This is a genomic window from Streptomyces sp. NPDC045967 (assembly GCF_056430495.1).
In genome coordinates this window covers 713,678-770,047 of sequence record NZ_JBWKLE010000001.1, presented here as the reverse complement: position 1 = coordinate 770,047, position 56,370 = coordinate 713,678, and the positions used below count along the sequence as shown (strand labels likewise).

50 protein-coding genes, 1 tRNA gene and 1 pseudogene (2 of these 52 only partly in view) are annotated in these 56,370 nt (G+C 72.4%); 28 read left to right on the top strand and 24 right to left on the bottom strand.

Annotated elements, in window-relative coordinates; translation table 11 throughout:
* Positions 1-1,149 carry the 5' portion of an excinuclease ABC subunit UvrA gene (gene uvrA / locus AC07FY_RS03680; RefSeq protein ID WP_478999725.1) on the bottom strand. It extends 1,845 nt beyond the left edge of the window, so 1,149 of the gene's 2,994 nt are visible here — the first part of the coding sequence; it begins with the start codon at positions 1,147-1,149; the stop codon falls past the left edge of the window.
* Positions 1,150-1,336: 187 nt separating this feature from the next.
* Here uvrA and AC07FY_RS03675 point away from each other — a divergent pair, with 187 nt between their 5' ends.
* From AC07FY_RS03675 to AC07FY_RS03665, 3 genes and pseudogenes are all read left to right on the top strand, one after another.
* A complete protein-coding gene (locus tag AC07FY_RS03675) occupies positions 1,337-2,029 on the top strand; it encodes a maleylpyruvate isomerase family mycothiol-dependent enzyme (RefSeq protein ID WP_478999723.1) in 693 nt (230 codons plus the stop codon).
* Between the two features lie 10 nt (positions 2,030-2,039).
* Positions 2,040-2,696 (top strand): MBL fold metallo-hydrolase, encoded by a 657-nt coding sequence (locus AC07FY_RS03670; RefSeq protein WP_478999721.1) that lies wholly within the window; start codon positions 2,040-2,042, stop codon positions 2,694-2,696.
* A gap of 13 nt (positions 2,697-2,709) precedes the next feature.
* A pseudogene (locus AC07FY_RS03665) lies at positions 2,710-2,875 on the top strand (MFS transporter); the annotation flags it as partial.
* A gap of 172 nt (positions 2,876-3,047) precedes the next feature.
* Here AC07FY_RS03665 and AC07FY_RS03660 read toward each other — a convergent pair.
* The 4 genes from AC07FY_RS03660 to uvrB all read right to left on the bottom strand — a co-directional run bounded on the left by AC07FY_RS03660 (position 3,048) and on the right by uvrB (position 9,127).
* Positions 3,048-4,031 (bottom strand): TerC family protein, encoded by a 984-nt coding sequence (locus AC07FY_RS03660; RefSeq protein WP_478999719.1) that lies wholly within the window; start codon positions 4,029-4,031, stop codon positions 3,048-3,050.
* Between the two features lie 263 nt (positions 4,032-4,294).
* On the bottom strand, positions 4,295-6,295 hold the full coding sequence (locus AC07FY_RS03655) for a TerD family protein (RefSeq protein WP_478999717.1): 2,001 nt from the start codon (positions 6,293-6,295) through the stop codon (positions 4,295-4,297).
* 28 nt (positions 6,296-6,323) lie between these two features.
* Positions 6,324-6,902 (bottom strand): TerD family protein, encoded by a 579-nt coding sequence (locus tag AC07FY_RS03650; RefSeq protein WP_478999906.1) that lies wholly within the window; start codon positions 6,900-6,902, stop codon positions 6,324-6,326.
* 89 nt (positions 6,903-6,991) lie between these two features.
* A complete protein-coding gene (uvrB, locus tag AC07FY_RS03645; RefSeq protein WP_478999715.1) occupies positions 6,992-9,127 on the bottom strand; it encodes an excinuclease ABC subunit UvrB in 2,136 nt (711 codons plus the stop codon).
* Positions 9,128-9,360: 233 nt separating this feature from the next.
* Here uvrB and AC07FY_RS03640 point away from each other — a divergent pair, with 233 nt between their 5' ends.
* From AC07FY_RS03640 to AC07FY_RS03630, 3 genes are all read left to right on the top strand, one after another.
* A complete protein-coding gene (locus tag AC07FY_RS03640; protein ID WP_478999713.1) occupies positions 9,361-10,266 on the top strand; it encodes a glycerophosphodiester phosphodiesterase in 906 nt (301 codons plus the stop codon).
* Between the two features lie 113 nt (positions 10,267-10,379).
* Entirely contained in the window at positions 10,380-10,949 is a 570-nt protein-coding gene (locus AC07FY_RS03635) for a methylated-DNA--[protein]-cysteine S-methyltransferase (protein WP_478999711.1), read from the top strand.
* Between the two features lie 151 nt (positions 10,950-11,100).
* The gene (locus tag AC07FY_RS03630) at positions 11,101-12,399 is read left to right on the top strand and encodes an MFS transporter (protein ID WP_478999709.1); all 1,299 of its coding nucleotides are present in this window, start codon (positions 11,101-11,103) and stop codon (positions 12,397-12,399) included.
* Here the strand turns inward: AC07FY_RS03630 and AC07FY_RS03625 are convergent.
* A complete protein-coding gene (locus AC07FY_RS03625) occupies positions 12,389-12,763 on the bottom strand; it encodes a cupin domain-containing protein (protein ID WP_478999707.1) in 375 nt (124 codons plus the stop codon). The genes AC07FY_RS03630 and AC07FY_RS03625 overlap by 11 nt on opposite strands.
* 206 nt (positions 12,764-12,969) lie before the next feature.
* Between AC07FY_RS03625 and AC07FY_RS03620 the strand changes: the two genes are divergently transcribed.
* On the top strand, positions 12,970-13,914 hold the full coding sequence (locus tag AC07FY_RS03620; RefSeq protein WP_478999705.1) for a pseudouridine-5'-phosphate glycosidase: 945 nt from the start codon (positions 12,970-12,972) through the stop codon (positions 13,912-13,914).
* A gap of 56 nt (positions 13,915-13,970) precedes the next feature.
* Entirely contained in the window at positions 13,971-14,930 is a 960-nt protein-coding gene (locus tag AC07FY_RS03615; protein WP_478999703.1) for a carbohydrate kinase family protein, read from the top strand.
* Between the two features lie 10 nt (positions 14,931-14,940).
* On the opposite strand, the gene AC07FY_RS03610 is transcribed toward AC07FY_RS03615, so the two are convergent.
* A complete protein-coding gene (locus tag AC07FY_RS03610) occupies positions 14,941-15,624 on the bottom strand; it encodes a nucleoside/nucleotide kinase family protein (RefSeq protein ID WP_478999701.1) in 684 nt (227 codons plus the stop codon).
* A 94-nt stretch (positions 15,625-15,718) separates the two neighbouring features.
* Here AC07FY_RS03610 and AC07FY_RS03605 point away from each other — a divergent pair, with 94 nt between their 5' ends.
* Positions 15,719-17,164: a WGR domain-containing protein gene (locus AC07FY_RS03605; RefSeq protein ID WP_478999699.1), complete on the top strand. Its 1,446-nt coding sequence runs from the start codon at positions 15,719-15,721 to the stop codon at positions 17,162-17,164.
* Positions 17,165-17,167: 3 nt separating this feature from the next.
* Here AC07FY_RS03605 and AC07FY_RS03600 read toward each other — a convergent pair whose 3' ends face one another.
* Positions 17,168-17,623 carry a cupin domain-containing protein gene (locus AC07FY_RS03600; RefSeq protein WP_478999697.1) on the bottom strand — a complete coding sequence of 152 codons (456 nt, stop codon included), beginning with the start codon at positions 17,621-17,623 and terminating at the stop codon, positions 17,168-17,170.
* 106 nt (positions 17,624-17,729) lie between these two features.
* Between AC07FY_RS03600 and AC07FY_RS03595 the strand changes: the two genes are divergently transcribed.
* Positions 17,730-18,404, top strand: a complete 675-nt coding sequence (locus AC07FY_RS03595) for a DUF2293 domain-containing protein (RefSeq protein WP_478999695.1) — start codon at positions 17,730-17,732, stop codon at positions 18,402-18,404.
* Here the strand turns inward: AC07FY_RS03595 and AC07FY_RS03590 are convergent.
* Entirely contained in the window at positions 18,394-19,065 is a 672-nt protein-coding gene (locus AC07FY_RS03590) for a chaplin (protein WP_478999693.1), read from the bottom strand. The genes AC07FY_RS03595 and AC07FY_RS03590 overlap by 11 nt on opposite strands.
* Positions 19,066-19,215: 150 nt before the next feature.
* On the opposite strand from AC07FY_RS03590, the gene AC07FY_RS03585 reads away from it, so the two are divergent.
* Positions 19,216-19,764: an HAD domain-containing protein gene (locus AC07FY_RS03585; protein WP_478999691.1), complete on the top strand. Its 549-nt coding sequence runs from the start codon at positions 19,216-19,218 to the stop codon at positions 19,762-19,764.
* Here AC07FY_RS03585 and AC07FY_RS03580 read toward each other — a convergent pair.
* The 3 genes from AC07FY_RS03580 to AC07FY_RS03570 form a co-directional block, all read right to left on the bottom strand.
* A complete protein-coding gene (locus AC07FY_RS03580) occupies positions 19,745-20,950 on the bottom strand; it encodes an SWIM zinc finger family protein (RefSeq protein ID WP_478999689.1) in 1,206 nt (401 codons plus the stop codon). The two genes, AC07FY_RS03585 and AC07FY_RS03580, sit on opposite strands and share 20 nt — an antisense overlap.
* Entirely contained in the window at positions 20,947-23,784 is a 2,838-nt protein-coding gene (locus tag AC07FY_RS03575) for a DEAD/DEAH box helicase (protein ID WP_478999687.1), read from the bottom strand. The genes AC07FY_RS03580 and AC07FY_RS03575 overlap by 4 nt, the downstream gene beginning before the upstream one ends.
* A gap of 100 nt (positions 23,785-23,884) precedes the next feature.
* Entirely contained in the window at positions 23,885-25,168 is a 1,284-nt protein-coding gene (locus AC07FY_RS03570) for a helix-turn-helix domain-containing protein (protein WP_478999685.1), read from the bottom strand.
* 195 nt (positions 25,169-25,363) lie between these two features.
* Here AC07FY_RS03570 and AC07FY_RS03565 point away from each other — a divergent pair, with 195 nt between their 5' ends.
* Together AC07FY_RS03565 and AC07FY_RS03560 are read left to right on the top strand one after the other, a co-directional pair.
* The gene (locus AC07FY_RS03565) at positions 25,364-26,026 is read left to right on the top strand and encodes a hypothetical protein (RefSeq protein WP_478999683.1); all 663 of its coding nucleotides are present in this window, start codon (positions 25,364-25,366) and stop codon (positions 26,024-26,026) included.
* A 75-nt stretch (positions 26,027-26,101) separates the two neighbouring features.
* Positions 26,102-26,365 carry a DUF6343 family protein gene (locus tag AC07FY_RS03560; RefSeq protein WP_478999681.1) on the top strand — a complete coding sequence of 88 codons (264 nt, stop codon included), beginning with the start codon at positions 26,102-26,104 and terminating at the stop codon, positions 26,363-26,365.
* Positions 26,366-26,435: 70 nt separating this feature from the next.
* On the opposite strand, the gene AC07FY_RS03555 is transcribed toward AC07FY_RS03560, so the two are convergent.
* The 4 genes from AC07FY_RS03555 to rpsA all read right to left on the bottom strand — a co-directional run bounded on the left by AC07FY_RS03555 (position 26,436) and on the right by rpsA (position 30,269).
* Positions 26,436-26,837 (bottom strand): tetratricopeptide repeat protein, encoded by a 402-nt coding sequence (locus tag AC07FY_RS03555; protein ID WP_478999679.1) that lies wholly within the window; start codon positions 26,835-26,837, stop codon positions 26,436-26,438.
* A gap of 50 nt (positions 26,838-26,887) precedes the next feature.
* Positions 26,888-27,568, bottom strand: a complete 681-nt coding sequence (coaE, locus tag AC07FY_RS03550; protein ID WP_478999677.1) for a dephospho-CoA kinase — start codon at positions 27,566-27,568, stop codon at positions 26,888-26,890.
* A 48-nt stretch (positions 27,569-27,616) separates the two neighbouring features.
* Positions 27,617-28,555: a PAC2 family protein gene (locus AC07FY_RS03545; protein ID WP_478999675.1), complete on the bottom strand. Its 939-nt coding sequence runs from the start codon at positions 28,553-28,555 to the stop codon at positions 27,617-27,619.
* Positions 28,556-28,760: 205 nt separating this feature from the next.
* Positions 28,761-30,269: a 30S ribosomal protein S1 gene (gene rpsA / locus AC07FY_RS03540; RefSeq protein WP_478999673.1), complete on the bottom strand. Its 1,509-nt coding sequence runs from the start codon at positions 30,267-30,269 to the stop codon at positions 28,761-28,763.
* Positions 30,270-30,692: 423 nt separating this feature from the next.
* Here rpsA and AC07FY_RS03535 point away from each other — a divergent pair, with 423 nt between their 5' ends.
* Together AC07FY_RS03535 and hrpB are read left to right on the top strand one after the other, a co-directional pair.
* Positions 30,693-31,574, top strand: coding sequence for a class I SAM-dependent methyltransferase (locus tag AC07FY_RS03535; protein ID WP_478999671.1), 882 nt, complete (start codon positions 30,693-30,695; stop codon positions 31,572-31,574).
* 4 nt (positions 31,575-31,578) lie between these two features.
* Entirely contained in the window at positions 31,579-34,146 is a 2,568-nt protein-coding gene (gene hrpB / locus AC07FY_RS03530) for an ATP-dependent helicase HrpB (RefSeq protein ID WP_478999669.1), read from the top strand.
* On the opposite strand, the gene pgfA is transcribed toward hrpB, so the two are convergent.
* The 3 genes from pgfA to AC07FY_RS03515 form a co-directional block, all read right to left on the bottom strand.
* Positions 34,136-35,110 carry a cell envelope lipid trafficking protein PgfA gene (pgfA, locus tag AC07FY_RS03525; protein ID WP_478999667.1) on the bottom strand — a complete coding sequence of 325 codons (975 nt, stop codon included), beginning with the start codon at positions 35,108-35,110 and terminating at the stop codon, positions 34,136-34,138. The two genes, hrpB and pgfA, sit on opposite strands and share 11 nt — an antisense overlap.
* Positions 35,111-35,124: 14 nt before the next feature.
* Entirely contained in the window at positions 35,125-35,265 is a 141-nt protein-coding gene (locus AC07FY_RS03520; RefSeq protein WP_478999665.1) for an SPW_0924 family protein, read from the bottom strand.
* 245 nt (positions 35,266-35,510) lie between these two features.
* Entirely contained in the window at positions 35,511-36,815 is a 1,305-nt protein-coding gene (locus tag AC07FY_RS03515) for a lytic transglycosylase domain-containing protein (protein ID WP_478999664.1), read from the bottom strand.
* 147 nt (positions 36,816-36,962) lie between these two features.
* Here AC07FY_RS03515 and AC07FY_RS03510 point away from each other — a divergent pair, with 147 nt between their 5' ends.
* Positions 36,963-37,814 (top strand): DUF4184 family protein, encoded by an 852-nt coding sequence (locus tag AC07FY_RS03510; RefSeq protein ID WP_478999662.1) that lies wholly within the window; start codon positions 36,963-36,965, stop codon positions 37,812-37,814.
* Between the two features lie 33 nt (positions 37,815-37,847).
* On the opposite strand, the gene polA is transcribed toward AC07FY_RS03510, so the two are convergent.
* Positions 37,848-40,571 (bottom strand): DNA polymerase I, encoded by a 2,724-nt coding sequence (gene polA / locus AC07FY_RS03505; RefSeq protein ID WP_478999660.1) that lies wholly within the window; start codon positions 40,569-40,571, stop codon positions 37,848-37,850.
* 131 nt (positions 40,572-40,702) lie between these two features.
* Between polA and AC07FY_RS03500 the strand changes: the two genes are divergently transcribed.
* The 8 genes from AC07FY_RS03500 (at position 40,703) to AC07FY_RS03465 (ending at position 50,432) form a co-directional block, all read left to right on the top strand.
* Positions 40,703-42,973: an FdhF/YdeP family oxidoreductase gene (locus AC07FY_RS03500; RefSeq protein WP_478999658.1), complete on the top strand. Its 2,271-nt coding sequence runs from the start codon at positions 40,703-40,705 to the stop codon at positions 42,971-42,973.
* A gap of 55 nt (positions 42,974-43,028) precedes the next feature.
* Positions 43,029-43,517, top strand: a complete 489-nt coding sequence (locus tag AC07FY_RS03495) for a PaaI family thioesterase (RefSeq protein WP_478999656.1) — start codon at positions 43,029-43,031, stop codon at positions 43,515-43,517.
* 277 nt (positions 43,518-43,794) lie between these two features.
* A complete protein-coding gene (locus tag AC07FY_RS03490) occupies positions 43,795-44,208 on the top strand; it encodes a hypothetical protein (protein WP_478999655.1) in 414 nt (137 codons plus the stop codon).
* Positions 44,209-44,749: 541 nt separating this feature from the next.
* Positions 44,750-45,985, top strand: a complete 1,236-nt coding sequence (locus AC07FY_RS03485; protein ID WP_478999653.1) for a branched-chain amino acid ABC transporter substrate-binding protein — start codon at positions 44,750-44,752, stop codon at positions 45,983-45,985.
* Positions 45,986-46,121: 136 nt separating this feature from the next.
* Entirely contained in the window at positions 46,122-47,054 is a 933-nt protein-coding gene (locus AC07FY_RS03480; protein WP_478999651.1) for a branched-chain amino acid ABC transporter permease, read from the top strand.
* A gap of 5 nt (positions 47,055-47,059) precedes the next feature.
* On the top strand, positions 47,060-48,781 hold the full coding sequence (locus AC07FY_RS03475; protein WP_478999903.1) for a branched-chain amino acid ABC transporter permease: 1,722 nt from the start codon (positions 47,060-47,062) through the stop codon (positions 48,779-48,781).
* A gap of 5 nt (positions 48,782-48,786) precedes the next feature.
* A complete protein-coding gene (locus AC07FY_RS03470; RefSeq protein ID WP_478999649.1) occupies positions 48,787-49,719 on the top strand; it encodes an ABC transporter ATP-binding protein in 933 nt (310 codons plus the stop codon).
* Positions 49,716-50,432 (top strand): ABC transporter ATP-binding protein, encoded by a 717-nt coding sequence (locus tag AC07FY_RS03465; protein ID WP_478999647.1) that lies wholly within the window; start codon positions 49,716-49,718, stop codon positions 50,430-50,432. The genes AC07FY_RS03470 and AC07FY_RS03465 overlap by 4 nt, the downstream gene beginning before the upstream one ends.
* Positions 50,433-50,493: 61 nt before the next feature.
* Here AC07FY_RS03465 and AC07FY_RS03460 read toward each other — a convergent pair whose 3' ends face one another.
* Positions 50,494-51,660 carry a GDSL-type esterase/lipase family protein gene (locus AC07FY_RS03460; RefSeq protein WP_478999645.1) on the bottom strand — a complete coding sequence of 389 codons (1,167 nt, stop codon included), beginning with the start codon at positions 51,658-51,660 and terminating at the stop codon, positions 50,494-50,496.
* A 66-nt stretch (positions 51,661-51,726) separates the two neighbouring features.
* Positions 51,727-52,383, bottom strand: coding sequence for an ANTAR domain-containing response regulator (locus tag AC07FY_RS03455; RefSeq protein ID WP_069919819.1), 657 nt, complete (start codon positions 52,381-52,383; stop codon positions 51,727-51,729).
* Positions 52,384-52,483: 100 nt separating this feature from the next.
* Between AC07FY_RS03455 and AC07FY_RS03450 the strand changes: the two genes are divergently transcribed.
* The 3 genes from AC07FY_RS03450 to AC07FY_RS03440 all read left to right on the top strand — a co-directional run bounded on the left by AC07FY_RS03450 (position 52,484) and on the right by AC07FY_RS03440 (position 53,758).
* A tRNA-Leu gene (locus tag AC07FY_RS03450) sits at positions 52,484-52,556 on the top strand.
* A gap of 110 nt (positions 52,557-52,666) precedes the next feature.
* Positions 52,667-53,443: a helix-turn-helix domain-containing protein gene (locus AC07FY_RS03445; RefSeq protein WP_478999643.1), complete on the top strand. Its 777-nt coding sequence runs from the start codon at positions 52,667-52,669 to the stop codon at positions 53,441-53,443.
* A 63-nt stretch (positions 53,444-53,506) separates the two neighbouring features.
* Complete coding sequence (locus AC07FY_RS03440; protein ID WP_478999641.1) at positions 53,507-53,758, top strand: EF-hand domain-containing protein; 252 nt, start codon at positions 53,507-53,509, stop codon at positions 53,756-53,758.
* 72 nt (positions 53,759-53,830) lie between these two features.
* Here AC07FY_RS03440 and pyk read toward each other — a convergent pair whose 3' ends face one another.
* Together pyk and AC07FY_RS03430 are read right to left on the bottom strand one after the other, a co-directional pair.
* Positions 53,831-55,258, bottom strand: a complete 1,428-nt coding sequence (gene pyk / locus AC07FY_RS03435) for a pyruvate kinase (protein ID WP_478999640.1) — start codon at positions 55,256-55,258, stop codon at positions 53,831-53,833.
* A gap of 145 nt (positions 55,259-55,403) precedes the next feature.
* Positions 55,404-56,102: an SIMPL domain-containing protein gene (locus AC07FY_RS03430; RefSeq protein WP_478999638.1), complete on the bottom strand. Its 699-nt coding sequence runs from the start codon at positions 56,100-56,102 to the stop codon at positions 55,404-55,406.
* A gap of 127 nt (positions 56,103-56,229) precedes the next feature.
* On the opposite strand from AC07FY_RS03430, the gene AC07FY_RS03425 reads away from it, so the two are divergent.
* Positions 56,230-56,370: the 5' end (the start) of a bifunctional metallophosphatase/5'-nucleotidase gene (locus AC07FY_RS03425; protein WP_478999636.1), read on the top strand. 1,665 nt of this gene lie beyond the right edge of the window; the window shows 141 of its 1,806 coding nt (coding positions 1-141); its start codon is at positions 56,230-56,232; its stop codon lies beyond the right edge, outside the window.

The following is a 56,370-nucleotide window of genomic DNA, read 5'->3' as shown; positions in this document are numbered from 1 at the left end:
CACCGCGCCCTCGAAGGCGGTGGTGTACGCGCGCTCCCGCCCGTACCGGTTGCGGTAGCGGACCTCGATCTGCGTCTTGTGCCCGTACAGCAGGGCCTTCTTCGCGCGCTGCGGCAGCCCGGCCCAGGGGATGTCGGTGCGGAAGCCCAGTTCCCCGGCCAGCGCTCCGATCAGCCGCTGGAAGTAGTCCTTGGTGTGGCCGAGCGACCACGGCGAGACGGCGCCCTCGTCCAGGGACTTCTCCTCGTCCGGAATGATCAGATCCGGGTCCACCTCCATCCGGGTGCCGATGCCCGTGCACTCGGGGCAGGCGCCGAAGGGCGAGTTGAAGGAGAACGAGCGCGGCTCCAGCTCCTCGAAGGAGAGGTCGTCGTACGGGCAGTAGAGGTGCTCGGAGTACATCCGCTCACGCTCCGGGTCGTCCTCGGCGAGGTCGACGAAGTCCAGGATGACCATGCCGCCGGAGAGACCGAGGGCGGTCTCCACCGAGTCGGTGAGCCGGCGCTTGGCGCTGTCCTTGACGGTGAGGCGGTCGATGACCACCTCGATGGTGTGCTTCTCCTGCTTCTTCAGGGTCGGCGGCTCGGAGAGCTGGACGGTCTGCCCGTCCACCCTCGCGCGGCTGTAGCCCTTGGTCTGCAGGTCCGCGAAGAGGTCGACGAACTCGCCCTTGCGCTCGCGCACCAGCGGCGAGAGGACCTGGAAGCGGCTGCCCTCGGGGAGCGCGAGGACCTTGTCCACGATCGCCTGCGGGGACTGGCGCGAGATGGGACGCCGGCACTCGGGGCAGTGCGGCTTGCCGATGCGGGCGAAGAGCAGGCGCAGGTAGTCGTAGACCTCGGTGATGGTGCCCACGGTCGAGCGCGGGTTGCGCGAGGTCGACTTCTGGTCGATCGAGACGGCCGGCGAGAGCCCCTCGATGAAGTCGACGTCGGGCTTGTCCATCTGCCCGAGGAACTGGCGGGCGTACGACGAGAGCGACTCGACGTAGCGGCGCTGGCCCTCGGCGAAGATCGTGTCGAAGGCCAGGGAGGACTTGCCCGACCCGGAGAGTCCGGTGAAGACGATGAGGGAGTCGCGGGGCAGGTCGAGCGAGACGTTCTTGAGGTTGTGCTCGCGAGCGCCACGAACGATGAGACGGTCGGTCACGCCGGTCCGCACCTTTCTTGAGAGAGCGGGGGGCACGGGCCCCCGTCCCAGGGTATGGGGGGCGCCACTGCGGTGGAGTTGGAGTCTGACTTCCGAGCGTATAGCACGCACATTCGATTTACGGCACTCCGCAGACCGCTTCACCCGATCGTGTGGCCGAGCCCCTGGGAGCACTAGGCTCGGCCGCATGACTGATCATGTGCACGACCTGCGATCTGTACGTGAAGCGACGGACCGGCTGCTGACCGCGGTCGCGAAGCTGGACAACGCCGCACTCGCCGGGGAGTCACACCTCCCCGGCTGGACCCGCGGTCACGTCCTGGCCCACCTCGCGCGCAACGCGGACGCCCTGGTCAACGTCTTCGAGGGGCGCCCCATGTACACGAGCGCCGAAGCGCGCGACGCGGACATCGCACGCGATGCCGGCCGGCCCCTGGAAGAACACCTGGCGGACCTCCGTGATTCCTGCGCCCGCTTCGTCGCCACCACCGAACGGGACCAGGACTGGTCCCGCACCGTCGAACTGCGCAACGGCGTCACCGACCTCGCCGCCAACGTGCCGTTCCGCCGCCTCGCCGAGGTCGAGCTGCACCACGTCGACCTGAACACCGGCTATGAGCTCTCCGACCTCCCGGAGGAGTTCACCGGCCGCGAGATCGCCTTCCTCGCCGACCGCTGGTCGGGGCGCCCGGAGGTCCCTCCGGTCACCCTGCGCACCCCCGGCGGCGCGCTCTGGCACACCGGCGGAACCGAGGGCACCCCGGTGCTCCTCGAGGGCCCCGAGGACGAGCTGCTCGGCTGGCTCGCCGGGCGCGGCCCGCGCGGCGCCGGTCTCACCGTCGTGTCCGGCGACGGCCTGCCCGCGCTCCCGCCGCTCTAGGATCGAGGACATGACGTACACCGGAGAGGTCAAGGTCGGCGGTCCCGCCGACGTGCACGAACTCGCGGACCTGATGATTTCCAAGGTCGCGGTGGGCCCGATGAACAACAACGCCTATCTGCTGCGCTGCCGGGCCACCGACGAGCAGCTGCTGATCGACGCGGCCGCGGACGCGGACACGCTGCTGAGCCTGATCGGCGACGACGGCATCAGGTCGGTGGTCACCACGCACCAGCACGGCGACCACTGGGGCGCGCTCCAGGCCGTGGTCGAGGCGACGGGGGCGACCACGTACGCGGGCGTCTACGACGCCGAGGGCATCCCCGTGGCGACCGACGTCCCGGTGGCGGACGGGGACACCGTGCGCGTCGGCCGGGTCGAGCTCACCGCCCGGCACCTGGTCGGGCACACCCCCGGCTCGATCGCCCTGATCTACGACGACCCGCACGGCCACCCGCACGTCTTCACCGGCGACTGCCTCTTCCCGGGCGGCGTGGGGAACACGTGGGGCGACCCGAAGGCGTTCGCGAGCCTGATCGACGACGTCCAGCACAAGATCTTCGACCGGCTGCCGGACGAGACCTGGATCTACCCGGGCCACGGCAACGACACCACGCTCGGCGCCGAGCGCCCGCACCTGGCCGAGTGGCGCGAACGCGGCTGGTAGGCGGTCCGCCACCGGTCAACACGGCGGGACGGGGCACTCCCGGGCGGTCCTCCTGACCGCCGAGCACGCCCCGGAGCGGCCTGTGGTCGAGGTTCCCGCAGCTCGGTCCGCCGGTGGGCTTCCTGCCGGCCAACGGCATCGCCCTCGCCCTGTCGCCGACCTCGACCGAGGCCGGCTACGACATGGGGGCGTGCCGGGCAGGGCCCTGACCCCGGTCGGCCTGCTTCGCGCTGCTGCCGGAGAGCGGTCCGGGCGCCGTCCGGCCGCGCCCGGGCGAGGGGGCCGCGGCGAGCCGGGAGGCGGAAGCGGGGGCGGCCGAAGCGGCCGCCCCCGTGTAGCCCCGCCGGACCGTCAGGCGTCGATGCTCTCGGTGCGGTCGGCGGCCTCGGCCGCCTCCTGCTTCTTCGAGGCGATCAGGCTGGTGATCGTGGTGATGATCAGGACCCCGCAGATGACGCCGAGGGAGACCGGGATCGAGATGACCGGGACGTGCACCCCGGACTCGTGCAGGGCGTGCAGCACCAGCTTGACGCCGATGAAGCCCAGGATGATCGACAGGCCGTAGCTGAGGTGGACGAGCTTCTTGAGCAGGCCGCCGATGAGGAAGTAGAGCTGGCGCAGGCCCATCAGGGCGAAGGCGTTCGCGGTGAAGACGATGTACGGGTCCTGGGTGAGGCCGAAGATCGCGGGGATGGAGTCCAGGGCGAACAGGACGTCGGTGGTGCCGATGGCGAGCATGACGACCATCAGCGGGGTCAGGACGCGCTTGCCGTTGCTCTGGATGAAGAGCTTGGTGCCGTGGTAGCGGTCGGCGACGCCGAACTTCTTCTCGACGGACTTGAGCAGGCGGTTCTCCTCGAACTCGTCCTCCTCCTCGCCCTTGCGGGCCTCCTGGATCAGCTTCCAGGCGGTGTAGATCAGGAAGGCGCCGAAGATGTAGAAGACCCAGGAGAAGCTGGCGATGATCGCCGCGCCGGCCGCGATGAAGACGGCCCGCAGCACCAGGGCGATCAGCACGCCCACGAGCAGGACGCGCTGCTGAAGGTGGGAGGGGACCGCGAACTTCGCCATGATGAGGACGAAGACGAAGAGGTTGTCGACGCTCAGGGACTTCTCGGTGATGAAGCCCGCGAAGAACTCCTGCGAGGCCTGGCCGTTGCCGAAGAACCACAGGCCGAGGCCGAAGAGGGCGGCGAGGACGATCCAGACGACCGACCAGGTGCCGGCTTCCTTGATCGATACGTCGTGCGGTTTGCGGCCGATGAAGAAATCGGCGCCGATGAGAAGGGACAGACCGAGAATGGTCAGCGCCCAAAGGGCCCAGGAAACTTCCACGTGAACACGCCTCCGGCGGATGGCTCAGCACTTCGTCAGCGTCATCGCTGCCGGAGGTCTCTTCCACCCGGGCGGCCAGGAGGCCGTGGGCCGACGCCCCGGGACCGGCTGCGCTCAGCCGAGTGGTCCGTATTGACGGGCACGCCGTAGCAGGAAAGCAGGAATACTCCCCTCCGCACGCACCACAGTACCCGGGGCAGGGGCTTTTGGTAAAGAGAATCCCAAGAAGTGGTCAGCGGCAGGTCATCGACCTGCCGCCGGCCTCACGGGCGCGGGCGCCGGCGGGCCTGCGCCACCCGGTCGAGCGCCTGGTCGAGGACCTTGCTGCCGGCCGGGGGTAGATCCGGTTCGAAGGTCCAGGCATGGTGGACCCACGGGTCGGCGAGATGGCTGTCCGGCACCGGCGACAGCCGCATGAGCGAGCGCCACAGCGGGTCGAGCAGCGGCCCGTAGGCCGAGGCCTCGTCGCGGTCCGCGACCATGAGCAGGTGCACGCCGACCGCCGGCCCCTCGTCGGCGAGGTAGCGCAGCTGCGTGACGGCCCGGTCGTCGAAGCCGTGCGGAAAGTCGTGGACGAGGAGCAGCTGGTCGGCCGTGTCCAGGTCGGGCGGCAGGTCCTCGGGGGCGCCGGCCCGCAGCGCCATCTGTACGAGGTCGACCCGCTTGGTCAGCGCCGCCAGCGTCGCCGTGACCCCGGCGGCTCCGGCGGCGGGCGACCCGGCCAGCACGCCGGCCCGCACGAGCGGCGCCAGCGAGGCGGCTCCGGCTCCGGCGGCGTCGATGACGTGCACGGTGAACCGGTCGGCGGGGTGCACGGCGAGCAGCCGCACGGCGTGCGCGACGGCCATGTCCATGGCGGCCCGGCGCAGCCGGTCGGTGTCCATCGCCATCGCGGACTCGGAGCCGGTGCGGCCGTTGTCGATCCACAAACCGCGCTCCAGCGGCAGCCTCATCAGCATGGGGATCCGCAGGTCGGGGCGCTCCGGCAGGTAAAGGTCGCCCAGGCGCAGGGCGAGCGGGTTCTCCTCGGGCACACCGGCGGACGGACCGCCGTGCCAGACGGGGCTGGACCAGCGGGCGTACGCGGCCGGCAGCGCGGGCTCGACCACCTCCGACTCGGCGACCAGCTGGGCGAGGTCGCGGTCGAGGACGGCCCGGGCCTGCGCGACGAGCTCCTCGCGGCGCTCCCGGGCGGTGTCGCGGGCGGCGTTCCCGGAGCCTCCGAGGCGGTGGCGGGGGTCGGACAGGGCCTCGTCGAGCTCGCGGTCCATGCGGGAGTCGGCGAATTCGACGGCGCTGCGGTAGGCGGCCACCGTGCGGGCCAGGTCTTCGAACATGCCCCAGACCTGGTTGTAGAGCCGCTCCTCCATGGACCAGCCGCTGGCATCGCCGGCGACGGGCCGCGGTGGCTGCCCGGGCTCCTGCGCGGGGGCGGAGCGCGGCGCGGGCTCGGGGGGCTCGGTGGCGGTGGGGCGGCGCCGCGGGTGGGAGTAGCTGATCGTGCCGTCCGCCGGGGGCGCGGGCGTCCCGGCGCCCCCGGAGGCGGGGCCGGACGCGGGAACGGACGCCGAGCCGGACGCGGCCGCGGGGCCTGAGGCCGGCGCGGGACCCGGCGCGGCGCCGGACGCGGGCGCGGGGCCCGGCGCGGCCGGGTACGGGCTTCCGGACACCGGGGCCACCGGGTCGGGTGCGACGGGGACCGGGTCGGGCGCCACGGGCGCCGCGACGCAGGCGTGCACGCGTGCGGTCAGCTCGGCGGCGGCGGGGGCGGCGAGCCCCTGGTCCGCGAACAGGGCGGCGAGCCCGCCGGCGTAGCCCTGGCCGACGGCGCGGACCTTCCAGGCCCCCTGGCGGCGGTAGAGCTCGAGCGCGACGACGGCCGTCTCCGCCTCCAGCCCGGTCAGGGTGTACTCGGCCAGCCCGGTACCGTCCATGGCCGTGACGGCGATGTGCGAGGCCGCGACGGCCCCGAAGCGGCCGGGGCCGCCCGGGGGCAGGGAGAGCAGGACGCCGACGCGGTGCACCCCGTCGGCCACCGCGTCGAGGTCGACGGCGAACCGGTGCCGCTGTGCGGACCCGCCGGGCGCCTCGACGCCCGGAAGGCCGCTCGCACCGGGGTGCGCGATCCCCTCCGGGCCGGTCACGGCGCCCCGCTCGTCCGCGAGCGAGGCCAGGGCGAGCACCGGTGTGCCCGCCGAGACCGTGATCCGCACCCGGTGTTCGGACAGGGCGTGGTTCTGCCCCCGGACCAGTTCGGCCGCCATCGTCCCGTCTCCCCCCGTTCCTCTTCGCTTACAGGTGCGGCAGGATCGCCGGCATCAGGTCCTGGAACGTCCGGCCGTTGGCCGGGTTCCCGATGGCCGTCATCTGCCAGCCCGCGCCCGCGCGGGACACCTTCGCCATGATCTGCGCGGTGTACTGGCCGCCGCCGTCGAGGGTGTAGCGGGCCAGCTCCTGGCCGTTGGTCTCGTCGACGATGCGGCAGAACGCGTTCTGCACCTCCTGGAACGTCTGGCCGGTGAAGGAGTTCACCGTGAAGACGATCTGGTCGATGTGCACCGGCACGCGCTGGAGGTCGACGAGGATGGCCTCGTCGTCCCCGCCCTGGCCGACGCCGCCGACCAGGTTGTCACCGGTGTGCCGCACCGAGCCGTCGTCGCTCTGCAGGTGCCGGAAGAAGACGACGTCCACCGGCTGCTTGTCCGCGAAGAGCACCGCCGACGCGTCCAGGTCGATCTCCCGGGTCCGCGAGCCGAACAGCCCGCGGCGCTTGGCCGCCTGCCAGCCGAGGCCCATCCGGACCGCCGTCAGCGTCCCCCCGTCCGACTTCTGCAGACTGATGGCCTGACCCTTGGTCATGTTGACCGTCACGCGCTGTCCCCTCTCCATAGCCCGCCCCTACCAACGGGAGCGCAGCGTGTATCTGCGGCTGGGACCCAACCCTACTGACAGGGTCCGGGTCAGGCGAGGCCCGCTTCCCTCATCTGTCGCAGCTCCTTCTTCAGCTCGCCCACCTCGTCCCTGATCCGGGCGGCGACCTCGAACTGCAGCTCCGCCGCCGCCGCCCGCATCCGCTCGGTCATCTCCTCGATGATCGCGGCCAGTTCGGCGGCGGGCCGGTCGGTGGGCACCGCGCTGCCCTTGGCGCCCTTCCCGGCCTTGGACCCGGCCGCCCTGCCGCCCAGCGCGGGAACCGGGGCCTTGGCGGCCTTGCCGTCCTTGGCCTGCCGGTATCCGGTGGCGAGGAGCTCTTCGGTGTCCAGTTCCTCGCGGGCGATGGTGGCGACGATGTCGTTGATCTTCTTGCGCAGCGGCTGCGGGTCGATGCCGTGGGCGGTGTTGTAGGCGACCTGCTTCTCGCGGCGGCGGTTCGTCTCGTCGATCGCCTGGGCCATGGCCGGGGTGATGCTGTCCGCGTACATGTGGACCTGGCCGGAGACGTTGCGCGCCGCGCGGCCGATGGTCTGGATCAGCGAGGTGCCCGAGCGCAGGAAGCCCTGCTTGTCGGCGTCGAGGATCGCCACGAGCGACACCTCGGGCAGGTCGAGGCCCTCGCGGAGCAGGTTGATGCCGACCAGGACGTCGAACTCGCCGGAGCGCAGCTCGCGCAGCAGCTCGATGCGGCGCAGGGTGTCGACGTCGCTGTGCAGGTAGCGGACCTGGATGCCGAGCTCCAGGAAGTAGTCGGTGAGGTCCTCGGCCATCTTCTTGGTGAGGGTGGTGACCAGGACCCGCTCGTCCTTCTCGACCCGCTCGCGGATCTCGTGCACCAGGTCGTCGATCTGGCCCTCGGTCGGCTTGACCACGACCTCGGGGTCGATGAGGCCGGTGGGCCGGATGATCTGCTCGACGAAGCCGTCGCCGCGCGAGAGCTCGTACTTGCCGGGGGTGGCCGACAGGTAGACGGTCTGGCCGATCCGCTCCTGGAACTCCTCCCACTTCAGCGGCCGGTTGTCGAGGGCCGACGGCAGGCGGAAACCGTGGTCGACCAGGGTCCGCTTGCGGGAGGCATCGCCCTCGTACATGGCGCCGATCTGCGGCACGGTGACGTGCGACTCGTCGATGACCAGGAGGAAGTCCTCCGGGAAGTAGTCGATGAGGGTGTTGGGCGCGGAGCCCGGCTCGCGGTCGTCCATGTGCAGCGAGTAGTTCTCGATGCCGGAGCAGGAGCCGATCTGCCGCATCATCTCCAGGTCGTAGGTGGTGCGCATGCGAAGCCGCTGCGCCTCCAGCATCTTCCCCTGCTTCTCCAGCTCCGCGAGGCGCGCGGACAGCTCGGCCTCGATGCCCCGGACCGCCTTCTCCATGCGCTCCGGGCCCGCGACGTAGTGGCTGGCGGGGAACACGTACAGCTCGCGGTCCTCGCTGATCACCTCGCCGGTCAGCGGGTGCAGAGTGGAGAGGGCCTCGATCTCGTCGCCGAACATCTCGATGCGGACGGCCAGTTCCTCGTAGACGGGGAAGATCTCGATGGTGTCGCCGCGGACCCGGAAGGTGCCCCGGGTGAAGGCCACGTCGTTGCGCGTGTACTGGATGTCGACGAAGCGGCGCAGCAGCTGGTCCCGGTCGATCTCCTCGCCGATCTTGAGGGAGACCATCCGGTCGACGTACTCCTGCGGGGTGCCGAGGCCGTAGATGCAGGACACGGAGGCGACGACGATCACGTCGCGCCGGGTCAGCAGCGAGTTCGTCGCGGAGTGGCGCAGCCGCTCCACCTCCTCGTTGATCGAGGAGTCCTTCTCGATGTAGGTGTCCGACTGCGGAACGTAGGCCTCGGGCTGGTAGTAGTCGTAGTACGACACGAAGTACTCGACGGCGTTGTTCGGCAGGAGCTCGCGGAACTCGTTCGCCAGCTGGGCGGCGAGGGTCTTGTTCGGCGCCATGACCAGGGTGGGGCGCTGAAGCTTCTCGATCATCCAGGCGGTGGTCGCCGACTTGCCGGTGCCGGTCGCACCCAGCAGGACGACATCCTTCTCACCTGCGCGGATGCGCTTCTCCAGCTCGGCGATGGCCGCCGGCTGGTCGCCGCTGGGCTGGTAGGAGCTGACGACCTCGAAAGGCGCCACCGTGCGTTCGATCTTCGATACGGGCCGCATGGGTCAACCGTACGACCCCCCACTGACAGGCACGCGTCCGCGCGCTGCCGCGCGGCGCACCCGGCCGGACCGGCTTCACACGTTCTGGTCCGTTTGTCGTAGTTCGGTGGCGGCTCGGTGATCTTCAACCGCATGATCGCGTGAAGGCCCGCCGTGAAGTGCGTCGCCGCAACGTCCGATGCTGCGCACCCGTCTGACGCGGGAACAGGGCTCACGACCCGAGGAGAACGCACATGTACGTCCGACCCGCCGCCGCGACCGCCGCCGCATTGCTGGGCTTCACCCTCACCCTGCTGGGCGGGACGGCCTCGTACGCCGCCACCGGCCCCGGCTCCACCCCCGGGCCGGGAGGTCTCCTGGGCAACCCCGTCGTGTACGCCCACCGGGGGGCCTCCGCGTACGCCCCGGAGAACACCCTCGACTCGATCGACCTGGCGATGCGGCTGGGCTTCGACTGGGTGGAGAACGACGTGCAGCGCACCAGGGACGGCGAACTGATCGTCGTCCACGACGACACCCTCTCCCGCACCACGGACGCCGAGCAGGTCTTCCCCGACCGCGCCCCCTGGCGGGTCGGGGACTTCACGGCGGCCGAGATCGCCCGGCTGGACGCGGGCAGCTGGTTCGGCCAGGAGTACACGGGCGCCCGCGTGCCGACGCTGCGCGAGTACCTCGACCGGGTGCGGCGCAACCAGCAGCGGCTCCTGCTGGAGATCAAGAAGCCCGAGCTCTACCCCGGGATCGAGCAGCAGACCCTGAAGGTGCTGGAGGAGGCGGGCTGGCTCGACGAGCGCCACGTGCAGCAGCGCCTGGTGGTGCAGAGCTTCAGCGCCGACTGCGTCCGGGCCGTGCACGAGCTGCGCCCGGACCTCGTGACGGCGTTCCTGGGCACCCCGCCGGTGGCGGACCTGCCGCGCTACGCGCGGTTCACCGACCGGATCAACCCGTGGCACACCACGATCTCGGCCGAGTGGGTCGAGGCGGTGCACGCCCTGCTCGGTGCCCACGGCAAGGCCATGGAGGTCGACACCTGGATCGTGGACGACGCCTCGACCGCCCGGAAGGTCAAGGCCATGGGCGTGGACGGGATCATCACCAACGCGCCGGACGTGGTCCGGGAGGCGGTCGGCGGCTACTGACGGGACGGCGCGCCGACGCGGCCGCCGCCCCTGCCGCCGCCCCTGCCGCTGCCGCTGCCGGGAGGACCGGGCGCGCTGTCGGCCCTGTCGGCGGTGAGCCGTACCGTGGACGCGTGGACAGCACCGAGCGGCCCCGCGGGCCGCACCTCGAATGGACCGTCCTCACGGACGACGTCCCCGGCGGGCCCCTGCTCCTGGCCGCGACCCCGCAGGGGCTGGTCCGGGTCGAGTTCCACGCCGGGCCGGAGCGGGTCGAGGCGATGATCGGCCGGCTCGTCTCCCGGCTCGGCGCCGACGCCCGGCGGCCCGCGCCGGGCGGTGAGGTGCTGCTGGCCGAGCCGGTACGCCAGCTCGCCGCCTACTTCTCCGGCACGCTGCGGCGCTTCGAGCTGCCCCTGGACTGGCGCCTCAGCTCCGGATTCAACCGGCAGGTGCTCCAGGAACTGGACCGCTCCGTGCCGTACGGGACGGTCGTCGGCTACGGGGAGCTCGCCGCCCGCGTCGGACAGCCGGGGGCCGCCCAGGCCGTCGGCAACGCCATGGGGTCGAATCCGCTGCCGCTGGTGGTGGCGTGCCACCGGGTCGTGGAGAACGACGGGGGCATCGGCGGTTTCGGCGGCGGGGTCGAGACCAAGCGCCGGCTGCTGGCGCTGGAGGGCGTCCTGCCGCAGCCGCTGTTCTGACGGCGCTCCCTCACCCGCCTCCCCCGGTTCCGCCTCGCGGTAAGGGCTGGCACACTGCCGCGGTGACTACTCCAGCCGCCGCACCCGGCCGCAGCGCACCCTGCCGTGCCCCTCGTCCCCGCCGCGGGGCGCACGGCCGGGGGTGCCCGGCATGACCGCCACCCCCGGCACCGTCCGGCCCGCCGCCCCGGCGGGCCTGCCGGACGTGGACGGACTGCGGCGGCGCACCACCGGGGTGCTCATCGCGGGCCAGATGCTCGGCGGGCTCGGCGTGCCCATCAGCATCGCCCTGGCCCCCGTGCTCGCCGCCGAGGTCAGCGGCACCGAGGCCATGTCCGGACTGGCCTCCACCGCCGCCGTGATCGGCACCGCCCTGGTGTCCCTGCCGCTCGCCGCGCTGATGACCGCGCGCGGCCGCCGCCCGGGGCTGGTCCTCGCCTACCTGATCGGCGCCGCCGGCGCGGGCCTCGTCGTCCTCGCCGCGGCCGTCGGGAACTTCCCGCTGCTGATGCTCGGCATGGCGGCCTTCGGCGCCGCCTCCTCGGCGAACCTCCAGTCCAGGTTCGCCGCCGCCGACCTCGCGACCCCGGACCGCCGGGCCCGCTCGATCTCCGTCGTCGTCTGGGCCTCCACGATCGGCGCGGTGCTCGGCCCCAATCTGTCCGCCCCCGCCAGCCGCAGCTTCGCCGGGACCTCCATACCCGAGACGGCGGGGCCGTTCGTATGGGCCGCCGCCGTCTTCCTCCTCACCGGCGCGCTGATCGCCGTACTGCTGCGCCCGGACCCGCTGCTGACGGCCCGTGCGCTGGCCCCGCCCGAGGAGCAGACCCGCGAGGGGCGCTCGCTGCGCGCCGGGTTCGCCGCCGTCAGGGCCTCCCCGCGGGCCCGGCTCGCGCTGGTCACCGTGGCCGTGTCGCACACCACCATGGTCTCGATCATGGTGATGACCCCCGTGGACCTGGGGCACCACGGCGCGGGCCTGGAGCTGATCGGGCTGGTGATCAGCGGGCACATCGCCGGGATGTTCGCCTTCTCGCCCGTCATGGGCTGGCTCGCCGACCGACTCGGCCGGCTGTCCGTGATCGGCCTGGCGGCCGGGCTGCTGTCGCTCGCCGCCCTGCTCGCCGGCACGGCCGGACCGCACCACGGCCAGAGCGCGGCGGGGCTCTTCCTGCTCGGCCTCGGCTGGTCGGCCGGCATGGTGTCCGGCTCGGCGCTGCTGACCGACTCGGTGCCGCAGCCCGCGCGGGCCGCCGTACAGGGGCTGAGCGACCTGACGATGAACACGGCCGCGGGCGCGGGCGGAGCGGCCGCCGGCCTCGTCATGGCGCACGCGGGCTACGGCTGGCTGAACGCCCTCGGCGCCGGGCTGCTGCTGCCGCTGGCCGCGCTCGCGCTGTTCACCGCGCGCCGCCACCCCGCCCCGGCGAAGGGCCGGGTCACAGGGTGATGTGGTAGGCCTTGCGAAGCGTCTCGTGCACGGTCCAGGTCGTCCGGTCGCCCTCCCGGAGCACGCAGGCGGAGCCGGGGCCGACCTCCAGGGTCCCGCCGCCCTCCACCTCGATGGTGGCCCGGCCGCTGACCACGACGAACAGCTCGTCGGCCTCGGTGTCGGTGACCACGCCCGGCGTGATCTGCCAGATCCCGCGCACCTGCCTGCCGTCGGGCGACTCCCAGAGCACCTTGCCGGTCACCACCGGCTCGCCGGAGACGATCTGGGCGGGGTCGAGCTCCTCGGGCTCGAGGGCGGCGTCCGGGACGTCGGGGACGCAGACGGCGAAGGAGGCGGGGGCGGCGTGGTCACGGGGGCTCATGAGCGGCGAGCCTAATCCGGCGCGGCGGCCTCGCGACGCGACCAGACCGTCCAGCGGGGGCGGGGCGGACGCGTCACTCTGTCCAGCGGTGCGCGGCGCCGTCCCTGTGGTTCGCCCAGTTGGGCGCGGGAGCGTGACTCGGACAGGTTGTGACGGGAGGACGGGGGCGCGTTTGGGGGCGTGCGTCCCGTGCCATGGATGGGGACATGTCACAGCACACAGCAGGTGCACCCCCGTCCGGCGGGCCCGTCCTGTCCGAAGAGGTCCGCGAAGCGCTCGCCCGGGGCCGGCCCGTGGTCGCACTGGAGTCGACGATCATCGCCCACGGGCTGCCGCGGCCCCGGAATCTGGCGGTGGGGCTCGAGCTGGAGGAGCTGGTCCGCTCGGAGGGAGCGGTTCCGGCGACGGTCGCCGTCCTCGACGGCGTGCCGTACGCGGGCCTGGACAAGGCCCAGCTGGAGCGGGTCGCGGGCGGCGACGGCGTCCGCAAGCTCGGCCACCGGGATCTGGCGCCCGCCCTGGCGGCGGGGGCCACGGGCGCGACGACGGTGTCCGCCACCGCCTTCCTGGCCGCCCGGGCCGGCCTGCGGGTCTTCGCCACCGGCGGGCTGGGCGGCGTACACCGCGCATGGGCGCAGACGCAGGACGAGTCCGCCGACCTGGCGCTGCTGGCGCGGACCCGGATCACGGTGGTGTGCGCGGGGGTGAAGTCCATCCTGGACGTGCCGGCCACCTTGCAGCGGCTGGAGACGCTGGGCGTCGGCGTGCTCGGCTACCGGACCAAGCGGTTCCCCGGCTTCTACCTGGCCGACTCCGGGGAGCCGGTGGACTGGACGGTGGAGGGGCCGCAGGAGGTCGCCGCGGTGATGGCCGCGCAGGACGCCCTGGGCGGCCCGGCGGCGGCCCTGCTGGTGGCCAACCCGGTGGCGGAGGCGGAGCAGCTGGATCCGGTGCTGCACGACCGGGTGCTGGCCGAGGCCCTCGCCGAGTGCCGTGAGCGGGACATCACCGGGCAGGCGGTGACGCCGTTCCTGCTGGAGTACCTGGTACGGGCGACGGGCGGTGCCTCGCTGGAGGCGAACCTGGCGGCGGTACGGGGCAACGTCCGGCTCGGGGCCCGGATCGCGGGGGCCTGGGCGGGGCGGGTGTGAGCGGGGCGGCAGCGGCCGGGGAAGACGGGCGCGAGGCGCGTGGAAGCGGGGCGCGGATGCGCGGGGCGCCTGGGAGCGGGGCGTTGATCCGCGGGGCGCCTGGGAGCGGGGCGGCAGCGGGCGGACCGGGGGCGCTGCTGGTCATCGGGGACGTGGTCACCGACGTGGTGGCCCTCCATCCGGAACCGCTCGCCCCGGCCACCGACACCGCCGCCCGGATCCGGACCCTGCCCGGCGGCGCCGGGGCCAATGCCGCCTGCTGGGCGGCCCGTACGGGAACCGCGGAGGTACGGCTCCTCGCGCGGGTGGGCACCGAGTCCGCGGCGTGGCACGAGCAGGCGCTGCTCGAGGCGGGGGTGCTGCCCCGGCTGGTGGTCGACCGGGAGGAGCCGACGGGGACGGTGGTCGCGCTGGTCGGCAAGGACGCGGAGCGGACCTTCCTGACCGACAGCGGGGCGGCGCTGCGGCTGTGCCCCGCCGACTGGACCCCCGCGCTGCTGGACGGGGTCGCCCATCTGCACCTGTCCGGGTACCTCTTCTTCGCCGACAGCAGCCGCGAGCTGGCCCTGGTCGCGCTGCGGGCGGCCCGGGCCCGGGGCGTGCCGGTGAGCGTGGACCCCGCCTCGGCCGGGTTCCTGGCCGGCCTGGGCCCGCGGCGGTTCCTGGAAGCGGTCGCGGGGGTGTGCGTGCTGCTGCCCAACGAGGACGAGGCCCGTCTGCTGGCCGGCCTGCCGGAGCCCGCCGGGGTGGCCGACGCGGCGGCGTGGCTGAGCCGGCTGGTACCGCTGGTGGTGGTGACCCGGGGCGCGGCGGGGGCGCTGGTGGCCGAGCGGGGCCGGATCACCGCCGAGGTCACGGCGGAGCCGGCTGAGGCAGTGGACTCGACGGGGGCGGGGGACGCCTTCACCGGCGGTTTCCTGGCCGCCCGGCTGGCGGGCGCGGATCCCGCGGAGGCCGCCCGGGCGGGCTGCCGGACGGCGGCCCTGGCGGTGGCCCGGCTGGGCGGACGGCCGTGAGGGACCGGCCCTACCGCGCGCGGACGCCCGTCCAGGCGGGATGGCGGGGGTCGTCGGCCCGGACCACCGCGTCGGCGGCCGAGGCGGGGTCGGTGTCGGCCTCGTAGCGTGCGAAGGCCGGCAGCGTCCAGCGCGCCGACTCCTCGGTGCGGCGGGCGAGCGCGCCCGGGGAGAGGCGGATGTGGACGCTCAGGTCGAAGGGGAACCACTGGCCGAGCAGCAGCGGCCCGTGCACGATCAGCACGCCCCCGGCCGGGAGTTCGACGTACGGGCTGCGGGTGGCCCGGTCGCTCACCGGGTCCCAGAGGTCGGGCAGCACCCGCCCCGTGCCGCCCGGGTCGGTGGGGCCGAACACCTCCCGCCAGAGCGCGGCCGTGTCGTACCAGCCGCCGAGGTAGGAGTCCACGTCCTCGCGGCCGAACTCGAAGCGGAGGGAGGCCGGCCGCAGGAAGCCCTCGGCCGCCACCACCAGGACCGGACGGCCGCGCAGGCGCAGTGCTTCGGCCAGTCGCTCCGCGAGGACGCCGGTCCCGGCAGCCGGCGCTCCGTCGATGCCGACGCGTTGCCGGACGGCCTGATCAGGGGCCGTGCCGGGGACCGGGCCGGAGGTGGGCCCGGCTGCGCTTCCGGGGTCGTCGAGGTGGCCGGCGAGCCGCTCGGCCATCCGCTGCCATGTGATCGCTTCCAGCTGCACGAGCCCCATTGTCAGTGGTCGGCCGTAGCGTTTCTGACGAGGGATCGCCGGCGGAACGGAAGCCGGTGGCCCGGCCTTTGGGGAGGGGTCTGTCATGGCTCGGGAGACGACGTACCTGGAGTTGTCGCAGGACGACGGCGCTGCGCACAAGTTCTACGAGGTGACGGTGGACGGCACCGCCGTCTCCGTGCGGTACGGGCGCATCGGCGCGGACGGCCAGGTGCAGAGCTCCTCGTTCGCCACGGCGGACAAGGCCCGGGCGGCAGCGGCGAAGAAGATCGGGGAGAAGATCCGCAAGGGGTACGCCCCGGCCGTGCGCGGGCAGCGCGCCGCGCGGTCGGTGACCCGCCGGCAGGTCACGTCGGCGCCGTCGACGGCGCGGGCCGTGGCTCCGGTCCTGTGGCGGTTCCGCACGGGATCCGCCGCGTTCGGAATCCACGTGGACGAGGACCGCTGCTGGGTCGGCAACCAGGCGGGGGACGTCTACACGCTGAGCCACGGCGGTGAGGTGCTCGCCCGCTACTCCCTGCCGGACGGGGTGAAGTGCCTGGTGGCGGACGAGTTCTGGATATACGCGGGCTGTGACGACGGCACGGTGTACGACCTGTCGGCGAAGGTGCCGTTCGGCGCCTACGACATAGCGGCCGACGTCGACATCTTCTGGCTCGACATCCGGGAGGGCGTGCTGAACGTGTCCGACGCGAACGGCGGGCTGACGGTCATCGACCACGAGGACGAGTTCCAGTGGTCGCGGCGGTCGGACGGCTCGAACGCCTGGATGGTCCGGGCGGACGCGGACGCGGTCTACCACGGGCACAGCCGGGGTGTCACCGCCTACGCCCCGGACGGGGGGCGGCAGTTGTGGCACACGGCCACGAACGGCTCGGTGCTGTTCGGCTGGCAGGAGGACCACGCGGTGTATGCGGGAACCGGGCACAACACGGTGCAGCGGCTGTCGAAGGCGACGGGCGCGGTGGAGGCCTCCTACCGGTGCGACGCGGCGGTGTACTCGTGCGCGACCTCCCCGGACGGCCGGCACGTCTTCGCCGGCGACCTCGCCTCCTCGGTGTACTGCTTCGACGCCGACGGGCGTCGGCTGTGGAAGCTGGGCACGGGCAGCGGGTCGGCGCTGTCGATGCAGTACCACGACGGGCGGCTGTACCTGGTGACCACGGACGGTTCGCTGGTCTGTGTGGACGCCGGCGAGCAGGCGATAGCGGCGGCCCAGCAGGGTTCGGTTCCGGCGGCGGTGGATGTGAAGTCGGCGGCCGCGCTGCCCGTGTTCACCCCGGCCGCGTCACCGGCGGCGGTCGCCACGGTCTCGGTGACCTCGGCTCCGGCCGGCGGTGTCGTGGTGGAGTGCGTCCAGCAGGGCGGCCGGGTGCGGGTGCAGGTCGTCTCGGGAGGCTTCGAGCCCTCCTGGAACGTGCAGTTCCCCCGGGGGATACGCGAGCCCGGCGCCCGCTACGTGGTGGACGGGCTGCACGCGGCATCGGGCGGCTTCTACCGGGTGCGCGGGGAGATACGCCGGCTGGTGTGAGGCTCACCCGGGCAGTACGGACGTGGCGGCGTGCTCGCGGCAGACGGCCGGGCTGACCCCGGGCGGGGGCGCGGTGGGCAGCGAGAAGGGGGTGCCCGGCGCCAGCGCGGGGGTCACGAGGAGCACGACCGGTTCACTGCCGAGGTTGTGTCCCAGGTGGACGTTGTGGATGCCCGCGGGCTCCACGAAAACGGTCCCGGCCCGGTGCTCCACGACGGTGCGGTCGTGCAGGACGCGGGTGAGGGTCCCGGAGAGGACGACGGCGTCCAGCCGGACCCGGTGGTAGTGCCAGCCGGTGCAGCCGCCCGGCGGTATGACGATCTTCCGGGCGGCGGGGTCCGCCGCGGGTACGCGCGCCGCCGTCGCCCGGCGTGCCCTGGCCTTGCGTGCCGTCGCCTTCCGTGCCGTCGTCTGCTGTCCGCGCATGTGCCCCTCCTCGGTGGACGACCTGCCGTCCACGGGCACACGGTAGAAGGGTGGCGCGGCATCGAGGAAGAGTTGGTGAAATACCAACAACCCTTTGTCAGCAGGTGATATGAGCCGCCTGCGGCGGTATCACCCCTGTATGAGCCTGGTGGTGTTCGAGTCCGGCAAGCAGATCCACTGCGCCGAGTGCCGGCAGGGGCCGCTGCGGCATCTCGTGCGCGAGGCGGGGGTGCCGCGCTGCCTGGACTGCGCCGATCTCGGGCATCTGGTCTACCTCCCCCGTGGCGACGCGGCGCTCACCCGCCGCTCGCGGGAGGGGAGTTCACTGTCGGCCGTCGTGGTCCGCCTCAACCGGCGCCGCCACCGCTACGAGCGCCAGGGCATCCTCGTCGAGGAAGCGGCTCTGGCCCGTGCCGAGCGGGCGTGTCTGGCGGACGCCGAGGCGCGGGCCAGGCGCCGGGAGCGTGACCGGCTGCGCCGCGCGGCTGAGGACACCCGCTTCACGGCCGCCTTCGCCGCCGAGATCGTCCGGCTGTTCCCCCGCTGCCCGGCCGAGCGGGCGGTCGCCATCGCCACGCACGCCTCGGTGCGCGGCAGCGGCCGGGTGGGGCGCAGCGCCGCCGGCCGGGCGCTGGACGAACGCGCCGTCACCTACGCGGTGCGCGCCGCCGTGCGGCACACCGACACCGAGTACGACGCCCTGCTGATGGCGGGCGTACCCCGCTTCGCGGCGCGGGCCCGGCTGGCGGCGCGGATCGACGCCGTACTGGACGGCTGGCGCCCCCTGCCGCCGGCCCGCAGTCCTAGCGGCTGAGGCCGAAGCGGCGGTAGAGGAGCACCCCGCCGAGCAGGAGGGCGCCGCCGCCCGGCAGCAGGTAGCCGACGGCGTCCGAACCGGTGTGCGCCAGGGCCTCGGTGTGCCGCGGCGGCGCGGGCTGGGTCACCGGGCTCTCCTGCTCGGGCGCGGGCGGCTGCACGGGCGGCTTGACCACCGGGGCGACCGGCGGGGTGACCGGCGGGGTGACCGCGGGGGGCACCTCGCCGTTGACCGAGGAGTTGCCGGAGGAACTGTTGCCGATGCCGACGACGTTCACCGCGTTGCCGCTGACGTTCACCGGGAGGTCGACGGGGAGCTGGAGGCCGTTGCCGGACAGGACCCCGGGCGAACCCTGCGCGTGCCCGCCGGCGGCTGCTCCGCCCGTGGTGCCCGCCCCGTGCTTCGACGGGTTCGAGTTTCCCGGCTCCGCATCGCTCTTGTTGGCGCAGCGGTTACCGGCGGCCGGGTTGAGCAACCCGATCACGCTCACGGTGTTCCCGCACGCGTTCACCGGGACGTCCACCGGCAGCTGCACCAGGTTCCCGGCGAGGACACCCGGCGAGCGCTCGGTGCGTCCGTCGGCGTCCGCGTCGGCGTAGGCGAACCCGCCCGCACCCGCTACCGCCAGCCCGCCGCCCGCAACCACCGCCGCGATCAAGCCATTCCGACGACTGTGACGCATCAGTTTCCCTGCCTTCCGGAGGAGTCCCGCGGGTGTTCGGCCCGCACCGGAACAACGCTCTGAACCCATTCGGGTTATAGCGGTGATAGGCATTTCACTCCATCGTGTACGGGTAGCCCTTATGACATGACTGCTCGCCCGCTGCTCCTCCTCGACGTGGACGGCCCGCTCAATCCCTTCCGGTCCCCCTTCGCCGGCCTGCGCGGCTACCGGAGTCACCGCATGCGACCGGACGTCTGGCTCGCCTACCGCGATCCGCAGTCCCGCAGCGCCCGCCGCGGCGCACGGGTCCGCCTCCACCCGTCCCACGGCGGCCGGCTGCTGGCCCTGCCCTTCGAACTGACCTGGGCCACGGCCTGGACGCACCAGGCCAACACGCTGATCGCCCCGCACATCGGGCTTCCCGGCGACCTGCCCGTCGTCGAATGGCCGGAACTCTTCGCCAGGGATCCGGACGGCCTGTCCTGGAAGACCCGCCCCCTGGTCGAGTGGGCGGCGGGCCGTCCCTTCGCCTGGATCGACGACATGATCACCCCGCTGGACCGTGAATGGGTCGCCGCCCACCACCCGTCCCCGGCCCTGCTGCTGCACGTGCACCCCCGCCGCGGCCTGCGGGAGCGCGACTTCACCACCCTGTCCCGCTGGGCGGCCGGGCTCAGCCCAGCAGGGCCGTGACCGGATCCGGCGAGGGGCGGCCGGTGGGCCACCAGTCGGCCTCGTCGGGGCGGGACTCGTAGGCGTACCAGAGGGCGTCGCGGCCCAGCCGCAGCTGCCGGGTGCCGGAGGTGAGGCGGTTGCGGTCGGGGCGGAAGGAGCCCCGGCCCGCCGCGAGGAGCGCCGGACGGGCCCGGTCGAAGGGGCCGGCCGGCGGGTCCCAGGGCTCCTCGAGGGCGGCGAGGGCCGCACCGCCGCCCTGCCGCCAGGCCGCGGCGGCCCGGGCGAGGTCGGTGGTGGTGCGGCCGGTCGCGCGGGCCAGGTCGCGGTAGAGGCCACGGGCGGCCCCGGTGAGCCCGGCCGTGGGGTGCGCCGAGGCCAGGCGCACGGCGTCCTGCCACAGGCCCAGCCCGGCGATCGGATCCTCGCCGGTGCCCAGGATGGCGAGGGCGCGGGCGGCGGCGTCGGAGGCGAGCTGGTCCAGCGCGAGCGGATCCGGGCCCGCCGGGTCGGCCGGGTAGGCGGGCGGCAGGCCCGCGACGGCGGGGACGGAGAGCGCGGCGGGCAGCGGCGGCAGGCCGGTACGGGCGAGCGCCGCCCCGGCCGGGACACCGGGGAAGTCCGGGGCCGCGTCGGGCTGTTCCCGCGCGGCGTGCGCGGCGTTGCGCCGGCCCAGCTCCTCGAGGAGTTCCCGCTCGCCCCGACCGCGCAGGAGCAGCAGGACGAAAGGGTCCTCGTCCAGCAGCCGGGCCGCCCGGTAGCAGAGGGCCGCCGCGTGCTTGCAGGGCGGACGCCCGGCGTCCGGGCAGGAGCAGCGGGGGAACAGCTCTCCCGCGCCGGGCAGCACCGCGCCCGCGAGGGACTGCGGGACCTCCTGCTCCAGCAGGTCGGCGAGCGCCGCGGGATCGGCCGCCACCGCCTCCAGCAACGCCTCCCACTCCTCGTCGGAGAGGGCGGGCAGCGCCAGCTCGGTGCGGTAGGGGCGGGGCCGGCTCCCGCGGACGTACGCCACGATCCGGCCCGGGGTGACGGTGACCGCGTCGACGTGGCCCTCCTCCGCGTACGCCCGGCCCCGCGCCAGCCGGGCCGGGTCGTGGGAGACCTCCTCCAGCGCCGACACCCAGGCCCGCCCCCACCAGCTGGCCGCCTCGAGCCCGGGGGGCACGGTCTCGAAGGTGCGGCGGCGGTCGTCCCGCGCGGTGATCACGCGGGCCTCCGCAGGGAGACGAGGTCGGCCAGTTCCCGGTCGGTCAGCTCGGTCAGCGCCGCCTCGCCGGAGCCCAGGACGGCCTCGGCCAGGGCCCGCTTGACCTCCAGCATCTCGGCGATCCGGTCCTCCACGGTGCCCTCGGTGATGATCCGGTGGACCTGCACGGGCTGGGTCTGCCCGATCCGGTAGGCGCGGTCGGTGGCCTGCTCCTCGACGGCCGGGTTCCACCAGCGGTCGAAGTGGATGACGTGGCCGGCCCGGGTGAGGTTCAGCCCGGTGCCCGCCGCCTTCAGGGAGAGCAGGAACACGGGGACCTCGCCCGCCTGGAACCGGTCGACGAGTTCCTCGCGGCGCGGCACCGGCGTCCCGCCGTGCAGCAGTTGGTGGGAGATCCCCCGGGCCTCGAGGTGCCGCTCGATGATCCGGGCCATCGTCACGTACTGGGTGAAGACCAGCACCGATCCGCCCTCGGCCAGGATCGTGTCCAACAGCTCGTCCAGCAGGGCCAGTTTGCCCGAGCGGTGCGGGATCCGGGGCTCCGCCTCCCGCAGGTACTGCGCGGGGTGGTTGCAGATCTGCTTGAGCGAGGCGAGCAGCTTCATGATCATGCCGCGCCGCTCCATGCCCTCGCTCGACTCGATCACGGCCATCGCCTCCTCCACCGCCGCCTGGTACAGCGAGGCCTGCTCACGGGTCAGGGAGACGGGATGGTCGGTCTCCGTCTTCGGCGGCAGTTCGGGGGCGATGCCGGGGTCGGACTTCTTGCGGCGCAGCAGGAAGGGGCGGACGAGCGCCGCGAGCCGGGCCACGGCGGCCTCGTTGCCCCCGTCCTCCTCCTGCTGGTGCTCCACCGGTCGGGCGTGGCGGGCCCGGAAGGCGGTGAGCGGGCCCAGCAGACCGGGCGTGGTCCAGTCGAGCAGGGCCCACAGCTCGGAGAGGTTGTTCTCCACCGGGGTGCCCGTCAGCGCCACGCGGGCCGGCGCCGGGATCGTGCGCAGTGCCCTGGCCGTCGCCGAACGCGGGTTCTTGACGTGCTGGGCCTCATCGGCGACGACCATGCCCCAGCCCTGCTCGGCGAGCAGGGGGGCGGCGGCCCGCATCGTGCCGTACGTGGTGAGGACGAATCCGCCGCCGAGGTCCGCGAGGTTGCGGCTGCCGCCGTGGAAGCGGCGCACGGGCGTGCCGGGGGCGAACCTCTCGATCTCCCGCTGCCAGTTGCCCAGCAGGGACGCGGGGCACACGACCAGCGTCGGCTCGGGGCGGTCGCGGTGCAGGTGCAGCGCGATGAGGGTGACGGTCTTGCCCAGCCCCATGTCGTCGGCGAGGCAGCCGCCGAGGCCGAGGGAGGTCATCAGGTCCAGCCAGGCCAGTCCGCGGGCCTGGTAGTCGCGCAGGGTGGCCTTGAGCGCGGCCGGCTGCGGCAGCGGCGCCAGCTCCCCCGTCAGTCGCTCACGCAGCGCGGCCAGCGCCCCCACGGGCACCGCCTCGACCGGCTCGGCCTCCCCCTCGACCTCGGCCGTCCCGGACAGGACGGCCGCCAGCGCGTCCACCGGGTCCAGCAGGCCGAGATCCCGCTTGCGCGCCTTGCGGACCAGCTCGGGATCCACCCGCACCCACTGGTCGCGCAGCCGCACCACGGGGCGGTGCGCCTGCGCGAGGGCGTCCATCTCGCCCGGGGTGAGGCGGTCGCCGCCCAGCGCCAGTTCCCAGGAGAAGGAGAAGAGGTGCCCGGCGTCGAAGAAGGCCGTGCCGTCGGTGGCGGATCCGGGCGCGGTGGAGCGCACGACGGCGGTCGCGGACAGCGAACGGGCGAGCTCGCGCGGCCAGTGGACCAGGACCCCGGCATCCGCCAGCCGGCTCGCGGCGACGCCCAGCAGGTCTTCGAGCTCCGGATCCGACAGGGCCAGCGCGTCGGGCACCGGCTCGTCGAGCAGGCGCAGCAGGGGCGGCCACACCCGGGCGGCCCGGCGCAACGCCAGCACCGCGTCGATCCGGGCCCGCGGGCCGAAACCGGCGGCGGCCGTCCCCGCCCACAGGTCGGTGGCGTCGGTGACCAGGGTCGGGTCGGCGAGGCTGTGCACCTGCACCACGGCGGCCCCGGCGCGCCGCACGTCCTCGCCCTCGGCCTCGTCGAAGAGGCGGAAGGAGGACAGGTCCAGTCGCAGCGATATCCCGACGCCGGCGTCGGCTCCGGCGGCGACCTGCGCGGCCCACTCCCGCATCCGCGGCACGTGCTGCGGCTCCCGGGCGGCGAACGGCCGGCCGCCGGCCACGGCGGCGGCCGGGGTACGGGGCAGGCTGTCGGCGACCGCGTCGAGGAAGGCACGGACCAGCGCTTCCGGTTCGGGCAGGGACAGCGGGCGCCGCCCGGCCAGGGGCGTGGCGTACCCCTCGTACGGCAGGGCGGCCGCGATCGCGCGCAGGTGGCCGACGTCATCGGCGTCGAGCGGTCCCGCCCGCCAGGCGTCGAAGCCCTCGGGGGTGAGCCCGGGCAGCAGCCGGCCGCGGGCGACCAGGGTGAGCGCCTGCGTGGCGGCCGCGCCCCAGACGCGGGTGGCGGGGTGGGCGGCGGGGCTGCGGGGCGCCTGGGCGAGCAGGGGCAGGGCGGCGTCGACGGGGAGGGCCACGGCGGGCACGCTCCGGCTGCGGAGCGCGTCCCCGTGCGGACGGACCACGGTGAGCGTCGTCCCCGCACCCGCCTCGGGCAGCGGCTCCCCCTCGGGCGCCCAGAACACGACGCGGCCCTCGCGGGGAACCGCCGCGGGCACGAACACGGCCGCGTGGCGCAGCAGGGCGTGTGACGGGTGCGGTGCGTGTGGTGCGTGTGTCATGGCCTGGCCCCCTCCCCCGCTCGGTCCGCTCGCTGCGGATGTCCTGCCCACCGAGTCTAGGCGCGGCCACTGACAACGGCTCTGACCAGGGCGTACGGGCTCAGCGTGCCCAGCGGCCCTGCTCCGCCGCGTACCCGTACACCGGACGGCCCGTCGCCGCGCTGGTGCGCAACGGTCGGCCGTCGTCGTCGATGCGCAGCGTGCCGGAACCGGACGGGGCGGCCCAGCGCAGGTCCAGCGACCAGTCGCAGTCGCACCCGGTGGTGGCCGCCTCCACCCGCAGGACGACCGGCTCCGACGCCGACACCCGCATCGGGAAGGCGGGGGCCGGGACGACCCGCACGGCTTCGCCCCCGCTGTCGTTGCCGGCCACGGGACGGAGGACCGGGCGCGGCGCGTCCAGGTTCACCGCGAAGGCGGCCGGGGTGAGCGCACCGCCGCAGCCCTGGGACATCTGGTAGACGTTCCAGGCCGGCGGAGTGCGCCGGGCGGCCACCCGCACCTGAAGGTCCTCCAGGACCACGCTGCCGGGCCCGGTGCCGTGCAGGGTGATCTCCACGATCTGCGTTCCGGCGTGCACCGCACGCTGCGCCGCGGCCCAGGCGGGCGCGTCGGCCTCCACGGGCGGCGGGGGCACGCTCCCGGGGCCGGCCTCGGCCAGGTAGGCGTGATCGCAGCGGAAGGCCCACACGTGCGACCGCACCGCCGCCCGGAGCGGAAGCACCGCCGGCGCCGGCGCCCGGGTGCGCGGGGGCTCGGGGGCGGGGACGGACGCCGGCGCCGAGGTCGCGGTGGGCAAGGGCGTCGGCGGCGTTGACGACGGACCGTCGGACCATCCCGGGGCACCGCTCCCCCCGCTCCCGGGCCCCGCAGTCCCCGACCCCGCACCCACCGGCCCCTGTCCGGTGCCCGGCGCCGCCCCGCGGTCCGGCAGCGAGGCCGCGAGCACCGCCGCGGCCACCGCCCCCGCCGTCAGCCCGGCGGCGACCACGGCCGCCGCCCGCCGCCGGTACCGGGGAGCCCGCCCGGCACCCGGCTCGGGCTCCGGCACCTCCCCCGTCCCTGCCCCCGGTTCCGCCGGCGGCCCCGACTCCGGCTCGGGCCCCGCCGCCCCGGCCGGCTCGCGCCTGCGGGCGTCCGCGAGGAGCCAGGCGCGGTGCAGGTCCACCGCTTCCGCCCGCGTGGCCCCGCAGGCCCGTGCGAAGCGGTCCACCGCCGCGAACTCCGCCGGTACGGCGTCCCCGTGGCAGTAGCGGTGCAGGGTCGACGTACTCGTGTGCAGCCCGCGCGCCAGCGCCCCGTAACTGAGCCCCGCGCGTTCCTTCAGTTCCCGCATCAGCCGCGCGAAGGTCTCCGCCTCGCCCGACCGTTCCCCCTCGCCCACGGCGTTCCCCCGTCCCGCGTCCGCGTTCCATGCCGGGGATGCTCCCCCAGGTGACATCACGTACGGCCGTTCCAGTGTCCCGAACCTGCCGCAATCCGTCGCCCGACACCCCGCGACCGGGCAAGGCTGGTGACACACGGCGCGGACCGACCACGTACCGCGCCGCACCTCCAGAGGAAACGGGGAGAACCGCCCATGTCCCGACGCGCCACCAGCCGCACGATCACCCGAACGGCCACCCGTACCGCGTTCGCGGCCCTCGCCGCGGCCGCCGCGCTGGCCCTGGCCACCACGACCGCCGCCACCGCCACCACGAGCAGCGCCACCACCGCGGGCGCCGCCGCGCCGGGCTTCCTCAGCGGCGCCGACCTGCCGCCGCACCCCACCTCGCCCTGGTACGCCGGCCAGATCACCCCGGGGCTTCCCGAATCCGCCCCGTTCTGCCTGGAGGGTGTGCTTCCGGCGCGGGGCAGCTGGCACCGCGCCTTCGGCACCGAGTACGACACCGGCGCCGTGCAGGTCTCCGTACGGGCTTCCTCCGCCACGGCTGCCGCGCAGCTGGCCACCGCCCTGGAACGGCAGGTCGCGGCCTGCGCCGCCGACTGGCTCCGGGCCACCCCGGGCGGCACCGCCTCCTGGCAGGACCACGGCAGGCTCCCCGTCGAGGAGGGGGCACATGTGTACGGGGTGCACACCTCGGTCCCCGATTCCGAGCCGGGGGTGCACCTGTACGGCATCGGACGGGACGGCGCGACGGTGACCGTCGTGCAGTGGGGCCGGATGGGCGACCTATCCCAGGCCCCCGTCGCCGACTTCAAGAAGACGACCACCCGAGCGGTACACCGGCTGGTCCCGTAGCCGCCGGCCTGCCGACCCGCCCGCCCGCCTTCGCACCGCCCGCCTGAGTGGCACCATGGACGGGAGGCGATGTCCATGCGTTCCGGGAATGAGCCGGCGACCGCCCGTAGTGCGCTGCGGCTGCGGTTCTGGCTGAGTCTGTGGGGGCTGGTCTGGGCCGCCGCCGGGACGGCCGCCTTCTCGCTGGCGGGCCGTGCGGGATGGGCGGCGGCCTGCGGTGCGGTGGCGCTGCTCGCGGCCGTGGACCTTGCCGTGGTCGTCCACCACGTCCACCAGGGACCGCACTACCAGCCGGGCCCCGACATCCCGCCGTACGAGCCCCCGCGGCACGGGCGGTGACGGGCACGGGCGGGTGCCCACGGCACGGGCGGGAACGGGCTGCCGCCACCGGTCGAAGCGGGCGGCTCCGCTACCGGTCGAAGCGGGCGGCTTCCAGGTACTCCGGCTGCGGGTCCAGGGCCGCGGCCAGCCGGAAGTGCTTGCGCGCCTGCTCGGGCCGCCCCGCGCGCTGATGGGTGCGGGCCAGCGCGAAGTGGGCGAAGGCGTTGTCCGGCTCCCGCTCCAGCACCAGCTCGAACTCGAGCTGCGCGGGACGCAGTTGCGCCGCCGCGAAGAACGCCCGAGCGCGCAGCAGCCGGGCCGCCGTGTTCTCGGGGTGGGCGGCTATGACCGAGTCGAGCAGCTTCACCGCGCCCCGCGGGTCGCGGGCGGCGAGCAGCTGCTCGGCGGCCCGGTAGTCGATGACGTGCGTCTCCGGGCTCGCCGGCGGGGGTGACGACGAAGACGAGGACTGCGGCGTGGTGTCGGACACGATCGGTTCCTTCCCTCTACGGGCGCGTTCAACGCCCCGCCCCGGACCCGCTATTCCGTCGGCCGCGCAGGCACCTCCAGCCCTGCGGACACCTCCGGCCCCGCAGGCTCCCTAGGCCCCGAAGGCACCTCCGGCCGCTGCGCACGCGCCGTGAGCTCCGCCCACACCTTGCGCACCTGCGGTTCCAGCGCCTCCAGCGGCCCGTCGTTGTCGATCACCAGGTTCGCCACCGCGAGCCGCTGCTCACGGGTGGCCTGCGCGGCCATCCTGGCCCGCGCCTCTTCCTCGCTCATCCCGCGCAGTGCGGTCAGCCGGGCCAGCTGCGTCCGCGGCGCCGCGTCCACCACGACCACCAGGTCGTACAGCGGTGCGAGGCCGTTCTCCGCGAGCAGCGGTACGTCGTGCACCACGATCGCGTCGGCCCCCGCGGCGGCCTCCAGCTCCGCCGACCGGGCCCCGACCAGAGGGTGCACGATCGCGTTCAGGGTCTGGAGCTTCGCCGGGTCGGCGAACACCACGGAGCCCAGCTTCGGCCGGTCGAGCGTTCCCTCCGGGGTCAGCACCGCCGCCCCGAAGGCGGCCACGACGGCCGCGAGCCCCGGGGTGCCGGGTTCGACGACCTCCCGGGCGATCCGGTCGGCATCCACCACGACCGCCCCGTACCCCGCCAGGAGCCGTGACACCTCGCTCTTGCCGGCACCGATCCCGCCCGTCAATCCGACCTTCAGCATGTGCCTCAGCCTAGACGCCCGCCCCGGCGTCCCCACAGCCCCGGGGGGTCAGTTCTCTCCCTCGCGTTCCGCGAGGAACCGCTCGAACTCGCGCCCGATCTCGTCCGCCGAGGGGATCTCGGCCGGTTCGGCGATCATGTTTCCCCGGGTCTCCGCGCCCGCGGCCGCGTCGTACTGGTGCTCCAGCCCCTGGATGAGGCTCACCAGCTCCTCGTCGCCCTCGCGGATCTGCCGGTCGATCTCCGTCTGGGTGCGGTGCGCCTCGGTCCGCAGGGCGTGCGCCACCGCGGGCAGGACCAGCCCGGTGGCCGCCGTGATCGCCTCGAGCACCGTCAGCGCGGCGTCCGGGTAGGGGGAGCGGGCGATGTAGTGCGGTACGTGCGCGGCGACACCCAGCACGTCGTGCCCGGCCTGGGCCAGGCGGAACTCCACCAGCGACTCCGCGCTGCCCGGCACCTGCGCCTCGTCGAAGGGGCTGCGGTGGCCCGGCATGAGGTCGGTGCGGTTGCCGTGCGGGGTGATGCCGACGGGCCGGGTGTGGGGGACGCCCATGGGAATGCCGTGGAAGTTGACCGAGAGCCGCACGCCGAGGCGTTCGACGATCTGCCGGACGGCCACGGTGAAGCGCTCCCACTCGACGTCCGGCTCGGGGCCGGACAGCAGCAGGAAGGGGGCGCCGGTGGCGTCCTGGACCAACCGGACCTCCAGGCGGGGCTCCTCGAACTCCGTCCAGTGGTCGCGCTGGAAGGTCAGCAGCGGGCGCCGGGCCCGGTAGTCCACCAGCCGGTCGGTGTCGAAGCGGGCCACCACCTGGTGGGGCAGGGTCTCCAGGAGGCGCTCGACGATCTGCTCGCCGGCCTCGCCCGCGTCGATGTACCCCTCGAAGTGGTACAGCATCACCAGTCCGGCCGAGTCCTGGGCGAGCGCCAGGTCGGCCACCGCCAGGCCCTTGGCGTCCCACTCGTACAGGCCCTGTGGATCGAGCACCGTCACCACTCCTCCCTCGTCGCGTTCTCTGCAAGAACGTCCAAGGGGGCTGCGTCATTCCCCAGTTGACGGCTTTCACGGGAACGCAACGTTTCCGAAGGCGATGGCCGACCGACGCGAAGAGGCCCGCCCCCCGGAGGGGACGGGCCTCGTCGTTCAGTTCAACCAGCTCGGCTCACGCCCGGAGGCGTGGTGCGCGCTGCGATCAGCTCTGGCCGCCGGCCAGCTTCTCGCGGAGCGCGGCCAGGGCCTCGTCCGAGGCCAGGGCGCCGGAGGTCTCGTCCGACTCCGAGGAGTACGAACCGCCCGAGATGCCCGCACCGGCGTTGCCACCGGCGGCCGGGGCGGCAGCACCCTCGGCAGCGGCGGCCTCGTCGGCCTCGCGGCTCTTGATGACCTGGGCCTGGTGCTGCTCGAAGCGCTGCTGCGCCTCGGCGTACTGGGTCTCCCAGGCCTCGCGCTGCTTGTCGAAGCCCTCGAGCCAGTCGTTGGTCTCGGGGTCGAAGCCCTCGGGGTAGATGTAGTTGCCCTGGTCGTCGTACGACGCGGCCATGCCGTACAGGGTCGGGTCGAACTCGACCGACGCCGGGTCGGTGCCGAAGGACTCGTTGGCCTGCTTCAGGGACAGCGAGATCCGGCGACGCTCGAGGTCGATGTCGATGACCTTGACGAAGATCTCGTCGTTGACCTGGACGACCTGCTCCGGGATCTCCACGTGGCGCTCGGCCAGCTCGGAGATGTGGACCAGACCCTCGATGCCCTCGTCCACGCGGACGAACGCACCGAACGGAACCAGCTTGGTGACCTTACCCGGGACGACCTGGCCGATCTGGTGGGTCCGGGCGAACTGCTGCCACGGGTCCTCCTGCGTCGCCTTCAGCGACAGGGAGACACGCTCGCGGTCCATGTCCACGTCGAGGACCTCGACGGTGACCTCCTGGCCGACCTCGACAACCTCGGACGGGTGGTCGATGTGCTTCCAGGACAGCTCGGAGACGTGGACGAGACCGTCGACGCCGCCCAGGTCCACGAACGCACCGAAGTTGACGATCGAGGAGACGACGCCGGAGCGGACCTGACCCTTCTGCAGGGTGGTGAGGAACGTCTGGCGAACCTCGGACTGGGTCTGCTCGAGCCAGGCGCGGCGGGACAGGACCACGTTGTTGCGGTTCTTGTCCAGCTCGATGATCTTGGCCTCGAGCTCCTTGCCCACGTAGGGCTGGAGGTCGCGGACGCGACGCATCTCGACGAGAGAGGCCGGCAGGAAGCCGCGGAGGCCGATGTCGAGGATGAGACCACCCTTGACGACCTCGATGACGGTACCGGTGACGATGCCGTCCTCTTCCTTGATCTTCTCGATGGTGCCCCAGGCACGCTCGTACTGAGCGCGCTTCTTCGAGAGGATCAGGCGGCCTTCCTTGTCCTCCTTCTGGAGAACCAGGGCCTCGATCTCGTCGCCGACCTTGACGACCTCGTTCGGGTCGACGTCGTGCTTGATCGAGAGCTCGCGGCTCGGGATGACACCTTCGGTCTTGTAACCGATGTCGAGGAGAACCTCGTCCCGGTCAACCTTGACGATGACGCCGTCGACGATGTCACCATCGTTGAAGTACTTGATCGTCTCGTCGATCGCCGCGAGGAACGCGTCCGCGTCGCCGATGTCGTTGACCGCAACCTGCGGAGTGGTGGCGGTGGTCTCGGTGCTGCTCGTCATGTGGGAAAGGGCTCCGGTTACGGACAGAAAGTCGTAGGTACTGCTACGCCGGGAGCCCTTATCGGCATCCACCGAAGCCGGACAGCCAAGGAGTCCCCAGTTCCGCTAAGAGCGGCGGGGCCTCGAGAACCGAGGGGACATCAACAGATGCAAGCGCAGCCTGCTAGGTCTGAGGAGCACAGGCTCGCAGCGCAACTTGTAGCATACGGGGGCAGCCGGACAGGGTCAATGCGCGAAGGCGGACACCCCCGGCGGATCGCCGCACAACCGGCACAATTCGTGGGCGGGAAGGCGTCGATGACGCTTTCCCGTCACTTTCCGCGGCGAGCCACGGACGGCCGCACACGGCCGCGGACACCCCGGGAACGCCCACAAGCGTCCTCGGACGCCCCCAGACATTCGCAGACTACGACGACGGGCCCCATGAACCAAGAGGACCACCTCCGCGAAGACGCCCACCGCGCCGATCCGCACACCGGCGACGCCTCCGGTGACGGCCCCGGCGACGCCGAGGCCACCCGGCGGCAGGCGGGGGAGGCGGAGAGCAGCCGGGCCAGCCGCGGCTGGTGGGACCGCAACGCCGACGAGTACCAGAGCGAGCACGGCGCCTTCCTCGGGGACGACCGCTTCGTCTGGGGTCCCGAGGGGCTCGACGAGGCGGACGCGGCGCTCCTCGGCCCGGCCTCCTCCCTCCGGGGCAAGGACGTCCTGGAGATCGGCGCCGGCGCCGCGCAGTGCTCGCGCTGGCTCGCCGCCCAGGGCGCCCGGCCGGTCGCGCTGGACCTCTCCCACCGCCAGCTCCAGCACGCGCTGCGCATCGACGGCGGCGACCTGCGGGCGGTCCGCCTGGTGGAGGCCGACGCCGGCCGGCTGCCGTTCCGCGACGGCTCCTTCGACCTGGCGTGCTCGGCGTACGGCGCCGTCCCCTTCGTCGCCGACCCGGTGAACGTGATGCGCGAGGTGCACCGCGTCCTGCGCCCCGGCGGCCGCTGGGTCTTCTCCGTCACCCACCCCGTCCGCTGGGCCTTCCCCGACGAGCCGGGCCCCGCGGGGCTGTCCGTCGCCGCCTCCTACTTCGACCGCACCCCGTACGTGGAGCAGGACGAGCACGGCGGCGCCGTGTACGTGGAGCACCACCGCACCATCGGCGACCGGGTCCGCGACGTGGTGGCGGGCGGCTTCCGGCTGCTCGACCTGGTCGAACCGGAGTGGCCGGAGTGGAACAGCCAGGAGTGGGGCGGATGGTCCCCGCTGCGCGGGCACCTGATCCCCGGTACGGCGATCTTCGTGTGCGAGAGGGACTGATTCCTTGATCCGCCACTCCGCCCTCGACGCCCTGCCCGTACGGGAGGCCCTGCCCGCGCTCGTCTCGGCGCTGGAGGGCCACGGAGCCGCCGTGCTCTGCGCCCCGCCGGGCACCGGCAAGACCACGCTGGTGCCGCTGGTGCTGGCGGGGCTGGTGGGTGACGGGCCCGGGCGGCGGGTCGTGGTCGCCGAACCGCGCCGGATCGCCGCCCGTGCCGCCGCGCGGCGGATGGCGTGGCTGCTGGGCGAGCCGGTGGGCGGCTCGGTGGGCTTCACGGTGCGCGGCGAGCGGGTGGTGGGCCCCTCCACGGTGGTGGAGGTGGTCACGACCGGGGTGCTGCTGCAGCGGCTCCAGCGGGACCAGGAGCTGCCCGGCGTGGACGTGGTGGTCCTGGACGAGTGCCACGAGCGGCACCTGGACGCCGACACCGTCGCCGCCTTCCTGCTGGACGTACGGCAGACCCTGCGCCCGGAGCTCGGGCTGGTGGCGGCTTCGGCGACGACCGACGCGGCGGGCTGGGCCGGCCTGCTGGGCGGCGCGCCGGTGGTGGAGGCCGCCGGGGTCTCCCACCCGGTGGAGACGGTGTGGGCCCCGCCGGCCCGCCCGGTACGGCCCCCGCACGGCATGCGGGTGGATCCGGCGCAGCTGGCGCATGTGGCCTCGGTGGTGCGGAGGGCGCTGGCGGAACGTTCCGGCGACGTCCTGTGCTTCCTGCCGGGCGTCGGGGAGATCGCCCGGGTGGCCGGGCAGCTGGGCGGGGTGGACGCGGAGGTCCTCCAGGTCCACGGCCGGGCGCCGGCCGCGGTGCAGGACGCGGCCCTGACGGCGTCGGACCACCGCCGGGTGATCCTCGCGACGGCGGTCGCGGAGTCCAGCCTGACCGTGCCCGGGGTACGCGTGGTGGTGGACTCGGGACTGGCCCGCGAACCCCGCGTGGACCACGCGCGCGGGCTGGGCGCGCTGGCGACCGTACGGGCCTCGCGTGCGGCCGGGCGTCAGCGGGCGGGCCGGGCCGGGCGGGAGGCGCCGGGCGCGGTGTACCGCTGCTGGACCGAGGCGGAGGACGGCCGCCTGCCGGCCTTCCCGGCGCCGGAGATCCGCATCGCGGACCTGGCGCAGTTCGCGCTGCAGGCCGCGTGCTGGGGCGATCCGGACGCCGCCGGGCTGGCGCTGCTGGACGCACCGCCGGCCGGGGCGATGGCCGCGGCGCGGGAGGTGCTGGTGGCGGTCGGCGCGGTGGACGCGGCGGGGCGGCCGACGCCGCGCGGGCTGCGGATGGCCCGGCTGGGCCTGCACCCGCGGCTGGCCCGGGCCCTGCTCGACGGGGCGTCGGTGCTGGGGGCGCGGCGGGCGGCGGAGGTGGTGGCGCTGCTGAGCGAGGAGCCGCCGCGGGAGTACGGGGACGACCTGGCCGCGGCGTGGCGTTCGGCCCGTCACGGAGGCGACGCCTACGCGGCGCGCTGGCGCGCCGAGGTCCGGCGGCTGGAACGAGCCGCGCAGTCCCCTGCGGGGCGCTCCCCCACTCCGCCCCTTCCCGGAACCGGGGCCGGGGCCGGGGCCGGGGCCGGGGGTGGGGCCGGGGGCGGGGGCGATGATCGTGCCGCCGGGCTCGTCGCCGCGCTCGCGTTTCCCGAGCGGGTGGCCAAGGGCAAGGCGGAGCAGTCCTTCCTCATGGCCAACGGCACCGCGGCCGAACTCGGCGAGGGCTCGGGACTGCGCAGCGCGCCCTGGCTGGCGGTCGCCGTCGCCGACCGGGCCCCGCACTCCGCCTCCGCGCGGGTCCGGCTGGCCGCCGTCATCGACGAGCACACCGCGCGGGAGGCCGCCGCGCACCTGCGCACGGACACCGAGGAGGTGCACTGGGAGGAGGGGGAGCTCATCGCCCGTGCGGTGCAGCGGCTCGGGGCGATCGAGTTGGCCGTCCGGCCCCTGCGCACCCCCGAGCCGGCCCTGGTGCGCACCGCGCTGCTCGACGGGTTGCGCGAGGAGGGCCTCGGCCTGCTGCGCTGGTCCCCGGACGCCGCGCAGCTGCGGGCCCGGCTGGCGTTCCTGCACCGGACGCTCGGTGGCGCCTGGCCCGCCGTGGCGGACGACGGCGCCCTGCTGGACCGCGCCGACGACTGGCTGGAGCCCGAGCTGTCGCGGGCCCGGCGCCGGGCGGACCTCGCACGGCTCGACGCGGGCCAGGCCCTGCGCCGGCTGCTGCCCTGGGCCACGGGCGAGGCGGCCCGGCTGGACGAGCTGGCCCCGGAACGGCTGGAGGTGCCTTCCGGGTCCCGCATCCGGATCGACTACTCCGCGGAGCACGGACAGCCGGTGCTCGCCGTCAAACTCCAGGAGCTGTTCGGGCTGGCCGAGACCCCCCGGGTCGCGGGGGTGCCCGTACTCGTCCACCTGCTGTCGCCCGCCGGCCGACCTGCCGCCGTCACGGCCGACCTCGCCTCCTTCTGGCAGGACGGCTACCGGGCCGTCCGCGCCGAGCTGCGCGGCCGCTACCCCCGCCACCCCTGGCCGGAGGACCCCTCCACCGCCGCGCCCACCCGCCACACCAGCGCCCGGCTCAGGCGCTGAGCTCCTCCCTCGGGGCGCGCCGGCCCCTGGCCTCCAGCCACAGCGCGAGCCCGAGGAGCAGCAGGGCGCAGGCCGCCAGGCCGGTCGGGGCGTAGGTGTGCAGGGCGAGGACCTTCGTGCGATTGGCGGCGACCAGGTCGAGGGTGTGGCGGGCGTAGTCCTCGCGCATCTTCACATGCCCGGCGAAGGCGGTGAGCTTGCCCTCGGGCCCGCTCGCCGCGATCCCGCCGCGCATCTCCTGCCTGATCTCCTGCTCGGCGTTGACGGGCGCCCCGGTGACCGGGTCCACCCAGAACATCGCCTTGGTCGTGTACCAGAGGGTGGTGCCGGTGGCCGCCTCGATGGTCGCCGGGTCGATGCCCTCGACGGGCATCTTCTTCGGCATGGGGACCTTGGTCCACGGGACGGTCTGCTCGAAGTAGTAGACGTCCATGCCGCGGTACCGGCGCGGGCCGACGTAGTGGATCGGCGAGGCGGTGCGGGTCTGCGCGTCGAAGTACAGGTAGTCGCGCGGCTCGGTGAAGAACGGCCACTTGAACTCGATGCCCTCGCGCCTGACCGGGTCGCCGTCGACCATCTCGCCCGTGGCGTGCACCGGGTCCTGGGTGTGGGCGTCGAAGATGTAGCGCTCGGGGATCTGGGAGACCGTCTTGCCCTCCGGGTCCATGATGTGCGTGAGCGTGTCCCAGACGACGACGTCCTTGCCGGCACTGGCTTCTATCTCCCTGGACGCCTCGACGTTGCCCTTGAGCGTCTGGACGATGGTGACCTTGTCGATCTTCTTCGGCTGCATGCCGCCCAGGTAGTCGAGGAGGGTCGCGTCCTTCGCCTCCAGGACCATCTCCTGGTACTGGTTCGGCGGGATCTTGGCGAGCCGCGGGTACGCGTACCAGCGCAGCAGCGGTGAGAGCGCCGCGCAGAACACGGCGAGGGCCAGCAGGACGAGGCTCGCTCTGCGTCGCACGGCCGGGCCCTCCTCTACTTTCCGGGCGCGGGGGGCGCGGTGGTGAGCAGGGGCCTGGGGGAGGTCCCGCCTTCGGACACCCCGAACGCCGTGATGGCGAAGACGAGGGCCAGCGCGGCCGCGAGGCCGATGACGGCGGCGACGTATGCGCGCATGCCGGGGCTCCGGAATCTGATGAGGCGTCAGAGGAGGGGCACCGTAGCAACGCGGGGGCGAGATGAGAACGTCTCGGGAGCAGCGAGCACCCGGCACAGAGCACCGGGCACCCGGTGGCGGGCGCCGGCTATCGCGCGCCGGTCGGCGTGAAGGGGCGCGCAGCCGCCCGCCGCGGTGGCGGACGGCTGTGGGGGGCGGGCGCTGCCGGGCGGCAGGGGCCGTCAGCGGGTGCGGCCGGATCCGGTCAGCGGGCGGACGGCGGCGGGGCGCCGGCCGGCTGCGGGGAGGGGGCGGACACGGGGGTGCGGTCGGCCGAGGCGGAGGGGGTCGGCGCGGGGGAACGCGTGGCCAAGGCGGAGGGGGTCGGCGCGGGGGCCGAGGTCCGGGTCGGGGTGGGGGTCGGCATCGGGGTGGGGGTCGGCGTCGGCTTGGGCGTCGGCGTCGGCGTCGGGTCCGGCGTGGGCGTCGGCGTCGGGTCCGGCGTGGGCGTGGGCGTCGGCGTGGGCGTCGGGGTGGGGGTCGGCGTCGGCGTCGGGTCCGGCGTGGGCGTCGGCGTGGGCGTGGGCTTCGGGGCTCCGGGCGGTGTCGGGCTCGGTTCCGGCGTAGGCGTCGGCTTCGCCGTCGGCCGGGTCGGCGGCTTCGGCGCCGTGGCCGGTGCCGCCGCCGCGGGGGTGCCCGCCGCGTCCGGGACCTCGTGCGTCCCCTTCAGGTAGTACGTGAACCAGGACCGCACGGTCCGCAGGTACTCCCCGGAGTGGTTGTAGGAGAGCACGGCCCGGTCCAGGTCCGCCGCCACCCGCAGGTCCCGGCCGCCCGCGCACAGGTAGCGCCCGGCTGCCAGGGCCGCGTCGTACACGTTGTTCGGGTCGCGCCGCCCGTCGCCGTCCGCGTCCTGGCCCCAGGCCGCCCACGTGGAGGGGATGAACTGCATCGGGCCGACCGCCCGGTCGTACCGGGCGTCCCCGTCGTACGCCCCGCCGTCGGTGTCCCGGATGTTCGCGAAGCCGTTGCCGTCGAGCACGGGGCCCAGGATCGGCCGCAGCGTGGTGCCGGAGGCGTCGACCCGGCCGCCGCGCGCCTGCCCGGACTCGACCTTGCCGATCGCCGCGAGCAGCTGCCAGCGCAACCCGCAGCCGGCGTCGCTGCGCCCCACGGTCCGCTCCGCGCGCAGGTAGGCGGCGAGCACGCTCGCGGGTATTCCCTGCGCCCCCTCCCCCACGCCCACCGCCGTGCCCCCGGCCGCGCCCGCGCCCGCGGGAACGGTCCCGGCGGGCGCCTGGCCGGCGGGGGCGGAGGGCTGTCCGTCCGGCAGGAGCACCGCCGGCGGTGCGGGGCTCACCAGCGGCGGGAGTTCGGTGAAGTAGGAGCCGTCCCCTCCGCTCCCGGCTGCCGGGAGGGGCGGGGCACCGTCCCCGCCGGCCGCGGCGATCCGTTCCGCCCGCCCGGCGGCCGGCCCCTGGGAAGCGGTCACCGCGGCGACCACCAGTGCGGAGACCAGCGCTGCCGCGGCGCCCCTGCGCAGCCCGCGTCCGAATATTCGAGCCGACATGAGCCGGACCCCTCCCACTCGACGTCCGCGTGACCCTACGTCAACTCCCTGCACAGGGCACGCACGGCGGGGTGGATTTCACCACATCCCCACGTCCCGCACGGGACACGCATACTGGCCGGACCGAGAAGATCCAGGAGAGGTGCCATGCCGTTCACCCTCAGCCACGCTGCCGCCGTCCTTCCGGCCATCCGGCGAACCGGGCGGGCGCGGGGGCCGCTGGTCGCCTCGGCGCTGGTGCTGGGATCGTTCGCGCCGGACACGTTCTACTTCGCCGACGCGGTCGTCGAAGGGGTCATGCCGTACGGCGTCTTCACGCATTCCCTGCCGGGCGTGCTCACCGCGGACGCCGCGCTCACCGCCGCCCTCGTCGCCTACTGGCTGCTGCTGCGCGAGCCGCTGCTCGCACTCCTGCCGCGCGCCTGGCGGGGCCGGGTCCACGCCGTGGTGCGCGGCGAGCGGTGGCGCGGCCGCCGACTGGCCTCGCTGGCCCTCTGGTTCTACCTCTCGGCGGTCGCCGGCTCCCTCACGCACGTGGTGTGGGACAGCTTCACCCATCTCGACCGCTGGGGGACGAACGCGGTGCCCGCCCTCGGCGAGCCCCTCGCCTTCGGCCTTCCGCTCTACTCCTACCTCCAGTACGGGAGTTCGGCGGTCGCGGCCTGTGCGCTCGGCTGGTTCCTCGCGACCGCGCTGCGCCGGCTGCCGCCCCTGCCCGTCCCCGCGTCCGTACCGGCGCTGACCCGCGCCGAGGTCGGCTGGGCGTCGGCCCTGCTCCTGGTGTGCGTGGCCGCCGGGGTCACGATGCGCGTGGTGCGCTTCTACACCTTCTTCGACCGGATCCGTTCGCCGCTCGACATCATCCCGACGGTCTGCTTCGGCGCGGGCGGCGGCCTCGCCGTCGCCCTGCTGCTGTACGGGGTCCTGGTACGGGTCCGCCACCGCGGCGACCGCACCCGCAGCCGGAACGACACGCGCACGCCCGTCCCCACCGGCTGACGGGGACGGGCGTCGCGTACGGGGCGGGCGCGGTCAGTGCGCGGCGGACTCCCAGTCGGAGCCGACGCCCACCGACACGTCCAGCGGGGCCCGCAGCTCGACGGCGGCGCCCATCTCGCGGCGCACCAGCTCCTCCACGCGCTCGCGCTCGCCCGGGGCGATCTCCAGCACGATTTCGTCGTGGACCTGGAGCAGCATCCGCGACGTCAGCCCGGCCTGCGCGATCGCCCGGTCCACGCGCAGCATCGCGACCTTGACGATGTCGGCGGCGGTGCCCTGGATCGGGGCGTTGAGCGCCATCCGCTCGGCGGCCTCGCGGCGCTGGCGGTTGTCGCTGCCGAGGTCGGGCAGGTAGCGCCGGCGGCCGAAGACCGTGGCCGTGTAGCCGGTGGCGCGGGCCTCGTCCACCACGCGGTGGAGGTAGTCGCGGACCCCGCCGAAGCGCTCGAAGAACGTCTCCATCAGGCCGCGCGCCTCCGCCGGCTCGATGTTCAGCTGCTGGGACAGGCCGAAGGCGGACAGCCCGTACGCCAGCCCGTAGGACATGGCCTTGATCTTGCGGCGCATCTCCGGGTCGACCTGCGAGCGCTCCACGCCGAACACCTGGGAGGCGACGGTGGTGTGCAGGTCCTCGCCGGACAGGAACGCCTCGATCAGGCCCTCGTCCTCGGAGAGGTGGGCCATCACGCGCAGCTCGATCTGGCTGTAGTCGGCCGTCATCAGGGACTCGAAGCCCTCGCCGACGACGAAGCCCCGGCGGATGGCGCGGCCCTCGTCGGTGCGCACCGGCACGTTCTGCAGGTTGGGGTCGGTGGAGGACAGCCGGCCGGTCGCGGCGACGGTCTGGCTGAAGCTGGTGTGCACCCGGCCGTCGGCGGCGATGGTCTTGACCAGGCCCTCGACGGTGACGCGCAGCTTGGCCTGCTCCCGGTGCCGCAGCATGATCACCGGGAGGTCGTGGTCGGTCTGCGTCGCCAGCCAGGCCAGCGCGTCCGCGTCGGTGGTGTAGCCGGTCTTGGTCTTCTTGGTCTTGGGCAGGTCCAGCTCGCCGAAGAAGACCTCCTGGAGCTGCTTGGGCGAGCCGAGGTTGAACTCGTGGCCGACGGCCGCGTGCGCCTCCTTCACCGCCTGCTGCACCGCCCCGGCGAACTGCTGCTCCATCGCCTCCAAGTGGTCGCGGTCGGCGGCGATGCCGGAGCGCTCCATCCGGGCCAGCAGCTCGGACGTCGGCAGCTCCATGTCGTGCAGCAGCTCGACGGCCCCGACCTCGGCCAGCTTGCCGGTGAAGGTCTCGCCCAGGTCCAGGACGGCGCGGGCCTGCGCCATCAGCGCCTCCGCCTCGGCCGTCTCGTCCGCGCCGAACGCCAGCTGCCCGTCGGCGGCGGCCGGCGCCAGCTCGCGGTGCAGGTACTCGTTGGACAGCGCGTCCAGCGCGAAGGACCGGCGGCCCGGCTTGACCAGGTAGGCGGCGAGCGCGGTGTCCATGGTGATGCCCGCCAGGCTCCAGCCGTGCTCGGGGAAGACCCGCAGCAGCCCCTTGGCGTTGTGCACCACCTTCGGCTGCGCCGCATCGGCGGCCCACGCCGCGAAGGCCCGCTCGTCGGCCTCGTCCAGCTCGGACGGCTCGAACCAGGCGGCGGCCCCGTCGGCGGCGGCCAGCGCGATCTCGCTGACGTTGCCCTGCCCCAGCGCCCAGCTGTCCACGGTGCAGACGCCCAGCGGGGCGCCCGCCCGGGCCGCCAGCCACGGCGCGAGCTCGCCCGCGCCCAGCACGCTGGCGTCCAGCTCCACACCGGCCGCGACCGGCGCCGGCGCCGCCTGCTCGGCCGCGCCCGGGTCCACGGCCAGCAGCCGCTCGCGCAGCGAGGCGTTGCGGATCTCCAGCACGTCCAGCACACCGGTGACCGCGGACCGGTCGTAGGGCAGGCGGGTCAGGTCGGCCGGCGTCTTCGACAGCTCCACGTCCCTGACCATCTCGGTCAGGACGCGGTTGAGCTTGACGGCCTCCAGGTGGTCCCGGAAGTTCTGCCCGGCCTTGCCCTTGACCTCCTCGGCACGCTCGACGAGCTCCGCGAACGACCCGAACTGGGTGATCCACTTCGCGGCGGTCTTCTCACCGACGCCCGGGATGCCCGGCAGGTTGTCGGACGGGTCACCGCGCAGCGCCGCGAAGTCCGGATACTGCTGCGGGGTGAGCCCGTACTTCTCCTCGACCTTCTCAGGCGTGAAGCGGGTCAGCTCCGAGACGCCCTTGGTCGGGTACAGCACGGTGGTGTGCTCGGAGACGAGCTGGAAGGAGTCCCGGTCGCCGGTGACGATCAGCACCTCGAAGCCCTGGGCCTCCGCCTGCGTGGCCAGCGTCGCGATCACGTCGTCCGCCTCGAAGCCGTCGACGGCGAACCGCGGCACGTGCATCGCGTCCAGCAGCTCCCCGATCAGCTCGACCTGCCCCTTGAACTCGTCGGGGGTCTTGGAGCGGTTCGCCTTGTACTCGGGGAACTCCGTCGAGCGCCACGTCTTGCGCGACACGTCGAACGCCACCGCGAAGTGCGTGGGCGCCTCGTCGCGCAGCGTGTTCGCCAGCATCGACGCGAAGCCGTAGATGGCGTTGGTCGGCTGGCCCGTCGCGGTCGTGAAATTCTCCGCGGGCAGCGCGAAGAACGCCCGGTACGCCAGGGAGTGCCCGTCCATGAGCATCAGGCGGGGGCGGTCCGCTGCGGTCGTCTGGTCCGTCTTCTTCGATGCTGTCTCTGCCACGCCCCCGATCCTAGGCGCCCCCACCGACAATTCCGGACGGCCGGAACGCGGGGGCAAATCCGGCGCCCGCGATGTCGGCGGGGCGTGACAGGATCGGAGGTGTACGCGAAGACCGCTCGAAGGGGAGCACCATGGCCACCAAGCCGCCCGCAGGCGATCCGGTCCAGGACGCGCCCCAGGTCGATCCGCCGAAGCACGCGGCCGCCGGGCTCCCCGCGATCGGGCACACCCTGAAGATCGCGCAGCGGCAGATGGGGCTGGCCCGCACCGCCCGCACCCTGCTCAAGGTCAACCAGAAGGACGGCTTCGACTGCCCCGGCTGCGCCTGGCCCGAGGGCGAGAAGCGGCACACCGCCGAGTTCTGCGAGAACGGCGCCAAGGCCGTCGCGGAGGAGGCCACCCTGCGCCGGGTCACCCCCGAGTTCTTCGCCGCGCATCCGCTGGCCGACCTGGAGACCCGCTCCGGCTACTGGCTGGGCCAGCAGGGCCGCATCACGCAGCCCATGTACCTCGCCGAGGGCGCCGACCGGTACGAGGCGGTCAGCTGGGAGCGGGCCTTCGCGGTGATCGCGCAGGAACTGCACGCGCTGGACTCCCCCGATCAGGCCCTCTTCTACACCTCGGGCCGCACCAGCAACGAGGCGGCCTTCCTCTTCCAGCTCTTCGCCCGCGAGTTCGGCACCAACAACCTGCCCGACTGCTCCAACATGTGCCACGAGTCCTCGGGCTCCGCGCTGAACGAGACGATCGGCATCGGCAAGGGCAGCGTCTCCCTGGAAGACCTCCACCAGGCCGAACTGATCATCGTGGCCGGGCAGAACCCGGGCACCAACCATCCGCGCATGCTCTCCGCCCTGGAGCAGGCCAAGTCCGCCGGCGCGAAGATCATCTCGGTGAATCCGCTGCCCGAGGCCGGCATGGAGCGGTTCAAGAACCCCCAGTCCCCCCTCGGCATGCTCAAGGGCACCCCCCTCAACGACCTCTTCCTGCAGATCCGCATCGGCGGCGACCAGGCCCTCTTCCGCCTCCTGAACAAGCTCGTCATCGAGGCGGGCGGCGCCGTCGACGAGACCTTCATCCGCGAACACACCCACGGATACGAGGAGTTCGCCGCCGCCGCCAAGGAGGCCGACTGGGAGCAGACCCTCGCCGCCACGGGCCTGACCCGGCCCGAGATCGAGCGCGCACTCTCCATGGTCCTGGCCTCCCGGCGCACCATCGTCTGCTGGGCGATGGGCCTGACCCAGCACAAGCACGCCGTCGCCACCATCCGCGAGGTCGTCAACCTGCTCCTGCTGCGCGGCGACATCGGCCGCCCCGGCGCGGGCGTCTGCCCCGTCCGCGGCCACTCCAACGTGCAGGGCGACCGCACCATGGGGATCTTTGAACGCCCCGCACCCGCCTTCCTCGACGCCCTCGACCGCGAGTTCTCGATCACCTCGCCCCGCCACCACGGCTTCGACGTGGTCCGATCCATCCAGGCCCTGCGCGACGGCCGGGCCAAGGTCCTCTTCGCCATGGGCGGCAACTTCGTCGCCGCCACCCCCGACACCGAGGTCACCGAGGCCGCGATCCGCCGCGCCGCCCTGACCGTGCACGTCTCCACCAAACTCAACCGCTCCCACGCCGTCACCGGCCGGCGCGCGCTGATCCTGCCCACCCTCGGCCGCACCGACAAGGACGTCCAGGCATCCGGCAAGCAGTTCGTGACCGTAGAGGACTCCATGGGCATGGTCCACGCCTCCCGCGGCAACCTGCCCCCCGCGAGCCCGCACCTGCTCTCCGAGCCGGCCATCGTGGCCCGCATGGCCCGCGCCGTCCTCGGCGAGGCGTCCAGGACGCCGTGGGAGGAGTTCGAGCGGGACTACGCCGCCATCCGCGACCGGATCTCACGCGTGGTCCCCGGCTTCGAGGACTTCAACGCCAAGGCGGCCCGCCCGGACGGCTTCCGGCTTCCCCACGCCCCGCGCGACGAGCGCCGCTTCCCCACCACGACCGGCAAGGCCAACTTCACCGCCGCGCCCGTGGAGTACCCCGAGGTCCCCGAAGGCCGGCTGCTGCTGCAGACCCTGCGCAGCCACGACCAGTACAACACCACGATCTACGGGCTCGACGACCGCTACCGCGGCATCACCGGCGGGCGCCGCGTGGTGCTGGTCCACCCCGAGGACGCCGCCGCCCTGGGGCTGGCCGACGGCTCGTACACCGACCTGGTCAGCGAGTGGAAGGACGGCGTCGAGCGGCGCGCACCGGGCTTCCGCGTCGTGCACTACCCGACCGCCCGCGGCTGCGCGGCCGCCTACTACCCCGAGACGAACGTACTGGTCCCCCTCGACTCCACCGCGGACACCAGCAACACCCCCGCGAGCAAGTCCGTCGTCATCCGCTGCGAACCGGCCTGATAGAACGACCTCAGGACAAGACGGTTAACGGTCGTTGACGAAACGGAGCAGGCCCATGGGCGAGCAGCAGGCAGTGAAGTTCCCGCAGGAGGTCCTCGACGAGTACGCGGCCCTGGGCATCGACCTGCCCGCACTCTTCTCCGCGGGCCACCTCGGCGAGCGCATGGACATCCGGATCCTGGAGGCCTCGGCCGACCGGGTCGTGGCCACAATGCCGGTCGAGGGCAACACCCAGCCCTACGGACTGCTGCACGGCGGGGCCTCCGCCGTGCTCGCCGAGACCCTCGGCTCCGTCGGCGCCATGCTGCACGGCGGCATCACCAAGATCGCCGTCGGTGTCGACCTGAACTGCACCCACCACCGCGGTGTCCGCTCCGGCCTCGTCACCGGTGTCGCCACCCCCGTCCACCGGGGCCGCACCACCACCACCTACGAGATCGTGATCAGCGACGAGCAGGACCGGCGCGTGTGCACCGCCCGCCTCACCTGCCTCCTGCGCGACGCCGACCCGGCCGGCGGCGGCGGGGCCCCCGCCGGAGCCTGAACCGGTCGCCCGAGGCGCCGTGCGGGCCCGGCCGTCCCTGCGCGCCACGGGCCGTCCGCGGGCCCGGACCTCCACCCCCCGGGGGGCGGGTCCGGGCCCGCGGGCGTGTGGAGACGATCCGCCGAAGCCCCGCCATGGCGCCGTCCTGCCCCCCGCCCGCCGGTTCCGGCGTCCCCCCTCCCCCCGACCCGCCCGGAATCCGCCACTCCGCGGGTACTCCGCAGCCGAGGCGCGCCCCCCTGTTGTGTCACCGATGGTGACCGCCTACCTTCCCCCCATGGGGACACCGCCTCGCCGCACGGTCCGGTACGCCGCCGCCACCCTCCTCGTGGCGCTCGCCCTGGCCGGCACCGCGACCGGATGCACCCCTTCCGCACCACCTCCCGCGGCAGGCCCGCCCAGCCCCACCGCCGCCCCCTCCTCGCCCGCGCAGATCTGCACCGGCCTCGTGTCGTACTGGGCGAAGGAGACCCTCATCGGGTCCAAGTGGTCCGGTCTGGACTGGGAGCAGAAGGGCCTGTCCAACGACCAGTACGCCATTCACGAGGACGCGGTGGCCGCAGGCCGCGCCGAGGAGCGAACTGCCGGGCGGGCCAAGGCACTTGAGTTGATCGACCGGTTCGTGGCGCAGCGCTGCACCGCACAGGACGGCGCGACGCGGAGCTCGGAGAACTGGCGCCCTCCCACGTGAGCCCGGTCACCGGATTCCCGGGTGCGCTGTCCGGCTTCCGGGCACTTCGGGCCCCACCGCCGAACCGCAGGTGAAGGGCCCTTTCGCCGCTGCGGCAAGATCGATCCGAAGGGGGCGAATCCCGGCCGTTGATCACGCTCGGTAATGACCATGCCCTATCGAATCCCCCTTTACCCTTCGGAATGACCACCCGTTGCTTTTCTTCGGACACGCGCTGCCACATTCGGCCGAATATGATCTAAGACAGGTGCATGGAGGGCTCAAGCCCCTTAGGGGAACAGGTAATTCTCAGGATGCGGACACCCCAGCACGTAGGTAAATGTCTGGTTTGTCCGTACTCCCGCCACACATTCTTGGCCTTGGCATAACAAGAGCGTCACATCCTCCTTTCTCCGCTCCCCGTGTTCGCCACCTCGGGCCTAGAGTCACGGCCAGTCACCGCGCCGCTGGGCGCGACCAGCACGGCCGCTGTACATCCCAGTGCGGCCCGGCGACCGAACGGCACCTCATAGAGGGAGCCGCGCCAGGGAAAGGAAGAATCGTGCGACACCGTTCTTTGCTCGTCCTCACCACCGTGATCACCACGGGAGCACTGACCCTCACCGCTTGCGGATCGCGCGACGAGGCGAAGGGCGGGGACTCGTCCGACGGCAAGAAGACCGTCGTCGTCATCGGCGTGGACGCTCCCCTCACCGGCTCGCTCTCCGCCCTCGGCCAGGGCATCAAGAACTCCGTCGACCTCGCGGCCAAAACGGCCAACAAGAACAACGAGGTCCCCGGAATCGAGTTCAAGGTCGAGGCCCTCGACGACCAGGCGGTCCCCGCCTCCGGCCAGGCCAACGCCACCAAGCTCGTCGGCAACAAGGACGTCCTCGGTGTCGTCGGCCCGCTGAACTCCGGCGTCGCCCAGCAGATGCAGGGCGTCTTCGCCTCCGCCAAGCTGGCCCAGGTCTCGCCCGCCAACACCAACCCGGCGCTCAGCCAGGGCGACAACTGGGGCAAGGGCGAGTTCAAGCGCCCCTTCGACACCTACTTCCGCACCGCCGCCACCGACGTGGTCCAGGGCAAGTTCGCCGCCCAGTACCTCTTCAAGGACGCCGGCAAGAAGAAGGTCTTCGTCGTCGACGACAAGCAGACCTACGGCGCCGGCCTCGCCGCGATCTTCTCCGAGGAGTTCAAGAAGCTCGGCGGCGAGGTCGTCGGCACCGACCACGTCACCGTGAAGGAGACCGACTTCTCCTCCACCGCCGACAAGGTCAAGTCCTCCGGCGCCGACTCCGTCTACTTCGGCGGCCAGTACCCCGAGGGCGGCCTGCTCGCCGACCAGATCAAGAAGACCGGCGCCAACGTCCCCCTCATGGGCGGCGACGGCATCCAGGACCCCGCCTTCATCAGTGCCTCCGGTGAGGCCAACGAGGGCGACCTCTCCACCTCCATCGGCTACCCGGTCGAGAAGCTGCCCACCGCGAAGACCTTCATCGCGGACTACCAGGCCGCCGGCTACAAGGACCCGTACGCCGCCTACGGTGGCTACTCCTACGACGCCGGCTGGGCCCTGATCCAGGCCGTCAAGGCCGTCGCCGCCGCCAACAGCGGCAAGCTCCCCGCCGACGCCCGCGCCAAGGTCGTCGAGGCCCTCGGCAAGGTCTCCTTCGAAGGCGTGACCGGCAAGGTCGCCTTCGACCAGTACGGCGACACCACCAACAAGCAGCTCACGGTCTACAAGGTCGAGGGCGGCAAGTGGGTCGACGTCAAGAGCGACACCTTCAACCAGTAAAACCCCCGTCCCGTACGCCGGGACACCAGGCCGGTCCGCACTGACGGCCCACCCCTCAAAAAGAACCAGCCGCGCGAGGGCGCAAACAGCGCCCTCGCGCGGAGTCTTATCCGACACGCTCATCGGAGGCCCTGCGGTGCACGAACTGCCGCAACAGCTGGCCAACGGCCTTGCCCTCGGTGCCCTTTATGGCCTCATAGCCATCGGGTACACCATGGTCTACGGCATCGTCCAGCTCATCAACTTCGCCCACGGCGAGATCTTCATGATCGGCGGCTTCGGCGCGCTCACCGCCTACGCCATCCTCCCGACCGGCACCTCCCTGCTGATCGCGATACCCATCATGATCGTCGGAGGCGCACTCGCCTCGGTCCTCGTCGCCACCGCAGCCGAACGCTTCGCCTACCGCCCCCTGCGCAGCGCCCCCCGGCTCGCCCCGCTCATCACCGCAATCGGCCTCTCGATCGCGCTCCAGCAGCTCGTCTGGCAGTTCTACCCGGACGCCAAGAAGGCAGTCAGCTTCCCTGAGTTCAAGGGCGCCTCCTTCAAGATCACCGACAGCCTGGCCATCCAGCGCGCGGACCTCTTCGTCCTCATCCTCGCCCCCCTGTGCATGCTCGCCCTCGGCGTCTTCGTCTCCAAGAGCCGCAGCGGCCGCGCCATGCAGGCCACCGCGCAGGACCCCGACACCGCCAAGCTCATGGGCATCAACACCGACCGCATCATCGTCATGGCCTTCGCCATCGGTGCCGCGTTCGCCGCCGTCGCCGCCGTCGCCTACGGCCTCGACAAGGGCCAGATCAACTTCGAGATGGGCTTCATCCTCGGACTGAAGGCCTTCACCGCCGCCGTCCTCGGAGGCATCGGCAACATCTACGGCGCCATGGTCGGCGGCGTCGTCCTCGGCCTCGCCGAAGCCCTCTCGATCGCCTACATCGAAGAGATCCCCGGCATGCAGCAGCTCGGCGGTGGAGCCTGGTCCAACGTCTGGGCGTTCGTACTCCTCATCGTCGTCCTCCTCGTGCGGCCCCAAGGCCTGCTCGGCGAGCGCGTCGCGGATCGGGCGTGAGAACCATGACCACCAACACCACCCCGCAGACCGCCGTCGCCAAGCAGGGCCCCGCCCCCGCCGCACTCCTCTACGCGGTCATCGGCGGCAGCCTCCTGACCGCCGTCAGCGCCTTCCTCGCCTGGACCTGGACCGACGAGTTCCCCGGCGACCTCACGTACTACGGCAGCCCGGCGCCCATCCAGTTCCTCAGCCTCGTCTCCGGACTCCTCACCGCCGTCTTCGCGCTCTCCGCGCTCGGCGTCAAGGGCCTGCGCTGGCTGACCCCGGCCGGCAGCCGCAAGCCCGTCTGGATCCTCGCACTCGGCACCTTCGCCGGCACCTGGTTCACGGTCCTCGCGATCGCCGTCGTCCTCGGCGGCTTCGCCCACCTCGAACCCGGCGCCTACGTCGCCCTCGCCGGCTCGCTCGTCCCGGCCCTCGCCGCGTACAAGATCCCCGACGACAGCCGCAAGGCGGCCCCCGCCAAGCAGCTGCCCTCCTGGGCCGAAATCCTCATCATCACCGGCGTCTTCGCGCTCGGCCTCTACGTCGTCACCTTCGGCATCGACACCGACGACAAAGAACCGCAGCTCTTCGTCACCTACCTGCTGATCGTCGGCTTCGCCGCCTTCGCCCTGCTCAAGGCCGGCCTCTTCGACCGCCTCGGCACCCTCACCGCGAAGCACCGCCAGGTCACCCTCCTCGGCACCGCCGCCGCCGCGATCGCCTTCCCCTTCATCCAGCAGAGCGGCGACACCTACACGCTCATCGCGGTCAACATCCTCATCTTCGCCACCGTCGCCCTCGGCCTCAACGTCGTCGTCGGCCTCGCCGGCCTCCTCGACCTCGGCTACGTCGCCTTCCTCGGCGTCGGCGCCTACGCCGCCGCCCTGGTCTCCGGAAGCACCGCATCCGCCTTCGACATCCACCTGCCCTTCTGGGCAGCGGTCCTCGTCGGCGCCCTCGCCTCGCTCATCTTCGGCGTGGTCATCGGAGCACCCACCCTCCGCCTGCGCGGCGACTACCTCGCCATCGTCACCCTCGGCTTCGGAGAAATCTTCCGCATCGCCATGGGCAACCTCGACGGCACCTCCGGCCCCGACATCACCAACGGCCCCAACGGCATCCCCAACATCCCCCACCTCGAAATCCTCGGGTGGAACTTCGGGGAATCCCACGTGGTCCTCGGCATCACCCTCGGCGCCTACGCCAACTACTACTTCCTGATGCTGCTCGTCATGGCCCTGGTCGTGCTGGTCTTCGCCCGCGCCGGCAACAGCCGCATCGGCCGCGCCTGGGTCGCCATCCGCGAAGACGAGACCGCCGCCGAAGCCATGGGCATCAACGGCTTCAAGGTCAAGCTCATCGCCTTCGCCCTCGGCGCCACCCTCGCCGGCCTCGCCGGCACCGTCCAGGCACACGTCAACACCACGGTCGTCCCCGAGAACTACGTCTTCGCCGGGCCCGTCCCGCCGAACTCCGCGTTCCTCCTCGCCGCCGTCATCCTCGGCGGCATGGGCACCATCCGCGGCCCCATCCTCGGCGCCGCACTCCTCTTCCTGATCCCGGCGAAGCTGGCCTTCCTCCAGGACTACCAGCTCCTCGCCTTCGGCATCGCCCTCATCCTGCTCATGCGCTTCCGCCCCGAAGGCCTCATCGCCAACAAGCGGGCGCAGCTCGAGTACCACGACGACACCGCTGGCCAGACCCCCACGGACCTGGCCACCGCCAAGGCGGGGGCGTGAACGACATGACCACCACAGACACCACCACCACGACCACGGCCACCGTGCTCGAAGCCAACGGCGTCACCATGCGCTTCGGCGGCCTCACCGCCGTCAAGGGCGTCGACCTCAAGGTCAACGCAGGCGAGATCGTCGGACTCATCGGCCCCAACGGCGCCGGCAAGACCACCTTCTTCAACTGCCTCACCGGGCTGTACGTCCCCACCGAGGGCACCGTCACCTACAAGGGCACCGTCCTGCCGCCCACACCCCACAAGGTCACCGCAGCAGGCGTCGCCCGCACCTTCCAGAACATCCGGCTCTTCCACAACATGACCGTGCTGGAGAACGTCCTCGTCGGACGCCACACCCGCACCAAGGAAGGCCTCTGGTCCGCCCTCCTGCGCGGCCCCGGCTTCAAGAAGGCCGAAGCCGCCAGCGAAGCACGCGCCATGGAACTCCTCGAGTTCATCGGCCTCCAGCACAAGGCCGGCCACCTCGCCAAGAACCTCCCCTACGGCGAACAGCGCAAGCTCGAGATCGCCCGCGCCCTCGCCAGCGACCCCGGCCTCATCCTCCTGGACGAGCCCACCGCCGGCATGAACCCGCAAGAGACCCGCGCGGCCGAAGAACTCATCTTCGCCATCCGCGACATGGGCATCGCCGTCCTCGTCATCGAGCACGACATGCGCTTCATCTTCAACCTCTGCGACCGCGTCGCCTGCCTCGTCCAGGGCGAAAAGCTCATCGAAGGCACCGCCGCCGAAGTCCAGGGCGACGAACGCGTCATCGCCGCCTACCTCGGCACCCCCTTCGAAGGCGCCCCCGGCGACGAAGAAGTCACCGAAGTCGAAGCCGCCGAAGCCCACGCGGAAGCAGAAGCCGACGCAGACGCCGACGCGGACCCCGACGCGGACAGCACCACCAGCACCACCAGCACGGACGGAGAGGCCAAGTGACCGCACTGCTCAAGGTCGAAGACCTCAAAGTCGCCTACGGCAAGATCGAAGCCGTCAAGGGAATCTCCTTCGAAGTCAACGAAGGCGAAATCGTCTGCCTCGTCGGCACCAACGGCGCCGGCAAGACCACCACCCTGCGCACCCTCTCCGGACTCCTCAAGCCCACCGCCGGCAGCATCACCTTCGACGGCCACCCCCTCGTCGGCGTCCCCGCCCACCGCATCGTCTCCATGAAGCTGGCCCACTCCCCCGAGGGACGCCACATCTTCCCCCGGCTGACAATCGAGGAAAACCTCCAGCTCGGCGCCTTCCTCCGCAGCGACAAAGAAGGCATCGAAAAGGACATCAAGCGCGCCTACGACCTCTTCCCCATCCTGGGAGAACGCCGCAAGCAGGCCGCAGGCACCCTCTCCGGCGGCGAACAGCAGATGCTCGCCATGGGCCGCGCCCTGATGTGCCAGCCCAAGCTCCTCATGCTGGACGAGCCCTCCATGGGCCTCTCCCCGCTGATGATGCAGAAGATCATGGCCACCATCGCCGAACTCAAGTCCACCGGCACCACCATCCTGCTCGTCGAGCAGAACGCCCAAGCCGCCCTCTCACTCGCCGACCACGCGCACGTGATGGAAATCGGCAAGATCGTGCTCTCCGGCACCGGCCAGGACCTCCTCCACAACGAGGACGTCCGCAAGGCCTACCTCGGCGAGGACTGACCCGCACACCAGTGAGGCCCGCCTCCCCTCGGGGGGAGGCGGGCCTCACGCACACCCACGATCAAACGGCGAACGGCCCCCCGCCACCGAACACCAGCTCCGCGAAACGCTCACCGATCAGACGGTGCCCCGCCGTATCCGGATGCAGCCGGTCCGGCAACGGCAACGCCGCGAAATCCGCCTCGCCGTACAGCGACAGACCATCCAGATAATGCAGGTTCTTGTCCTCGGCCGCACGCTCCGACGTGATCCGCTCCAGCTCCGCCCGAACGACCTTCAACGTCAACCGGCCGGCCGCCACCTCCGCCGGATCCCCCGTCGCCCGGTAACGCATCAGCTTCCCCTCCGGATCCGGAGCCGTCGGCCCCGGAGTGTCCTCATGAATCGGACACAGCACCGGAGACACCACCAGCAACGGCGTATCCGGATGCCCCTCCCGGATCGTGTCCAGGAACCCGTGCACCGCCGGAGCGAAAGCCCGCAACCGCATCACATCCGTGTTCACCAGCGCGATACCGATCTTCACACTGATCACATCCGCCGGAACATCCCGCATCGCACGCGCCGTGAACGGATCCAGCAGGGCATTGCCACCCAGCCCCATGTTCACCAGATCCACACCCCCCGCGGCCGCCGCCACCGCCGGCCACGTCGACGACGGACCCTCCGCATTACCACCCTGGCTCAGCGAACTCCCGTGATGCAGCCACACCCGGCGCCCACCCGCCGCCACCGCCTCCACCGGAGCATCCGTACGCAGAGCGATCAACTCCGTCCGCTCGTTGTGCGGCAACCAGATCTCCACGTCCTTCAACGCAGACGACAACCCCGCGAACCGCGCCGTACCCGACTCACCCGGCACCGACTCCGACGACAACGTCTGCATGTTGAAACGGAACTCGTGCCCACCCGCCACCGTGGCCCGACCCGCCAGACGACCATCCACGAACAGGTCGTACACACCCTCGGCACTGTCCTGACCACCCTGGAACACGATCTTCGTCGGCATCGTCTCCAACTCGATGACCGTCGCCCGCGTCCGGAACACCAACCGCACACCCGACGGCTGCGCCTCCACCGTCGCCAACTGCGCCGCCGGATGCTGCTTGCGCGCCCACGCCGGCATCCGGTGCGGCAGCAGCCCCAGCTCGGTCCGCTCCACCTCCAGGGCACCGCGCAGCAGCGGCTCGATGGGCGTGGTGATCCATTCCGTCACATGAGAGGTCATGGTCACACGCTGCCCGCCGGCACTCGAGGCCCACCGGTGCGGGCCTCGACCGCCGCGCGGGACCCGTCAGCCGTTGGCCGCGTTCTGCTTCTTCTCCTCGGCGTCCTCGATGACGGCCTCCGCGACCTGCTGCATCGACATGCGGCGGTCCATCGACGTCTTCTGGATCCACCGGAAAGCGGCCGGCTCGGTCAGCCCGTACTGGGTCTGCAGGATGCTCTTGGCCCGGTCCACCAGCTTGCGCGTCTCCAGCCGCAGGGAGAGGTCGGCGACCTCCTTCTCCAACGCCTTCAACTCGGCGAAGCGCGACACCGCCATCTCGATGGCCGGCACGACGTCGCTCTTGCTGAACGGCTTCACCAGGTACGCCATGGCCCCGGCGTCCCGCGCCCGCTCCACCAGGTCGCGCTGCGAGAACGCCGTGAGCATGAGGACGGGGGCGATGGACTCCTCCGCGATCTTCTCGGCGGCGGAGATCCCGTCCAGCACGGGCATCTTCACATCGAGGATCACCAGGTCGGGCCGGTGCTCGCGCGCGAGCTCGACGGCCGCCTGCCCGTCGCCGGCCTCGCCGACGACGGAGTAGCCCTCTTCCTCGAGCATCTCCTTGAGGTCGAGACGGATGAGCGCCTCGTCCTCGGCGATGACGACGCGGGTCGTCAGCGGCGGAACGTGCGACTGGTCGGCGTCGGGCGTGGGCGTCGACTCGTGCGAGGCGGTCACGGATGGCTCCTTGATACGGGGCGTTACTGCTCCCCTGAGCCTACCTAGCTCCTGTATGTTTGTGTCACGGAGGTTCTTCGATATCCTTCGTTTCGAAGGAGCCCCGGTAGCCCAGCGGCAGAGGCCATGGATTCAAAACCCATTCAGCGTCGGTTCGAATCCGACCCGGGGCACTTCTCCTTCAATTCCAAGGTCACCAAGCGTTTCCTGCGATCTTCACCCGTCATAGTGAACGCACCTTCGAATTGCAGCCAACCGGACCAATGACCGCGAAGCTCCCGTCATGGAGCACAATCCTTCGATACGGGAACACGCGGTCCTGCTGATGCGCCGGGGCGTGGCCAACCGGACGGTGGCCGAAAGCCTGGGCGTTCCCCGCGGCACCGTCGGCTGGTGGCGGCACCAGGACCGCAAACAACGGGGCGAAAGCTACGAACCCCCGACCGACTGCCCCAGATGCACAGGCAAGGCATTCGATGAGCGGGCCTACGCCTATCTCCTGGGCCTGTACCTCGGCGACGGCCACATCATCTCGAAGTACAAGCAGCATCACCTCTCCGTGTTCTGCGATGCATCGCGGCCGGGACTCATCGACGCAGCCGAGGCGGCCATGAGCAACGTCATGCCCCTGCCCAAAGTAGGCCGATGCCACAGACGGGGGTGCGTCGAGGTGAAGTCGTACTCACGGCATTGGACGTGCCTGTTCCCGCAGCACGGGCCCGGGAGGAAGCACGAGCGGCGGATCGTGCTCGAGGGCTGGCAGCAGGAGATCGTCGACGCCCACCCCTGGGAGTTCATCCGGGGCCTGATCCACTCCGACGGGTGCCGGATCACGAACTGGACCACCCGGATGGTCGGCGGGGTCAAGAAGCGCTACGAGTACCCGCGGTACTTCTTCACCAACAAGTCCGACGACATCCGCCGGCTGTGCACCGACACGCTCACCCGGGTCGGTGTCCGCTGGACGGTCCTCGCACGGGGCAGTGACCCGCTCAACGTGTCCGTCGCGCGCAGGGACTCCGTCGCCCTGATGGACGCCCACATCGGGCCCAAGTACTAGGTCGGCAGGCGTCTGCGCGGGCGGGTTAGGTTGAGGCCAAAGTTGTCTGCGAGGGGACGCGTGATGAGTGAGAAGGCCCGGAAGTTGTTCGACGCGCTCGATCTGAACGGGGACGGGGAGCTGTCGCGGGTGGAGGTGGTGTCGGCGTTGCGTTCGAAGGGGCCGACGTTGGCGGCGGAGGGGGTTCTGCCGTTTTGGGGTGTGGGGGATGCGGAGGCGTCGTCGGCGTTGTTCGATGCGGCTGATGCGAATGGGGATGCGGTGTTGTCGTTCGAGGAGTTCGCGGCGGTGGTGGATCGGCGGTTCGGTTGGTAGGGCGGGGTGGTGGGGGCCGCGTCGGGCGGGTGGTGCCCGACGCGGGGGTGGTGCCGGTGGCGGGGGGCGCGGTCAGCGGACGGCGTCGCCGATGTGGTGGATGCGGACGAGGTTGGTGGAGCCGCTGACGCCGGGGGGTGAGCCGGCGGTGATGACGACGGTGTCGCCGGGTACGCAGCGGCCGATGCGCAGGAGTTGTTCTTCGACTTGGGCGACCATGGCGTCGGTGGAGTCGACGTGGGGGCCGAGGAAGGTTTCGACGCCCCAGGTGAGGTTGAGTTGGGAGCGGGTGGCGTGGTCGGGGGTGAAGGCGAGGAGGGGGATGGGTGAGCGGTAGCGGGAGAGGCGGCGGACGGTGTCGCCGCTCTGGGTGAAGGCGACGAGGAATTTGGCGTCGAGGAAGTCGCCCATTTCGGCGGCTGCGCGGGCGACGGCTCCGCCTTGGGTGCGGGGTTTGCTGCGTTCGGTGAGGGGTGGGAGGCCCTTGGCGAGGATGTCTTCTTCGGCGGCTTCGACGATGCGGGACATGGTGCGGACGGTTTCGACGGGGTAGGTGCCGACGCTGGTTTCGCCGGAGAGCATGACGGCGTCGGTGCCGTCGATGATGGCGTTGGCGACGTCGGAGGCTTCGGCGCGGGTGGGGCGGGAGTTGTCGATCATCGAGTCGAGCATCTGGGTGGCGACGATGACGGGTTTGGCGTTGCGCTTGGCGAGTTTGATGGCGCGCTTTTGGACGATGGGGACGTGTTCGAGGGGCATTTCGACGCCGAGGTCGCCGCGGGCGACCATGATGCCGTCGAAGGCGGCGACGATGTCGTCGATGTTGTCGACGGCTTGGGGTTTTTCGATTTTGGCGATGACGGGGAGGCGTCGGCCTTCTTCGTCCATGATGCGGTGGACGTCGTGGATGTCGTGGCCGCTGCGGACGAAGGAGAGGGCGATGACGTCGGCGCCGGTGCGCAGGGCCCAGCGGAGGTCTTCGATGTCTTTTTCGGAGAGGGCGGGGACGGAGACGGCTACGCCGGGGAGGTTGAGGCCTTTGTGGTCGGAGACCATGCCGCCTTCGATGACGCGGGTGTGGACGCGGGGGCCGTCGACTGCGGTGACTTCGAGGGTGACGCGGCCGTCGTCGACGAGGATGAGTTCGCCGGTGGTGACGTCGGTAGCGAGGCCGTGGTAGGTGGTGCCGCAGGTGTGGCGGTCGCCTTCGTGGTCTTCGACGGTGATGGTGAAGGCGTCTCCGCGTTCAAGGAGTACGGGTCCTTCGCGGAAGCGGCCGAGGCGGATCTTCGGGCCTTGAAGGTCGGCGAGGATGCCGATGCTGCGGCCGGTCTCGTCGGATGCCTTGCGTACGCGTTGGTAGCGCTCCTCGTGTTCGGCGTAGGTGCCGTGGCTGAGGTTGAGGCGGGCGATGTCCATGCCGGCTTCGACCAGGGCTTTGATCTGGTCGTATGAGTCGGTGGCGGGGCCCAGGGTACATACGATTTTTGCTCGGCGCATAAGGCGAGCGTATTCCCCTACCTGTGGGTAGGTAATCGCTTCCGGGTGTCCACTCAACAACCTTTGTGCGAAAGCTTGTTGACAACTGTTGAATGTGCATGGGGGTGCTCTGATGAGCACCCCCATGCGTGTTCTTCGGTGGTGTTCAGAGTTGTGGCGGGGTCATGGTGAAGCGGGCGTTGACTTGGGCGTGGACGGTCTGGCGCTGGGGTTCGAGGTCGAGCGGCGGGGGGCCGGTGTCTTCGGTGCCGCTGAAGGCCATGGTGCGCATGCTGGTGCCGGGGGCGGTGAAGGGGGTGGCGTCCTCGGCGCCGAGGTCGGCGAGTTCGACGAGGGCGGCGAGGTCGGCGCCGAGGGCTTCGGCGTATTCGCGGGCGCGTTGGACGGCTTCGAGTACGGCTTGGCGGCGGGCTTGGCCGTGGGCGGGTGAGGTGGGGCGCAGGGCCCACCAGGGGCCGTCGATCTGGGTGAGTTCGAGGTCGGCGAGGCGGGTGGTGAGTTCGCCGAGGGTGGTGAAGTCGTTCAGTTCGGCGGTGATGTGGACGCGGCCGTGGTAGGCGCGGATGCGTTCGGCGCGGCCGTGGCGGGTGAGTTCGGGGGTGATGGAGAAGGCGCCGGTCTCGAGCTTTTCGACGGGGTCGCCGTAGCTCTTGATGAGGTCGAGGACGGCGGTGTTGCGGCGGGTGAGGTCGTCGAGGGCGGTGCGGCGGTCGGTGCCGCGGGCGCTGATGGTGATGCCGATGCGGGCGATTTCGGGGTCGACTTCGAGGCGGGCTTCGCCGCGGACTGCCACGCGGGGTACTTCAGGGGTTCCGTAGGGCTGGTGCGATGCGTCCTGGGTCATGGTTTCACTGTCGCACTGTCGCTCGTTCGGGTGGGGTCATCGGATCGAAACCTGGTGGGGGTGTTGTGTCGTGTTGCTGCTGGGTCAGAATCTACGCGCGTTGTTCTGGCTGAGATGGGGAGATGGCATGGGGTTCGACCGTAGGGCGTTCCTGGGTGGTACGGCTGCGACGGGTGCGGCTGTGGCGTTGGCGGGGGCGGCGGGTTCGCCGGCCGTGGCGGCTTCGCGGGATCAGGAGGGGGTGAAGGGGCCGCGGGCGTACTCGTTC

Bases quoted from the DNA above. Each gene is read 5' to 3' on its own strand.
- AC07FY_RS03675 (WP_478999723.1), top strand. From the start codon at position 1,337: ATGACTGATCATGTGCACGACCTGCGATCTGTACGTGAAGCGACGGAC.
- AC07FY_RS03670 (WP_478999721.1), top strand. From the start codon at position 2,040: ATGACGTACACCGGAGAGGTCAAGGTCGGCGGTCCCGCCGACGTGCAC.
- AC07FY_RS03655 (WP_478999717.1), bottom strand. From the start codon at position 6,295: ATGGCGGCCGAACTGGTCCGGGGGCAGAACCACGCCCTGTCCGAACAC.
- uvrB (WP_478999715.1), bottom strand. From the start codon at position 9,127: ATGCGGCCCGTATCGAAGATCGAACGCACGGTGGCGCCTTTCGAGGTC.
- AC07FY_RS03640 (WP_478999713.1), top strand. From the start codon at position 9,361: ATGTACGTCCGACCCGCCGCCGCGACCGCCGCCGCATTGCTGGGCTTC.
- AC07FY_RS03630 (WP_478999709.1), top strand. From the start codon at position 11,101: ATGACCGCCACCCCCGGCACCGTCCGGCCCGCCGCCCCGGCGGGCCTG.
- AC07FY_RS03625 (WP_478999707.1), bottom strand. From the start codon at position 12,763: ATGAGCCCCCGTGACCACGCCGCCCCCGCCTCCTTCGCCGTCTGCGTC.
- AC07FY_RS03620 (WP_478999705.1), top strand. From the start codon at position 12,970: ATGTCACAGCACACAGCAGGTGCACCCCCGTCCGGCGGGCCCGTCCTG.
- AC07FY_RS03615 (WP_478999703.1), top strand. From the start codon at position 13,971: ATGCGCGGGGCGCCTGGGAGCGGGGCGTTGATCCGCGGGGCGCCTGGG.
- AC07FY_RS03605 (WP_478999699.1), top strand. From the start codon at position 15,719: ATGGCTCGGGAGACGACGTACCTGGAGTTGTCGCAGGACGACGGCGCT.
- AC07FY_RS03595 (WP_478999695.1), top strand. From the start codon at position 17,730: ATGAGCCTGGTGGTGTTCGAGTCCGGCAAGCAGATCCACTGCGCCGAG.
- AC07FY_RS03585 (WP_478999691.1), top strand. From the start codon at position 19,216: ATGACTGCTCGCCCGCTGCTCCTCCTCGACGTGGACGGCCCGCTCAAT.
- AC07FY_RS03575 (WP_478999687.1), bottom strand. From the start codon at position 23,784: ATGACACACGCACCACACGCACCGCACCCGTCACACGCCCTGCTGCGC.
- AC07FY_RS03565 (WP_478999683.1), top strand. From the start codon at position 25,364: ATGTCCCGACGCGCCACCAGCCGCACGATCACCCGAACGGCCACCCGT.
- AC07FY_RS03560 (WP_478999681.1), top strand. From the start codon at position 26,102: ATGCGTTCCGGGAATGAGCCGGCGACCGCCCGTAGTGCGCTGCGGCTG.
- coaE (WP_478999677.1), bottom strand. From the start codon at position 27,568: ATGCTGAAGGTCGGATTGACGGGCGGGATCGGTGCCGGCAAGAGCGAG.
- rpsA (WP_478999673.1), bottom strand. From the start codon at position 30,269: ATGACGAGCAGCACCGAGACCACCGCCACCACTCCGCAGGTTGCGGTC.
- AC07FY_RS03535 (WP_478999671.1), top strand. From the start codon at position 30,693: ATGAACCAAGAGGACCACCTCCGCGAAGACGCCCACCGCGCCGATCCG.
- AC07FY_RS03520 (WP_478999665.1), bottom strand. From the start codon at position 35,265: ATGCGCGCATACGTCGCCGCCGTCATCGGCCTCGCGGCCGCGCTGGCC.
- AC07FY_RS03515 (WP_478999664.1), bottom strand. From the start codon at position 36,815: ATGTCGGCTCGAATATTCGGACGCGGGCTGCGCAGGGGCGCCGCGGCA.
- AC07FY_RS03510 (WP_478999662.1), top strand. From the start codon at position 36,963: ATGCCGTTCACCCTCAGCCACGCTGCCGCCGTCCTTCCGGCCATCCGG.
- AC07FY_RS03500 (WP_478999658.1), top strand. From the start codon at position 40,703: ATGGCCACCAAGCCGCCCGCAGGCGATCCGGTCCAGGACGCGCCCCAG.
- AC07FY_RS03495 (WP_478999656.1), top strand. From the start codon at position 43,029: ATGGGCGAGCAGCAGGCAGTGAAGTTCCCGCAGGAGGTCCTCGACGAG.
- AC07FY_RS03490 (WP_478999655.1), top strand. From the start codon at position 43,795: ATGGGGACACCGCCTCGCCGCACGGTCCGGTACGCCGCCGCCACCCTC.
- AC07FY_RS03475 (WP_478999903.1), top strand. From the start codon at position 47,060: ATGACCACCAACACCACCCCGCAGACCGCCGTCGCCAAGCAGGGCCCC.
- AC07FY_RS03470 (WP_478999649.1), top strand. From the start codon at position 48,787: ATGACCACCACAGACACCACCACCACGACCACGGCCACCGTGCTCGAA.
- AC07FY_RS03460 (WP_478999645.1), bottom strand. From the start codon at position 51,660: ATGACCTCTCATGTGACGGAATGGATCACCACGCCCATCGAGCCGCTG.
- AC07FY_RS03445 (WP_478999643.1), top strand. From the start codon at position 52,667: ATGGAGCACAATCCTTCGATACGGGAACACGCGGTCCTGCTGATGCGC.
- AC07FY_RS03440 (WP_478999641.1), top strand. From the start codon at position 53,507: ATGAGTGAGAAGGCCCGGAAGTTGTTCGACGCGCTCGATCTGAACGGG.
- pyk (WP_478999640.1), bottom strand. From the start codon at position 55,258: ATGCGCCGAGCAAAAATCGTATGTACCCTGGGCCCCGCCACCGACTCA.
- AC07FY_RS03430 (WP_478999638.1), bottom strand. From the start codon at position 56,102: ATGACCCAGGACGCATCGCACCAGCCCTACGGAACCCCTGAAGTACCC.